46 protein-coding genes are annotated in these 57,671 nt (G+C 62.8%); 17 read left to right on the top strand and 29 right to left on the bottom strand.

Annotated elements, in window-relative coordinates:
* Positions 1-823 precede the first annotated feature (823 nt).
* Complete coding sequence (locus ACIPO9_RS00730) at positions 824-1,513, top strand: alpha/beta family hydrolase (RefSeq protein WP_400778219.1); 690 nt, start codon at positions 824-826, stop codon at positions 1,511-1,513.
* Here the strand turns inward: ACIPO9_RS00730 and ACIPO9_RS00725 are convergent.
* The 4 genes from ACIPO9_RS00725 to ACIPO9_RS00710 form a co-directional block, all read right to left on the bottom strand.
* Entirely contained in the window at positions 1,502-1,984 is a 483-nt protein-coding gene (locus tag ACIPO9_RS00725; protein ID WP_400778216.1) for a hypothetical protein, read from the bottom strand. The two genes, ACIPO9_RS00730 and ACIPO9_RS00725, sit on opposite strands and share 12 nt — an antisense overlap.
* Positions 1,985-2,100: 116 nt before the next feature.
* On the bottom strand, positions 2,101-4,707 hold the full coding sequence (locus ACIPO9_RS00720) for an Ig-like domain-containing protein (RefSeq protein WP_400778213.1): 2,607 nt from the start codon (positions 4,705-4,707) through the stop codon (positions 2,101-2,103).
* Between the two features lie 52 nt (positions 4,708-4,759).
* Entirely contained in the window at positions 4,760-6,616 is a 1,857-nt protein-coding gene (locus ACIPO9_RS00715; protein WP_400778210.1) for a hypothetical protein, read from the bottom strand.
* A 235-nt stretch (positions 6,617-6,851) separates the two neighbouring features.
* Entirely contained in the window at positions 6,852-8,498 is a 1,647-nt protein-coding gene (locus ACIPO9_RS00710) for a hypothetical protein (RefSeq protein WP_400778208.1), read from the bottom strand.
* A gap of 1,235 nt (positions 8,499-9,733) precedes the next feature.
* Between ACIPO9_RS00710 and ACIPO9_RS00705 the strand changes: the two genes are divergently transcribed.
* Positions 9,734-11,329 (top strand): autotransporter outer membrane beta-barrel domain-containing protein, encoded by a 1,596-nt coding sequence (locus tag ACIPO9_RS00705; protein ID WP_400778206.1) that lies wholly within the window; start codon positions 9,734-9,736, stop codon positions 11,327-11,329.
* A 65-nt stretch (positions 11,330-11,394) separates the two neighbouring features.
* Here ACIPO9_RS00705 and ACIPO9_RS00700 read toward each other — a convergent pair whose 3' ends face one another.
* The 5 genes from ACIPO9_RS00700 to acnA all read right to left on the bottom strand — a co-directional run bounded on the left by ACIPO9_RS00700 (position 11,395) and on the right by acnA (position 18,665).
* A complete protein-coding gene (locus ACIPO9_RS00700; protein ID WP_400778204.1) occupies positions 11,395-12,054 on the bottom strand; it encodes a hypothetical protein in 660 nt (219 codons plus the stop codon).
* Between the two features lie 485 nt (positions 12,055-12,539).
* Positions 12,540-12,827 carry a hypothetical protein gene (locus ACIPO9_RS00695; protein ID WP_400778201.1) on the bottom strand — a complete coding sequence of 96 codons (288 nt, stop codon included), beginning with the start codon at positions 12,825-12,827 and terminating at the stop codon, positions 12,540-12,542.
* Positions 12,828-13,107: 280 nt separating this feature from the next.
* Positions 13,108-14,673, bottom strand: a complete 1,566-nt coding sequence (locus ACIPO9_RS00690) for a methyl-accepting chemotaxis protein (RefSeq protein ID WP_400778199.1) — start codon at positions 14,671-14,673, stop codon at positions 13,108-13,110.
* A gap of 104 nt (positions 14,674-14,777) precedes the next feature.
* Positions 14,778-15,569 (bottom strand): lysostaphin resistance A-like protein, encoded by a 792-nt coding sequence (locus ACIPO9_RS00685; protein ID WP_400603587.1) that lies wholly within the window; start codon positions 15,567-15,569, stop codon positions 14,778-14,780.
* Between the two features lie 354 nt (positions 15,570-15,923).
* Complete coding sequence (gene acnA, locus ACIPO9_RS00680; protein ID WP_400778196.1) at positions 15,924-18,665, bottom strand: aconitate hydratase AcnA; 2,742 nt, start codon at positions 18,663-18,665, stop codon at positions 15,924-15,926.
* Positions 18,666-18,888: 223 nt separating this feature from the next.
* Here acnA and rlmM point away from each other — a divergent pair, with 223 nt between their 5' ends.
* The 4 genes from rlmM to ACIPO9_RS00660 all read left to right on the top strand — a co-directional run bounded on the left by rlmM (position 18,889) and on the right by ACIPO9_RS00660 (position 23,036).
* The gene (rlmM, locus tag ACIPO9_RS00675; protein ID WP_400603582.1) at positions 18,889-19,956 is read left to right on the top strand and encodes a 23S rRNA (cytidine(2498)-2'-O)-methyltransferase RlmM; all 1,068 of its coding nucleotides are present in this window, start codon (positions 18,889-18,891) and stop codon (positions 19,954-19,956) included.
* Between the two features lie 271 nt (positions 19,957-20,227).
* On the top strand, positions 20,228-20,791 hold the full coding sequence (locus tag ACIPO9_RS00670) for a helix-turn-helix domain-containing protein (protein WP_400778194.1): 564 nt from the start codon (positions 20,228-20,230) through the stop codon (positions 20,789-20,791).
* Between the two features lie 203 nt (positions 20,792-20,994).
* Positions 20,995-22,410 (top strand): FAD/NAD(P)-binding protein, encoded by a 1,416-nt coding sequence (locus ACIPO9_RS00665; protein ID WP_400778192.1) that lies wholly within the window; start codon positions 20,995-20,997, stop codon positions 22,408-22,410.
* 137 nt (positions 22,411-22,547) lie between these two features.
* Positions 22,548-23,036: a hypothetical protein gene (locus tag ACIPO9_RS00660; protein WP_400778189.1), complete on the top strand. Its 489-nt coding sequence runs from the start codon at positions 22,548-22,550 to the stop codon at positions 23,034-23,036.
* Here the strand turns inward: ACIPO9_RS00660 and soxR are convergent.
* Positions 23,027-23,488: a redox-sensitive transcriptional activator SoxR gene (gene soxR / locus ACIPO9_RS00655; RefSeq protein ID WP_274131957.1), complete on the bottom strand. Its 462-nt coding sequence runs from the start codon at positions 23,486-23,488 to the stop codon at positions 23,027-23,029. The two genes, ACIPO9_RS00660 and soxR, sit on opposite strands and share 10 nt — an antisense overlap.
* 169 nt (positions 23,489-23,657) lie before the next feature.
* Here soxR and ACIPO9_RS00650 point away from each other — a divergent pair, with 169 nt between their 5' ends.
* A complete protein-coding gene (locus ACIPO9_RS00650) occupies positions 23,658-23,993 on the top strand; it encodes an antibiotic biosynthesis monooxygenase (RefSeq protein ID WP_274131958.1) in 336 nt (111 codons plus the stop codon).
* Positions 23,994-24,017: 24 nt separating this feature from the next.
* Here the strand turns inward: ACIPO9_RS00650 and ACIPO9_RS00645 are convergent, their stop codons facing one another.
* Together ACIPO9_RS00645 and ssuD are read right to left on the bottom strand one after the other, a co-directional pair.
* Positions 24,018-25,121, bottom strand: coding sequence for a sigma-54 interaction domain-containing protein (locus ACIPO9_RS00645; RefSeq protein WP_400778187.1), 1,104 nt, complete (start codon positions 25,119-25,121; stop codon positions 24,018-24,020).
* Between the two features lie 142 nt (positions 25,122-25,263).
* Positions 25,264-26,400 carry an FMNH2-dependent alkanesulfonate monooxygenase gene (ssuD, locus tag ACIPO9_RS00640; protein WP_274131959.1) on the bottom strand — a complete coding sequence of 379 codons (1,137 nt, stop codon included), beginning with the start codon at positions 26,398-26,400 and terminating at the stop codon, positions 25,264-25,266.
* Between the two features lie 315 nt (positions 26,401-26,715).
* On the opposite strand from ssuD, the gene ACIPO9_RS00635 reads away from it, so the two are divergent.
* Positions 26,716-27,630 carry a LysR substrate-binding domain-containing protein gene (locus tag ACIPO9_RS00635; protein WP_274131960.1) on the top strand — a complete coding sequence of 305 codons (915 nt, stop codon included), beginning with the start codon at positions 26,716-26,718 and terminating at the stop codon, positions 27,628-27,630.
* Between the two features lie 103 nt (positions 27,631-27,733).
* Here ACIPO9_RS00635 and ACIPO9_RS00630 read toward each other — a convergent pair whose 3' ends face one another.
* The 8 genes from ACIPO9_RS00630 to ACIPO9_RS00595 form a co-directional block, all read right to left on the bottom strand.
* Complete coding sequence (locus ACIPO9_RS00630) at positions 27,734-29,338, bottom strand: inorganic phosphate transporter (protein WP_274131961.1); 1,605 nt, start codon at positions 29,336-29,338, stop codon at positions 27,734-27,736.
* Positions 29,339-29,523: 185 nt separating this feature from the next.
* Positions 29,524-30,540, bottom strand: coding sequence for a transporter (locus tag ACIPO9_RS00625; protein ID WP_274131963.1), 1,017 nt, complete (start codon positions 30,538-30,540; stop codon positions 29,524-29,526).
* 123 nt (positions 30,541-30,663) lie between these two features.
* A complete protein-coding gene (locus ACIPO9_RS00620) occupies positions 30,664-31,497 on the bottom strand; it encodes an aldo/keto reductase (RefSeq protein WP_400778185.1) in 834 nt (277 codons plus the stop codon).
* A gap of 787 nt (positions 31,498-32,284) precedes the next feature.
* Complete coding sequence (locus ACIPO9_RS00615) at positions 32,285-33,709, bottom strand: efflux transporter outer membrane subunit (protein ID WP_400603567.1); 1,425 nt, start codon at positions 33,707-33,709, stop codon at positions 32,285-32,287.
* The gene (locus ACIPO9_RS00610; RefSeq protein WP_274131968.1) at positions 33,706-34,602 is read right to left on the bottom strand and encodes an HlyD family secretion protein; all 897 of its coding nucleotides are present in this window, start codon (positions 34,600-34,602) and stop codon (positions 33,706-33,708) included. The genes ACIPO9_RS00615 and ACIPO9_RS00610 overlap by 4 nt, the downstream gene beginning before the upstream one ends.
* Position 34,603: 1 nt before the next feature.
* On the bottom strand, positions 34,604-34,813 hold the full coding sequence (locus tag ACIPO9_RS00605) for a DUF1656 domain-containing protein (protein WP_274131970.1): 210 nt from the start codon (positions 34,811-34,813) through the stop codon (positions 34,604-34,606).
* The gene (locus ACIPO9_RS00600; RefSeq protein WP_400778774.1) at positions 34,810-36,900 is read right to left on the bottom strand and encodes an FUSC family protein; all 2,091 of its coding nucleotides are present in this window, start codon (positions 36,898-36,900) and stop codon (positions 34,810-34,812) included. Before ACIPO9_RS00600 ends, ACIPO9_RS00605 begins: the two co-directional genes overlap by 4 nt.
* A 5-nt stretch (positions 36,901-36,905) precedes the next feature.
* Positions 36,906-37,358 (bottom strand): MarR family winged helix-turn-helix transcriptional regulator, encoded by a 453-nt coding sequence (locus ACIPO9_RS00595; protein WP_274131972.1) that lies wholly within the window; start codon positions 37,356-37,358, stop codon positions 36,906-36,908.
* Between the two features lie 179 nt (positions 37,359-37,537).
* Between ACIPO9_RS00595 and ACIPO9_RS00590 the strand changes: the two genes are divergently transcribed.
* Both ACIPO9_RS00590 and ACIPO9_RS00585 read left to right on the top strand, forming a co-directional pair.
* Entirely contained in the window at positions 37,538-37,753 is a 216-nt protein-coding gene (locus tag ACIPO9_RS00590; RefSeq protein WP_400778182.1) for a hypothetical protein, read from the top strand.
* A gap of 166 nt (positions 37,754-37,919) precedes the next feature.
* Positions 37,920-38,588 carry a polysaccharide lyase family 7 protein gene (locus ACIPO9_RS00585; protein WP_274131974.1) on the top strand — a complete coding sequence of 223 codons (669 nt, stop codon included), beginning with the start codon at positions 37,920-37,922 and terminating at the stop codon, positions 38,586-38,588.
* Between the two features lie 126 nt (positions 38,589-38,714).
* On the opposite strand, the gene ACIPO9_RS00580 is transcribed toward ACIPO9_RS00585, so the two are convergent.
* Positions 38,715-40,112, bottom strand: coding sequence for a heavy metal sensor histidine kinase (locus tag ACIPO9_RS00580; protein ID WP_400778181.1), 1,398 nt, complete (start codon positions 40,110-40,112; stop codon positions 38,715-38,717).
* Positions 40,085-40,780 (bottom strand): heavy metal response regulator transcription factor, encoded by a 696-nt coding sequence (locus tag ACIPO9_RS00575; protein ID WP_274131979.1) that lies wholly within the window; start codon positions 40,778-40,780, stop codon positions 40,085-40,087. Before ACIPO9_RS00575 ends, ACIPO9_RS00580 begins: the two co-directional genes overlap by 28 nt.
* A gap of 252 nt (positions 40,781-41,032) precedes the next feature.
* Between ACIPO9_RS00575 and ACIPO9_RS00570 the strand changes: the two genes are divergently transcribed.
* From ACIPO9_RS00570 to ACIPO9_RS00560, 3 genes are all read left to right on the top strand, one after another.
* Positions 41,033-41,638 (top strand): hypothetical protein, encoded by a 606-nt coding sequence (locus ACIPO9_RS00570; RefSeq protein ID WP_400778772.1) that lies wholly within the window; start codon positions 41,033-41,035, stop codon positions 41,636-41,638.
* 128 nt (positions 41,639-41,766) lie between these two features.
* A complete protein-coding gene (locus ACIPO9_RS00565; protein WP_400778178.1) occupies positions 41,767-42,390 on the top strand; it encodes a cytochrome b/b6 domain-containing protein in 624 nt (207 codons plus the stop codon).
* A complete protein-coding gene (locus tag ACIPO9_RS00560; protein WP_400778175.1) occupies positions 42,383-43,153 on the top strand; it encodes a molybdopterin-dependent oxidoreductase in 771 nt (256 codons plus the stop codon). The genes ACIPO9_RS00565 and ACIPO9_RS00560 overlap by 8 nt, the downstream gene beginning before the upstream one ends.
* Positions 43,154-43,307: 154 nt before the next feature.
* Here the strand turns inward: ACIPO9_RS00560 and efeO (ACIPO9_RS00555) are convergent, their stop codons facing one another.
* From efeO (ACIPO9_RS00555) to ACIPO9_RS00535, 5 genes are all read right to left on the bottom strand, one after another.
* On the bottom strand, positions 43,308-44,129 hold the full coding sequence (gene efeO / locus ACIPO9_RS00555; RefSeq protein WP_274131985.1) for an iron uptake system protein EfeO: 822 nt from the start codon (positions 44,127-44,129) through the stop codon (positions 43,308-43,310).
* A 27-nt stretch (positions 44,130-44,156) separates the two neighbouring features.
* Positions 44,157-45,491, bottom strand: coding sequence for an iron uptake transporter deferrochelatase/peroxidase subunit (efeB, locus tag ACIPO9_RS00550; RefSeq protein ID WP_400778172.1), 1,335 nt, complete (start codon positions 45,489-45,491; stop codon positions 44,157-44,159).
* A 66-nt stretch (positions 45,492-45,557) separates the two neighbouring features.
* The gene (gene efeO, locus ACIPO9_RS00545; RefSeq protein ID WP_400778169.1) at positions 45,558-46,769 is read right to left on the bottom strand and encodes an iron uptake system protein EfeO; all 1,212 of its coding nucleotides are present in this window, start codon (positions 46,767-46,769) and stop codon (positions 45,558-45,560) included.
* 8 nt (positions 46,770-46,777) lie between these two features.
* Positions 46,778-47,647, bottom strand: a complete 870-nt coding sequence (gene efeU, locus ACIPO9_RS00540) for an iron uptake transporter permease EfeU (RefSeq protein WP_274131988.1) — start codon at positions 47,645-47,647, stop codon at positions 46,778-46,780.
* Between the two features lie 323 nt (positions 47,648-47,970).
* Entirely contained in the window at positions 47,971-48,864 is an 894-nt protein-coding gene (locus ACIPO9_RS00535) for a LysR family transcriptional regulator (RefSeq protein ID WP_400778167.1), read from the bottom strand.
* 128 nt (positions 48,865-48,992) lie between these two features.
* Between ACIPO9_RS00535 and ACIPO9_RS00530 the strand changes: the two genes are divergently transcribed.
* Genes ACIPO9_RS00530 through ACIPO9_RS00520 form a run of 3 tightly spaced genes read left to right on the top strand, consistent with a single transcriptional unit; the run spans position 48,993 to position 51,964 of the window.
* On the top strand, positions 48,993-50,285 hold the full coding sequence (locus ACIPO9_RS00530; RefSeq protein ID WP_400778166.1) for a CitMHS family transporter: 1,293 nt from the start codon (positions 48,993-48,995) through the stop codon (positions 50,283-50,285).
* On the top strand, positions 50,286-51,644 hold the full coding sequence (locus ACIPO9_RS00525; protein ID WP_400778164.1) for an acyclic terpene utilization AtuA family protein: 1,359 nt from the start codon (positions 50,286-50,288) through the stop codon (positions 51,642-51,644).
* Positions 51,641-51,964, top strand: coding sequence for a hypothetical protein (locus ACIPO9_RS00520; RefSeq protein WP_400778161.1), 324 nt, complete (start codon positions 51,641-51,643; stop codon positions 51,962-51,964). Before ACIPO9_RS00525 ends, ACIPO9_RS00520 begins: the two co-directional genes overlap by 4 nt.
* Before the next feature lie 217 nt (positions 51,965-52,181).
* Here ACIPO9_RS00520 and ACIPO9_RS00515 read toward each other — a convergent pair whose 3' ends face one another.
* Both ACIPO9_RS00515 and ACIPO9_RS00510 read right to left on the bottom strand, forming a co-directional pair.
* Positions 52,182-52,904, bottom strand: coding sequence for a DUF3142 domain-containing protein (locus ACIPO9_RS00515; protein WP_400778159.1), 723 nt, complete (start codon positions 52,902-52,904; stop codon positions 52,182-52,184).
* The gene (locus ACIPO9_RS00510) at positions 52,904-55,069 is read right to left on the bottom strand and encodes an outer membrane assembly lipoprotein YfiO (RefSeq protein WP_400778157.1); all 2,166 of its coding nucleotides are present in this window, start codon (positions 55,067-55,069) and stop codon (positions 52,904-52,906) included. Before ACIPO9_RS00510 ends, ACIPO9_RS00515 begins: the two co-directional genes overlap by 1 nt.
* A 363-nt stretch (positions 55,070-55,432) precedes the next feature.
* Between ACIPO9_RS00510 and ACIPO9_RS00505 the strand changes: the two genes are divergently transcribed.
* On the top strand, positions 55,433-57,559 hold the full coding sequence (locus tag ACIPO9_RS00505; protein WP_400778770.1) for a TonB-dependent siderophore receptor: 2,127 nt from the start codon (positions 55,433-55,435) through the stop codon (positions 57,557-57,559).
* Positions 57,560-57,671: the final 112 nt, after the last annotated feature.

Genomic DNA, 57,671 nt, shown 5'->3' with positions numbered 1-57,671 from the left:
TTATTAGTGTGGTAACGGCCGCAACATCGAATAAAGCGTAGACGTTTTGCCGCGCAACAAGCGCAAGACGAGGTCGACGCAAACACGGGATGCGGTTTTTTCGCGACTCGCTGCGCTTGATTGCGCCAGGCAGAGTTGCCGGAGTGGGCCGAAAGGGCGGGAAAACAGGGCGAGTGAGGCGGCGCGCGTGAATGCCGAAAATTGTATACAGCCCTTCGGGTGACATACCGGGCCGCGCGGTCTGCCTGCAAGAGGGTGTGGAGGTCGTGCACAATCCTTTCACTGATCCTGTGGCCAGCTGTTGCCGGACCACCGTGCACGCAAGCTTAGACGCGAACGGCTCGCGATGGAAGCCACAAGAGCAAGAAGTTTGACACCTCGCCGGGTGCAGGGGGGTAATCACCGCGCCACCTTGCGGGGCGCGGTGAGCATCGACTTCAGGCCTACGCTGAAACGTTTCTCTACCTGCTTTCCCTGTACTTCGGTAGAGTGTTTCTACGCCAAAAGTTGTATACAAATGCCGATGACGATTGCACTTTTTGACTGCCCAAAAATTTGGCCCGAGCTGGCAGGTCAGGCCGGTGATCGTCACGGTTGATCGACCGGCACCGGAAAAATCGATGCAATCCGACGATGAATCCGCCCGGTTGCGTGCGGGTTGGGGCGCCCATGGCGTCGGTGCTTTTTTCCGAAAGTCCTGGCAGGTTAGTTTCAGGAAGCTGAACCGCGGCTGTCGCCCAGGAAAGTCCGGCGCGGCTGTCTTTTGCCTGGAACGCTTGGGCATAATGGCGCCCTGCAATCAAGTCCATGGGTCGAGACAAGCATGAACAACGGACACGCGACGAGTACTGACGCCGATCAATGTGCGCAACTGGCGCAGGTGCATGGCTGGTTGTGGAATGCCCCGGCAGAGGTCGCCGGCAACCAACCGGCCACCCTGATCCTCGCCCATGGCGCGGGTGCTCCCATGGACAGCGAGTTCATGAACGACATCGCCCAGCGCCTGGCCGCACTGGGTGTGGGCGTGCTGCGCTTTGAATTTCCCTACATGGCCCAGCGCCGGATCGACGGCGGCAAGCGCCCGCCCAATCCCAAACCGAAGCTGCTGGAGAGCTGGCGCGAGGTCTACGGGGCCGTGCGACCGCTCATCAAGGGCCGCCTGGCCATCGGCGGCAAATCCATGGGCGGGCGCATGGCCAGCCTGTTGGCCGACGAGTTGCACGCCGATGCGCTGATCTGCCTGGGCTACCCGTTCTACGCCGTCGGCAAACCGGAGAAACCCCGGGTCGAGCACCTGGCCGAGCTGCAAACACCGACCCTCATCGTCCAGGGCGAGCGCGATGCGCTGGGCAATCGTGAAGCGGTTGAAGGCTATTCGCTGTCACCGGCCATCGAAGTGCACTGGTTGCCCACCGCCAACCATGACCTCAAGCCATTGAAGGCAGCGGGCGTCGGTCATGCCGCCTGCCTGCAGGAAACCGCCGAGCGCATCGCCAGTCGTCTACTCGGCTGATGCCTCGGCTGCAGCGGCCTGCGTGCACCAGACATCGAACTGACCGTCGGCGATCAACAGCCCTGCCGACGGCATGTCGATGTGAAAGGTGCCGCGCAGGTGACCCGTCTGCACGTCGCATTCGAGCAGGGTGACCGAACCCTTCTCGAAGTCCTGCGAATGATAAAGCTGCGCAAACTGCCGGGGCGTGACGTGATAGATCGCCGACAAGCGCTCGTCCCGCACCAGGTCGTAAGTGCCGGGTTCCAGGCTCTGGTCGATGAACATGCCCAGCACCGTGCGGCGGTGGGCGACCTTGCCCACCGCGTGAATCTTCCAGATCTTGTGGCTGCGCTTGCCCGTCAACTCCGGGCGCAGGCAGGAAAAGGCAGATAACTGCCCTGGGGTGAACGGCTTGCCGTTGATGGTGGCGCTGAGTTCGCAGGCTGTGTTGCTCGCGCTGTGAGTCGGTGTGCCGGTGGAGCCTTTCATGGGCGTCGCTCCCTTGTCGCTTTTATATAGGCGCCTGGCGGTGCTGGCCAGGTCGTGTCGAAGAGCGCGCAATCCCGCAGGCACAGAAGGCCTGCGGCATTGCGCAAGGCCAGCCGTCAGCGAATGCCGATGGCCGAAATCACGCTGTAGGTGTAGCCATCCAGCTCCATGCCGCTACCCAGGGCTTTCTGGTAATAGGTCTTGCCAAATGGCGACAGCTTGGCCAGGGTCGATGACCAGTACAGGTCCTTGACCAGGGGCCAGTTGGCCGCCCACATACCGTGAATCTCCCGCAGTTCCTGGATCGACGGCAGCCGGGCCTGATTGTTGCCAGCCTGTGCGCCTGCCTGGCCGAAATTGCCCTTGCCCAACTCGATGCAGTGGATCACCCCCGTGACGGTCACCGCGTAGGACAGCGACTGCCCCGCAGCATCGGCCACGGTAATGGTGGTCGTGCCCTTGCCGCGGACGCTGACCAGCCCGGCTTCACTGACCTGGGCCACCCGCGGATCGGCCGAGGTGTAGGTATAGGGCGCCGTCCCGCCGCTCGCCTGGCGCTGAACCGTGGTGCCGCCTGGCATCGTCGGCAGCGCGTCGGGGCGCGAGGGCACCAGATACACCTTGCCGCCCAGCGTCACCGGCGAGGTGTCCAGGCTCAGCGGGTTCTGCACCCGCAACGTGCGGCGCTCGGAGTCGCGTACGTTGCCGCCACGGCTGACCTGATAGCTCAATGTCGCCTGAGCGCCGGCACTGGCGGTAATCAGCGCCTTGGGCAACTGGAACACCAGTTCAGTGCCGCCCGTGGCCCCCTGCTCGGCGGTTTCAAAGCGCGAGGCACCTTCCCAGATCACCTTGACCCGATCACCGGCGCGTACCTCATAACGCGCCCGCACCGTCGCACCGGCCTCTGGAATCAGCCCCGGATTCACCACACCGTCCTCCTGCACGGTATCCATGGTCGGCGCCGGAAGCACCGATGCGCTCAACACCCGCACCGAATAAACCTCCGAATCCTGCGCGGTGCCATTGGCCCGGATCACCTGATACGACACCGCCACCGTCTGGCCGTCGTTGGCATCGACCAGCGCACGGGCGAACACCACCGACAGCGCCTTGCCGGCATCGTCCTGGGTAATGGACTTCTCTTTCTGGTCGCTGCCGTTGGGACCGTTCCAGCTCAGGTTGACGGTATCCCCCTGGCGCAGATTGGCTGAATCCGCGATCACCACGGTGGCGCCGTTGGGGGCGTTGGCGGGGTCAAGGATGTCGTTTTCGGCTTCGAGGATGGTGGGCAGGGGGAGGGGACCGCTCTGGTTGGCGCTGACGGGCAGCATCAACGAAGGCGAAGTGAAGAACGCACGGCTGAAGGTGTTGACGGTGTAGTGGATCGCCACCGAGCCACCCGCGAGCAGGCTGACCTTGTCGTCCGGAATGAAGAAATCCATCGGCATGCCGGCAGCGCCTGCGGCGACGGTCTTGAGTTCATCGAACATCACATTGGCGCCGCTTTCGGTCTTGCCCATCCAGTACAGATGAACGTCGTTGCCCTCAGCCATGAAGTAATACACAGGCACCTCGACGCGAACGTTGAGCGAGGTCGGATCCAGCACCCCGCCGTTCTGTTCGGCAACCGGCACCCTGGGCAGCGGCAACTCCATGGGCTGGCCGATGATTTTCAATTGCAGGCTCTTGGAGCGCAGCGTCACGCCGGCCGCCTTCGTCACCTTGTAATACAGGCGAGCCCGGCCTTGCGCGATAGGCTGGAACTGCGCATTGGGCACCACGAATTCGTAGAAGCTGCCTGCGCCGGGAATGATCTTGCTCGCGGTGTAGGTCTCGAGTGCCATGCCCTCGGCGGTGCTGCGTTCCATCGACAGCACCAGCTCATCGCCAGGTCGAATGTCCGGATGGGCGATGACCAGCACCTGCACATCGGCACCGGCCAGTTGGTCGAGATCCAGTTCCATCCCCGGCGCTTGCGGGGTGATCGGCGCGGGCAACGTGGACTCTCCCGCCTCGACCGCCACATAGGTCGGCAGGGACCAGCGCGACCAGTTGTTGACGATGTCGCGGATTTCGTAGCGCACCTCCAGCATGTCCGAGTCGCCGGCGCGCTCGATGATCTCTTTGCTGACCGGGATGACCAGTGGCTGACCGACTTGCTGGGCGTCGGTGATCTCGGTGCGGATGATTTCGCCATGCCAGGACAGCGCGATCCGGTCACCCACGAACATGTTCATGTAGGCGGCAATTTCCACCGTCACGCCTTCAGGCGAGGTGATGATTCCTTCCGGAAACACTTTCGGCGTGGCCAGTCGCTCGTTTTCCCAAGGTGTGGCCGGGTTGGTGTCAGTGCCGCCCGGGATGGTCAGCTTGACTGGCACCACCGCAGGGGTGGACGTGTTTTTCTGCCCGCCGATGGGTTTTGTTACCTCATAGAAGAGGGTGATGTTCGTTTCGTGGATGAACTTCTGGTCCAGCGGCAGGACCACGAAATTGAAGAAACCGGGTGACAGGTCTTCTCGCTTCACCGTGTAGTTGAAGGCCAGTGCGTCATCACAAAAAAGGTCGATGATGTCGCCTTCGGCAATTTCAAGATAGGGCCCGACGCGCACGGAGAGTGGCACCTGGGGGTCGAGGGTGTCGGCATGACCGATACCGCTGGGGTCATGCAGGTTCTGCATCGCCGGAGCGGGCAGCAGTGCTCGAATTGCATCGTTCATGAGAGTATCCTTGTCTTCATGTAGACGGCGGGCCCGCAGGCCCGCCTGGGGTTTAGCGGCAGCCCTGCCCGGGAATGGACATGGTGATGATCACGTTGGTGGTGATCGAGTTGACGATCACCCCATTCGGACCTTCGACGCGGTAGTAGGCCTCGCCGCGGCCTTCGCAGATCAGGCGCAACTGCTGGGCCGAGACGCGGAAGATGTAGCCCTGTTGCTGCTCCAGCTCATCCATGACATGGGTGAACTCAAGGCTCGCGCCCGGCACCGGTGTATCGGGGTTGCCCCGGGCGTAGCCATGGAACACGATGCTCACGCGCGGGTACTTGTCGGCGTTCAGGTACGGGCGAATGAAGATCGGTGTGCCGTCAGGGCTGTTGACCGGGCTGATGGCATTGTTCTGGTTGGCGTTGGTGAACACCGGGCCAGCCAGGCCACCGGGCCCACCCGGCAGATCGCCCACGGAGCGCACGATCACCGGCTGCGTCGGTGAACGCGACGTGTTGGGGTTGCCGGCGTGGCTCACCGTGTAATAAACCCGGATCGCGTCGCCGGTGCCTTCGGCCGTCATCAACGCATTGGGGATGGTCAGCAGCAGGTCGCGGCCGACATCGCTGGAGCGCAGGGTGTAGGTCACAGGCGTTGCTTGCGAACCCCAGTACAGGCGGAACACATCGCTGATGGCGAACTCGTCGCGCCAGCCGATCACGGCATTGGCTTCCAGCAGGAAGTCGTCCTCGTCGATGACGTTGTCCTGATTGTCCGGGTTGTCGCTGGTGCCACGGATGATCGGCAGGGCCAGCGCCTCGTTTTCCGGGGTTTCAGGGTCCGGATCCTGAGGGCCGGGCAGGGTCAGGTTGACGTACACCGGCAAGCCCAGCGACGTCCCCACCAGCCTGCCGCCGCGACGCACTTCGTAACGCAGCTGCACATCGCCGTCGCCTGCCAGGGCGATATGGGCGTAGGGCACGTTCAGGGTGAACACCGGGTCCGAGGTTTCATCGCCGGGTTGCAGCGGCACTTCCGGCAGGGCATTCGCACCCCAGTACAGGGTGATCCTGTCTCCAGGCTGCGGGCTCGGGTACTGCGCAATGTCCACCGCCACCTTGGCACGGGCATCGGCGTCGTCGATCACCCCATCCTCAGACTGGCGGCACAGCGGTGCCGGGTAGTCGTCGGGCACCTGCGTGAGGTACAGCTGGAAGGTCTTGGACAGGGAGTTGATCGAGACATTGCCGGCTCGGTCGGTCACGGTGTAATAGACCGGCTCCTGCACATCGCCCAGGCTTTCGAGGAAAGCGCGGGTGAAGTTGAGCAGCACGTGATCCTCGCCCACTTCCGTGACGGTGACCGTGTGCTCCGGGCCTGCCACCGAACCCCAGAAAGTGCGGATCTGGTCGCCCCAGGCCATGCCCAGATAGCCTGGCACGTCGGCCACCAGCACGTTGCCCATGCCGGTCAGCTCGTCGGAGGTCAGCATGCCGTCGTGGGTTTCCGGCGGAAACACCATCGCCGCCAGCAGAATGCCGCCTGGTGCAGTGCGGTCGACGATTAGGGGGACTGTCGGGGAGGGGGCGAACTGCCCACCGACGTCGTTAATGGCCGCGTAGCCCACGGTATACACCCCATCGTTGGCCAGCAGCGCCGCAGGGATCTCCAGGGTCAGAGGGTCGCCGGGCTGTTCGGTGCCGATAGGTTTTTTTTCACCAACCACCAAGCCGTTCCACATCAATTGGTATGAGTGCTCGGGAACAGCCTCAGCCCACGCCACGAAGTGCATGACAACTGGCTGTTGCAGATCTTCCAGGGTCAGCAGGCCATCGACAGGGTCGGCAACCGGCACGTTGGGCTGGGGCAAGTCACGCGGCAAGTTGCGAGTGACGAAGGAACTTCTAGTTGAATGACACAAGGTATTTCTCCAATTAACAGGCAGCCGGGATCCTTGTTTGAACGGGCTGCTGCAAGTTTTATGAATAACCGAATTTATCGGTTATCGAGTGGTGTAGCGATGAATCCGATCCGCGTATTAACTTGGTTATGCAAATGTCTCGTTGTACGGGATGATTTTTAACTAATAGGAGTTGTGAGTGGCTGTCAATAGCTGTGTGCGTTAAATATTTATTGTTTTGATTTTGTGAGTGGGGTCAGGCGCAGCCGATTGGAGGTGTACGCCGGTCTACATAGACTTCCCCGATCAATGAAGTCGCACTGCCGTAATCATTTCTGATGCGGTAACGGGTTTTCAAACGTCCGGTTGTAATCCGTTCCAGGAATATAGTCGGAATGTTTAAATGGATGCCGGTCATGAACTGTTGTTCATCCACTGTTGTTGAAAGTATCAACGCAGCGGATTCAATCGGTTGGCCTTCGATGAAGCTATCAAAGCCTTGGAGGCTCAACTCGATTCGGTCGCCGATTCGCATATTTCGATAGGGCTGTATCAGTACCGTTGCGCCTTCGACGATGGCGGGAAGCCGCAAGGTGTGGGTTTCATCGGCTTCATTGAACAGCGCGCCTTGCAGCCCGTTCTCGCCGCCGGGCAACTGCGCCTGGCGCACCACCCTGACCAGTTGCGTGGCGGAGTGTGAAAGGTTCGGATTGCCGGCGTGGGTGACGGTGTAATGCACGGGGATGGCCCGCCCCACGCCTTCGCCGACGATCAGCCCGTTGGGCATGCAGATCACCAGGTCCGCTGCGGCGTCCAGGTCGTTCTGGTCCAGGGTGCGCACCACCGGCAATGGCCAGGATCCCCAGTACAGCTGGATCCGGTCACAGGGCTGGAACCCTGTCTGCCAGGCGATGACCACAGCGGCGTCGAGCAGGTAGTCCTCTTCATCGAGGAAGTTGGCCTGCCGATTGGGGTGGTCACTTTTGCCTTGCACCTGAGGAGCTGCCAGCTGTTCATTGATCAGCGTTTCGGGCATCGGGTCCTGGGGGCCGGGCAGTGTGACGAACACGTTCACCAGTCGGCCGGGGGAGGTGGCGCGATTCTGTCCCTCGCGCCGCACCTCGTAGCGCACCTCGATGGCACCGTCACCAGCGGCCATGACCGTGGCGAACGAAACCGGTATCGAGGCCACCACCTCCAGCGCTGCTGCGGCCTCGCTCAACACCACGCCCGGCAGCGCCAGCCCGCCCCAGCTCAGCAGGACCACGTCACCGGCCTGGGCATTGCCGTAGTGGGGAATCAGCACGTCCACACCGTGGCGGACATCGTTGTGTGTCAGCAATCCGTCGACGGCCTTGGGCACGAGCGGTGCCAGCAGGTCATGGGGATGGTTGCGCAGTTGCAGTCGCAGGTGGGCAGGTTCCGAGACGATCGACAGGTTGCCCGCGCGGTCGGTGACGGTGTAAGTCACCGCGATATCGCCGTCGGCCAGTTGCTCCAGAAAGCTGCGCTCGAAGTCGAAGGTGATGTCGCTGCCACCCACTTCTTCGGCGGTGAGCACGCGCACCGGGCCCGGTTGATCGCCCCAGTAGGTGCGCACCACATCGCCCCATTTGGCGTCGAAGTAGCCGGGGAGCCGGGCGGTCAGGAGACTGCCTGCGGCGGCCAGCGACTCTTCGGTCAGTGGCAGTTGATGCGAAGCAAATAGGAGTGGAGCAAGGAGGTCGCCGCCGGGTGGGGTGCGGTCTACGATGAGAGGTACGGTGGGAGAAGGGGCGAATTGTCCGCCAACGTCATTGATGGCGGCGTAGCCGATCTCATAAACACCATCTTTGATCAGGTATGGACCTGGTATGTCCATCGTCAGTGGGTCTCCAGGCTTTTCAGTGACAATAGGAGTCATTCTACCCGTTCGTAAGCCGTTAACCATTAGTTGGTAGGAGTGTTCCGGACTAGCCGTTTCCCATGCTGAAAAGGTTAGGGTAATCGGTCTGTCGAGTGCCTCGAGCGTAAGTAAGCCATCTATAGGGTCGGCTTGGGGGATGGAGGGTGTAGGAAATTCATAGTAGCGTGATCCTTCGTTCACGTTTTCGGTCGTTTCTTTTTTCATAAAATAATCCTCGTTAAATTGGTCAGCTCGCGTGGCAATGCCGAAATCTGATAACTCACTCTTTGTCTGAATGTTCTGTGTGTATGTGCACCGCTTTTCATAAGCCGGTGGTACATATGTATATTCTTGCCGGGCCCAATGCCAGTGGGTTTTAACGGTAGAGAAATGTCCTACACCCCTATCGGACCGACCATGGCTGTTTGTAGGGCGGATGAAGTGTCTGTAGGACCAAGACCACTTTTTGCCAAGAGCGAGGGGGAGCCGGGGGCCGGATCCTTCAGGTCGCCGTATCCCATCAAGAATTTCACCCTGCCCGCTCTTTTTAAGGGAGGGTTCTCTAGGTGAAAAACAGAAGCAAAAAACGCGGAGGTGTCGCAAGGCATTGGCAAATGGCAGGGGTGCTGTGCGGTGTCTCATTAGCGGCCCAGGGGATGGCTCAGCAAGCCGAGGTCAAGGCCCTGCCCGGAGCGATCGAAATTCCTGCGAACACCGTTGTTGATGTCGATCGGGCCACCGGGCTGGAATATCGCCTTTCAGGCAGCGGGGCGACGCTTAACCTGTTGCCAGGGGCGAGTGTCAATAACGTGGTAGCTGAGTCTGGGCAGAGTTCTGCATTGATAATCCGCGGAGGCGTCATTGACCAGCAAATAGACGCGTCGAGCGTTTATGCGGCTGTGCTCCTCAGGGGTAGCCGGCTGGATGCGGATGACGCCACGATCATCAGCCGGGTGAAGCCTGGGGTGCAGCTAAGTCCGCTGCCGGCTACACGCTCTATAGGGGGCATTAGTAATAGCCTGGTCGCCGGCCTTGGTGCAGGCATACACGTGGGCAGCAGCGAATTGACGCTGGTGAATTCCGAAGTCTTCGGTATGGCTGATGGCGATGGATCCGGCGCGGGCATTGTGGCCGCAGCGGCGAAATTGGCCATCGCGGGCAGCAGTCATGTAGAAGGGGAATCGGTTGGCCTTTCCGTAGTTGGGCCAGGCGTACTGCCTGGCGCGGGCATTGAGGGCGGGCCGAGCGTTATTGTGGTTGATGATTCCCGAGTGATCGGCGTCACGGGCCCTGCGATATCCCTCCAGGCCACAAGGACTTTCCAACCCAAAGCCACCATCTCCCTGCAAAACAACGCCGAACTGCGCTCCGGCAATGGCAACCTCATCGAAGTCCACGACAAGGGCGAGCTTGACCTGATCGTCGACGACAGTCGCCTCAAAGGCGACCTCTTCGCCGCCGAGGGCGCGCGGATGGATGTGGTGCTGCAAAACGAAGCGCGGCTTTCCGGCAATGTGCACAACCTCAACAGCCTGACCATCAACTCCGATGCCCGCTGGCGCCTGATGGGCGACAACAGCGTGCCGACCTTGAAGCTTGGGGCTGGGCGGGTGAGTTTTCGCGGCGATGGCTTCAATACCCTGACCGTGGGCGAGCTGTCCGGGCGCGGGGTGTTCGACATGCGCATCAACCTGGACAACGCCACGGGTGATCTGCTCAACGTCACCGGCCAGGCCAGCGGTTTCCACCACGTCAACATCGCCAACACCGGCGCCGAGGTGGTGCCGGAAAACTTCGAGGCGTTGCGCATCATCCACACCGAAGGCGGCAACGCCGACTTCGAACTGGGTGGCGGGCGTGGCCGCGCCGACCTCGGCGTCTATTCCTACGCCCTGGAGCAGCAAGGCAACGACTGGTTCATCGTCGGTTCCGGCAAGACCATCAGCCCCTCGACCCAGAGCGCCCTGGCGTTGTTCAACGTCGGGCCCACGATCTGGAACAGCGAGCTGACCACCCTGCGCAGCCGCATGGGCGAGGTGCGCGGGCGGGAAGAGGGCGGTGGCTGGATTCGCAGTTACGGCAACCGCTTCAAGGCGTCGCTGGATTCGGGCGTGGATTATCAGCAGAAGCAGCACGGCCTGTCGTTCGGTGCCGATGCGCCGGTGCCAGTGGGTGACGGGCAACTGCTGGTGGGTCTGATGGGCGGTTACAGCAAGTCCAGCCTGGACCTGAGCCGCGGGACGTCCGGCGAGGTGGACAGTTACTACCTCGGCGCCTATGGCACCTGGCTGTCTAACGATGGCTACTACCTGGACGGCGTGCTGAAGGTCAACCAGTTCCATAACAGCTCGAAAGTGGCGATGAGCGACGGCGAGAAGGCCAAGGGTGACTACAGCAACCGGGCTGTGGGTGGCTCGGTGGAATTCGGCAAGCACATCAAGCTGGCCGATGACTACTTCGTCGAGCCCTATGCGCAGTTGTCCGGCGTGTGGATCGACGGCAGCAGCTACACCCTGGACAACGGCCTGCAGGCCAGGACCAGCCAGACCCAATCGGTGCTGGGCAAGGTCGGTACTTCGGTCGGTCGGCAGTTCGCGCTCAAGGACGGCGGCGTCCTGCAGCCTTACGTGCGGGTGGCGGCAGCCCATGAGTTCTCCCGCAACAATGACGTGAAGGTCAACGACCAGCGTTTCGACAACGATCTGTTTGGCTCGCGGGCCGAACTGGGCGCTGGCGTTTCGGTGTCGCTGTCCGAGCGTCTGCAGGTGCATGCCGACTTCGATTACATGAAGGGCAAGCATGTCGAGCAGCCGTGGGGCGCGAACGTCGGGTTGCGCCTGGCGTTCTGACCCACTGATGGAGCGTTGAAGTGAGCCCCGGCGACAGCGATGTCGCCGGGGTTTTTGCTTTGCGGCTACTGGATGCGCTTGCGGCGGCGGATGGCGCGGGTGCGGTCCGGCGGGGGTGGGCCGATGTGGTGGTCGCCAACCAGCATCAGGATCAGGGTTTCGGACACGCCCACCAGTTTCGAGCGGCGCAGCACCTCATATGAAACTTCCACCAGACCATTCTTGCTGCGACCCAGGTGCGCGCCACTGAGGTAACGCGTCTCGCGGGGCCCGGTACGGCCCCTCGGTTCGCCGATGACGCTGTAGTAGGTGGTGTTGCCCCAGCGCAGCTTGAGCTGATCGCCTGCCCACAGCTTCGGTGAACGCGGGATGTTGATGCGAATGCCTTCAAGCAGCGCACTGCGCGGCAGCATCTGTGACTTTGCCTCCGACACCAGGGGCGCGGCGAAGATGGGCTCGATGTTCAGCTCATCGGCACTCGGACAGTCCAGGCGCGGGACATTGGCCAGGAAGGAGGAGTAGCTGGCGATCACTTCCCGGGTGATCTGATCGATGGAGCGTACGGCTTGCAGTTCCTCGTACAGCGGGACACAGGAGGGGTCGAGTGTCGATGGATCGAACGCCTGATTGTCGATCGCCCTCATGTTTTCCATCCATTTATTATCGGTGTTGGCAGTGGCCGAAGGTAAACCTTTGGGCAGCAGAATGTCCTTTTCGTCTTCCATGGAAGCTCCTTTGAATAATGAGTGTGCTCAGCGTTTAAAACGTTCGGACGATACGGCTGAAGTTGTAGGAGTCGGCGTCTCGGGCGACTATGTTCAATTCGAAGAAAGCACTTGTCAATCTTGCAGGTTGCAGAGGTTATACATAGCGTCGCGGGAAAATAGAGCCCTTGATTAATGGTCTTGAATGTGAAGGTTGTGGTTTTGAAGCAATTTTTGGCTGTGCATGACTATATATGTAAGGTCTGTTTGTGGGTTGTTTGTGGTAGCGTCTGACAGGCTTCTGAAAATGCTGTAGGAATAAGGGAAATAAGCGGATAAAAATAAAATTCGCTAAACGAAAGTTGTTTAAAGTTTGGCAAATCCTCTATGCGTATGCATCGAGGTGATGCGTGTTGTGTATTCAAATGGATCGCAAATCATATGGTTACAATTTAATTGTCGGCGGCTACGGCAGCGGATCTGCGGGGTGGTTGCCCTTGCGTTCTTCACTTTGAGGCCCGATCGGTACGGTATGGGCTGCCAGGTTCCAGGAGCATCGGGATGTTGAGGTGGGGCTGGGATGAGCAAACTTCGACCGCCGGCTCGGTTCTCCGTGAACGAATGAGTGGTTCGGCACTGCGGGTAGGGTTCATATAAGCCATGTGGAAAATGCTATTCACGAGCTGGGTGAGGCCATCCGGGTTCGCTGCTTTCAACACCCGCTCTGCAAGGGCGGCAATATGAACAGAGGGTGGAGTTAGAGGAATGACTTCCTGCAAATTTACGTTTTTCATGGCGTTCTCCATCTAGCACCCGAGAATGTCTGAGACAACCAGGTAAGTGCCTGCTTAATCAGTGTCGTAGACAGACGCAAACACCTTTGTGGTGTTATTTATTTATCGCTTGTCTGAATTTCAACTAATAGTGATTCGTGGTTTCTGTCAACCCGTCGCATTGCCGTTAACCCATAAAAAACATCGCATAAGTGCAACTTCAGAAACGTCCTACATTTCTAATCCATAAAAAAGCCCCGGCAGTGGGGCTGCCGGGGCTCGGGGTGTTGCTGTGCAGGCATTAGCGGTTGAAACGCTCCACCAGCGAGTACTGGCTCAGGGCGGTACAGGTCAGTTCGGCGCTCAGGTTGGCTGAGCGGCGGGCTTCGTCGGAGGTCTGGTCGGCCAGTACGGCAATGTTGCGGATGTTGCGGCTGACTTCTTCGGCGACCGAGCTTTGCTCTTCGGTGGCGGCGGCGATCTGGGTCGCCATGTCGGTGATGTTGGCCACCGCATCGCTGATGCCCACCAGCGCCTTGTCGGCTTCCAGCACCTGTTCGACGCCTTCTTCGGCCTGACGGCGACCGGTTTCCATGGTCTGCACGGCGTTGTTGGCGGTCTGCTGCAGTTTGGCGATCAGGGCGTGGATCTGGCCGGTGGATTCGGTGGTGCGTTGCGCCAGTTGGCGAACCTCGTCGGCGACCACCGCGAAGCCACGGCCCATCTCGCCGGCACGGGCGGCTTCGATGGCGGCGTTCAGGGCCAGCAGGTTGGTCTGGTCGGCGATGCCTTTGATGACATCGACCACGCCACCGATTTCGTCGCTGTCCTTGGCCAGTTGGGTGACGGTCAGGCCGGTGTCGCCTACGGAGGCCGAGAGCCGCTGAATGGCTTCGCGGGTTTCGCTGGCGATGTCACGGCCACGGCGTGTCAGTTCATTGGCCTGCTGGGTGGCGTCGGCGGTGCGTTGAACGTGGGTGGCCACTTCCTGGGTGGTGGAGGCCATCTGGTTGATGGCGGTGGCCACCTGATCGGTTTCCACGCGCTGACGCTCAAGGCCCATGGAGCTGGCCTGGGCGAGGCTGTCGGACTGGCGCGCCTGGGCATTGAGGTGTTCGGCGGTGTCCTGCAGGCGGGTCAGGCAGGTTTTCAGGCGGGCTTCCTGGCTGAGGATGGACATCTCCAGACGCGCCTGCGGGCCGCGGCTGTCGGTGTACATCTGGGCGATCAGCGGGTCGGAGGTGGTCTGTTCGGCCAGACGCAGCAAGCGCTTGATCCCGCGCTGTTGCCAGCTCAGACCCAGCAGGCCCAGCGGCACGGAGAGGGCGGCGGCCAGGGCGAAGCCCCATTGCGAGTTGAGCCACACGCCGATCAGGAAGCTCAACTGGCTGACCAGGATGAACGGCAACCAGTCCTGCAGCACCGGCAGCCATTTGTCGCGGCTGGGCACGGCGGTCTTGCCGTTGTTGAGGCGCTGATACAGGGCCTCTGCACGACGAACCTGTTCGGCGGTGGGCTTGATGCGCACCGACTCGAAGCCCACCACCTGTTTATTTTCGAAGATCGGCGTCACGTAGGCGTTAACCCAGTAATGGTCGCCGTTCTTGCAGCGGTTCTTGACGATGCCCATCCACGGCTGGCCCTGTTTCAGGGTGCCCCACATGTGTTCGAACACGGCGGACGGCACGTCAGGGTGGCGCACGGTATTGTGCGGTGCCTTGACCAGTTCGTCGCGGGTGAAGCCGCTGATGTCGACGAAGGCGTCGTTGCAGTAGGTGATCACGCCGCGCGCATCGGTGGTCGAGATCAACCGTTGCTGCGCCGGGAAGGTCCGTTCGCGTTGGGTGATGGGCTGGTTATTGCGCATAAGCTATTCAATCCGGGAAGGCTTTGAACCCTTATCGGCGGCCTTTGCCGGAAATTAAGCGTTTTGTGAACTGCGTCATGGGACGCTTTGTCGCAGATCAACCGTCAGCGGTTGAACATCGGGTAGGTGAACAGGCCGAAATGCGCCAGGTTGAGCCCGAAATGAGTGATGACCGCCGCAGTCAGGCCGCCGAATCGATAGGCGATGCCGTAGCCGATGCCGGCCATGCCCGCCAGCAGCACCCATTCCCAGCCCGCGCCCATGTGCGCAAGGCCAAAGGCCAGCGACGCCAGCCCGATGGCCAGCGCCTGGTGGTAGGGAAGGCGATACAGCAGGCGAGCGAGGCCTTGCTGGAGGTACCCGCGAAACAGCAGCTCTTCGGTGATGGTGACCAGCAACAGGTTGTTGATCGCCCAGATCATGCCCTGCTCAGGCCATTTCGGTGCCCAGCCGACGATCCCCAGCGAGACTGCGCCTGTCAGGCAGATGACCGTGGTCACGGGCAGGGTGATGCTGGCGGTCAGCAGTGTGCGGCGAGGGCTGACGGCGAAAAATACCCAGGGGCAGGCCAATGCGATCCAGAAGCCGATCAGGGGTTTGTCCAGGTTCAGGAACATTGAAAACGGCGCGGCTTCCTGGGTGAAGCGTACGGCGGCGATGACCCGCGCATTGAAGAAACCGGGCAGCCAATGGCTGGCAAGCCCTGCGGCCAGGGCGATGAACAGACTGTGACCGAACAGGCGTATGCCCCGATGGCTGAACTGGCTGACGCAGATCCCCGCCATGATCAACAGCCCGAACGTCACCACCACAGGCAGGGTCAGTTGGCCGTAGGTCAGCGCAATGCAGTAACCCAGCGTAAGCAACGCAAGCGCGGTCCAGCGAAGCGCCGGCATGGTGTCGTCCTTGAACGTGAGATAAGGCTGCGGATTCTAGCGTTCATTAAACGGTTGTGCATGTAGGACGGGGCTGAAAGTCGCGGGGGAATGAGTGTCGTGGAAGGGTTAAACGTTTCCGTGAGGAGAGGGAAACGCGACATCCACCCGTAGCAGCACGGCTTGCGGGCGGGGGCGGTGTTGAGGGCGCTGTCGCGGGCAAGCGCGCTCCTACAGGGGGGCGGAACGTAGCAGTCCGGCTTACCGGCGTCGGCGACACTCAAATCGCCGACGCCGGCAAGCCGGACTGCTACGGGGTTGTGTCGTGCTTTCTGGCGGTGTTGATCTGCGTGGCGCCGTCGCGGATGAGCCGCCCTACGACTTGATCAACTGCCGCAGCACATAATGCAGAATCCCCCCAGCCTTGAAGTATTCCACCTCATTCAAAGTATCGATCCTGCACAGCACCTCGACATCCTCCTGCTTGCCGCTCTCCCGGGTGATCTGCAACGTCAGGCTCATGCCCGGTTGCAGCGTGGCCCCGGTCAGGCCGGTGATGTTCAGCACCTCCTTGCCGGTCAGTTCAAGGGTCTTGCGGCTCTGGCCGTTCTTGAACTGCAGCGGCAACACGCCCATGCCCACCAGGTTCGAGCGGTGGATGCGCTCGAAACTCTCCGCGATCACTGCTTTCACGCCCAAGAGGTTGGTGCCCTTGGCGGCCCAGTCCCGGCTGGAACCGGTGCCGTACTCCTGCCCGGCAATGACCACCAGCGGCGTGCCTTCCTGCTGATAGCGCATGGCGGCATCATAGATCGGCAGCTTTTCATCGGTCGGAACGTGCAGGGTGTAGCCACCTTCCTCATTGCCCAGCATTTCGTTGCGAATGCGGATGTTGGCAAAGGTGCCGCGCATCATCACTTCGTGGTTGCCGCGCCGTGAGCCGTAGGAGTTGAAGTCCTTGGGTTCCACGCCCTTGCTGCGCAGATAGCGGCCGGCGGGGCTGTCGGCCTTGATGTTGCCGGCAGGGGAGATGTGGTCGGTGGTCACCGAGTCGCCAAGCATCGCCAGCACGCGGGCCTGCTGCACATCGGCGATCACCGGCAACGGCCCGGCCACATCGTCGAAGAACGGCGGGTGCTGGATGTACGTGGAGTCGGCCTGCCAGACGTAGGTCGGGTCTTTCGACACCTCGATCGCCTGCCACTGCGCGTCACCGGCAAACACCTCGGCATATTCCTTGTGGAACATGCCGGTGCTGACCTTCATCACCGCATCGGCGATTTCCTGTTGCGTCGGCCAGATGTCGCGCAGATAGACCGGCTGCCCATCCTTGCCATCACCCAGCGGCTCGCTGCTCAGGTCGATGCGCACGCTGCCAGCCAGTGCGTAGGCGACCACCAGGGGCGGCGAGGCCAGCCAGTTGGTTTTCACCAGCGGATGCACCCGGCCCTCGAAGTTGCGGTTGCCCGACAGCACCGACGCCACGGTCAAATCCGACTGCTGGATGGCTTTTTCGATAGGGTCGCGCAACGGGCCCGAGTTACCGATGCAGGTGGTGCAGCCATAACCCACCAGATCGAACCCCAGGGTGTCGAGGTACTCGGTCAGCCCCGCGGCCTTGTAATAGTCGGTGACCACTTTGGAGCCCGGCGCCAGTGAACTCTTCACCCACGGCTTGCGTTGCAGGCCTTTCTCGACGGCCTTTTTCGCCAGCAGGCCGGCCGCCATCATCACGCTGGGGTTCGAGGTGTTGGTGCACGAGGTGATCGCGGCGATCACCACCGCGCCGTTTTTCAGGCGATAGCGATTGCCTTCGTATTCGTACTCGGCCTCGCCGACCTGCTCGGCGTTGCCCACCGCCACACCGCCACCGCCTTCACTTTCCAGACGGCCCTCTTCATGTTTGGTCGGTTTGAGCGCCAGGCCGAGAAAATCGCTGAACGCCTGGGAAACGTCGGGCAACGCCACGCGATCCTGCGGGCGTTTAGGCCCGGCAAGGCTGGCGACCACCGACCCCATGTCCAGCTCCAGCGCGTCGCTGAACACCGGTTCCTGGCCTGGCACGCGCCACAGGCCCTGGGCCTTGCAGTAAGCCTCGACCAGCTTGACGGTTTCAGCGGGGCGGCCGGACAGGCGCAAGTATTCCAGGGTCACGTCATCGACCGGGAAGAAGCCGCAGGTGGCGCCGTATTCCGGAGCCATGTTGGCGATGGTGGCACGGTCCGCCAGTGGCAGGTCGGCCAGGCCGTCGCCATAGAATTCGACGAATTTGCCCACCACGCCTTTCTTGCGCAGCATCTGGGTGACGGTCAGCACCAGGTCGGTGGCGGTGATGCCTTCCTTGAGCTTGCCGGTCAGCTTGAAGCCGATCACTTCCGGAATCAGCATCGACACCGGCTGGCCAAGCATGGCCGCTTCCGCCTCGATACCGCCCACGCCCCAGCCCAGCACGCCCAGGCCGTTGATCATGGTGGTGTGGGAGTCGGTGCCCACCAGGGTGTCGGGGAAGGCATAGGTGCGGCCGTCTTCTTCTTTGGTCCACACCGTGCGGCCCAGGTATTCGAGGTTGACCTGGTGACAGATGCCGGTGCCCGGCGGCACCACGCTGAAGTTGTCGAACGCGCCTTGGCCCCAGCGCAGGAACGCATAGCGCTCGCCGTTGCGCTGCATTTCGATGTCGACGTTTTCGCTGAACGCCTGCTGATCGCCGAACTTGTCGACCATCACCGAATGGTCGATCACAAGGTCCACGGGGGACAGCGGGTTGATGCGCTGCGGATCGCCACCGGCCTTGGCCACGGCGGCGCGCATGGCGGCCAGGTCGACCACCGCCGGCACGCCGGTGAAGTCCTGCATCAGTACCCGGGCAGGGCGATACTGGATTTCCCGGTCCGACTTGCGTTCGGTCAGCCAGGAGGCCAGCGCCTTGAGGTCGTCGCCGCTGACGGTCTGGTTGTCTTCCCAGCGCAGCAGGTTCTCCAGCAGCACCTTGAGCGACATCGGCAACCTGCTCAGGTCGCCCAGGGTTTTCGCAGCGTCGGGCAGGCTGAAGTAGTGGTAGGTTTTGCTGTCGATTTGCAGTGTCTTGAGGCTTTTCAGGCTATCGAGGGAGGGCATGAACTAACTCCTTCACTGATCCGCAAGATTGCGGACGGGCTTATCACAAACGGTAAGACGATCTGTCCAAGCCCTCTGAATGGCGGCTTTTAAATGGTCATTGAGTAGTACTGGACCTTTGGCCTGCGCCAGTGGTTCCTGATTCCGTTATCATGCGCCGCTTTCGAGTCACCGAGATGAAATCTCGGTCAGCGATGACTCACCCGTTTCTGGAGTACACCCGGTGAACACCCTTTTCATGCATTGCCGCCCCGGTTTCGAAGGCGAGGTCTGTTCCGAGATCAGCGAGCACGCTGCCCGGCTGAACGTGTCCGGCTACGCCAAGGCCAAGCCTGGCACGGCCTGCGCCGAATTCGTCTGCACCGAGCCCGATGGCGCCGAGCGGCTGATGAACGGCGTGCGTTTCATGGACCTGATCTTCCCGCGGCAGTGGGCGCGCGGGGTGTTCGTCAGCCTGCCGGAAACGGACCGCATCAGCGTGATCCAGCAGCACATGGCCGATTTCCCGGTCTGCGGCAGCCTGTGGCTGGAAGTGGTCGACACCAACGACGGCAAGGAGCTCTCGACCTTCTGCCGCAAGTTCGAGGCCCCGCTGCGCAAGGCGCTGGAGAAGGCCGGCAAACTGGTGGACAACCCGAGCCTGCCGCGCCTGCTGCTGACCTTCAAGAGTGGCCGCGAGGTATTTCTCGGCCTCGCAGATGCCAGCAACTCGGCAATGTGGCCGATGGGCATCCCGCGTCTGAAATTCCCCCGGGAAGCGCCCAGCCGCTCGACCTTGAAACTGGAGGAGGCCTGGCATCACTTCATTCCTCGCGAGCATTGGGACGAGCGTCTGTCCGGCGACATGACCGGCGTTGACCTGGGTGCCGCGCCGGGTGGCTGGACCTATCAACTGGTCAGGCGCGGCATGCTGGTGACCGCCATCGACAACGGCCCGATGGCTGAAAGCCTGATGGACACCGGCCTGGTGCAGCATCTGATGGCCGACGGTTTTACCTACAAGCCGCGCCAGACCGTGGACTGGATGGTCTGCGACATCGTCGAAAAACCTGCGCGCAACGCCGCCTTGCTCGAAACCTGGCTGGGCGAGGGGTTGTGTCGCGAGGCGGTGGTCAACCTCAAGCTGCCGATGAAACAGCGCTACGCCGAAGTGCGGCGTTTGCTCGACCGCATTGAAGAAGGCTTCAAGGCCCGTGGCGTCAAGGTGTCGATCGGTTGCAAACAGCTCTACCACGACCGCGAAGAAGTGACGTGTCACCTGCGGCGCCTGGACATGAAGCCCAGGGTGTAAGCCCAGATCCCCTATGACCTCAAGACCGCCCCGCCGGCAAGCCGTGCTGCTACGGTACCGGGGTCGCCACGAATCCCGGGGGATGTTGCCGCAGACCCTGTGGGAGCGGGCTTGCCCGCGAAGAGGCCGGACCAGGCGCTAGAAATCTTGCGCCGGTACCTGCGCTTTCGCGGGCGAGCCCGCTCCCACAAAGGGCACCACCAGTGCCAAGGCGGGTGCTCTTGCACACAAAGGGCAATATAGTGCGCAGGATGCGAAGGGGATCTGTTCGATGGAAAAAGAATCACTGCCAAGGGCCTCGGTGCTGCAACACGTCAGCCTCAATGTGCGGCGCTTGCGGCATGGGGCGGGGTTGAGCCAGACGGCGCTGGCGCAACGCTCCGGCGTCAGCCGGCGGATGCTGGTGGCCATCGAGGCCGGGGAGAAGAATGTCAGCCTGGCCACGCTGGACCGGGTGGCCGAGGCCCTTGATGTGGCCTTCAGCGATCTGATCCAGGCGCCGGACCTGCGCGACTCCAGCCGCATCAACGAGGTGGCGTGGGCCGGCACACAGCCAGGCAGCAAGGCCGTGCTGCTGGCCAGGGCGGCGGCGCGCCAGGGCGTGGAATTATGGGAGTTCAGCCTGGCGCCGGGGGAGTCCTACGGGTCGCAGTCTGATCCCGAGGGCTGGAGCGAACAGGTCTATGTGATCGAGGGGCGCCTGACCGTCGCCTTGTCGGACAAGATCCACGAGGTCGCCACCGGTGAGTTCTTCATGTTCCCCAGCGACCGGCCCCATGCCTACCGCAACGACGGCGACACCCTGCTGCGCTTCGTCAGAAACGTGGTGTCGTAAGGGCCAAGGTGTTGATTCGGCAACAGCGGATCAACACTTTGCCCACATTTCACCCACCCAGAGCCGCTCTATCCCGGCACGGGCCGTGCCTTGCATCCTTCGTACCGCAACGGGCCTACCAACGTCCTGTTTGAATCCATCGGCGCGCTCTGCATAATTTGGGCGTGCGGGCCCATCGGGCGAAGAAAAAAGGCGAAACAACAATGACCGCAGACAACAGTCGACTGGACGCAGACATTCTCATCGTCGGCGGTGGCCTGAGTGGCACCATGCTCGCGGTGCAGCTGCTGCGCCTCGCGGGGCAACGTCGCATCACAATCGTGGAATCGCGCAGCGAACTGGGGCGGGGCGAGGCCTATAGCGCCACCGAGCTTGGGCACACCCTGAACGGCAACGCGGCGCGCATGAGCGTCGACCCGGACAACGCCGACGACCTGACCCAGTGGCTCACCGATTTCATTGCCGCAGGCGGCTGGCCGGAATCGGACGATGAACATGTGCCGGTGGCCGAGTTGTTCCCGCCCCGAGGAATTTTCGGGCTGTATGTGCAGCAACGTCTGGCAGAGGCCCAGGCGCTGGGGGCGCGGCATGGTTCCAGCGTCGAGCACGTGCGTGGCGAAGTCAGCGACCTTGAGCACAGCGCCTCGGGCGTTCGCTTGACCCTGGCCGACGGCACCGAACTGACCGGCCGCTTCGCGGTGCTGGCCACCGGCATGTTCGCCGCCGCCCGCACCCCGCAACGGGATTCCAACGCCCTCAACGCAGCCGCCGTAGACCCTTGGGATGTGCAAGCCATGTCCCGCCTCGCCCCCCAGGGCCGCGTGTTGATCATCGGTTCGGGCCTGACCATGGTCGATGCCGTGGTGTCGCTGGAGCAGGCCGGGCATCGTGGGCCCATCGATGTGTTCTCCCGCCATGGCCTGCTGCCCCATGTTCGTCGCCAACCGCCGGCATGGCCGGATTTTCTTGGCGCCGATCACAGCATTCGCAGCACCCGGCAACTGGTTCGCGCACTGCGTGAACAGTGTGCCCGGGCGATTGCCCAGGGTATTGACTGGCAGGCACCGCTGGACACCGTTCGCGTGCACATCGGCCGCTTGTGGAGCCAGGCGACCGACGTCCAGCGGCGCCAGTTCGTGCGCCACGTGCGGCCCTGGTGGGAGAGCCACCACCACCGCTCGCCACCGCCCAGCGCGAGGTTGCTTGAGCGTCTGGTGCAGGAGGGGCGGCTGAACATTCATGCCGCCTTCTTGCTGGGTGTCGACAGCGCCGAGGCGGGGAAGGTAAGTATTCAGGTGCGCCGTCGTGGCGAGGACCAGGCGAGCCAGATCAGCGGCGATGCCTTGATCAACTCCACGGGTATCCAGTACGACTGGCGCCGCGTTGACCGCGCCTTGCCGCGCAATCTGCTGGATCGGGGTTTGGTTCAGCCAGGGCCGCTGGCGCTGGGGATCGCCGCCGATGCCGGTGGCGCGGTGCTGGATGCCCAGGGGCAGGTGTCGGACCGGCTGTTCGCCATGGGCCCGCCGTTGCGTGGATTGTGGTGGGAGAGCACGGCGGTGACCGATGTGGCATTGCAGGCCAAGGCGTTGGCGATTCGATTGGCGGAATTCGGCTGACCGGGGAGTTGTGTCGACTCCGACACAATTCCTGCGCCTTACCCTAAAGCACTATCCGAACGGGCCGAGAACCTTGCAGGACCCGCTCGATCCATCTGGACATCGTGGGTGATTCAAAGCTATGGAGGCGTTCACCCATGTTGAGTCTGAATTTCAGGAACCCGGCCGATGCGGCCGTGCTGTTGCCGCAGACAGCGACCAAGGCTCAGCCATCGAACGATGACACCACCGAGCTGCCCAGTGCCGCCGAGCAGATGCGCCAGAGCGTGGAAGTGCTGCTGTCGCCCGAAGCCCAGAAGGCGGCCAGGAGCGGCGACAAGAACGCCGACATCGATGCCACGAACCTGCCGGACCGGATCAAGGATCAGTTGAAGATGATTCGCGCGCTCCAGGAACGCATTGCCAGGCGCATGCAGGACATGCAGGCCTTCATGAGCGACCGTTCACTGTCCAGGCAGGTGCGCGAGGCCAAGATGCGGCAGTTGCAGATGGAAATCATGGCCATGAACAGCTCGCTGCTGCAGGCCACCAACCAGCTCAATCAGGCCATGCAACAGATGCAGCTCTCGAACGGTGACCGGGTGCTGGCCGCCACGCTGGTGGGCCCGCAACACATTCAGTCCTGATCCAGCAGCACGGGGCCCACGCCACTCTCACCCAGGTTATCGCCCTGGTTGCGCAGCGGGCAGGCTTCCATCGACAGACAGCCGCAGCCGATGCAGCCATTGAGCTGGTCGCGCAGGGCGGTGAGGCGATTGATGCGCTCGTTCAGATCGGCTTTCCAGCAGTTCGACAGGGTGTTCCAGTCCTGCAGCGTGGGCGGATGGTCCTGGGGCAGGTTCTGGAACGCCACCTGAATGCTGGCCAGCGGAATGCCCAGGCGCTGGGCGGTCTTGATCAACGCCACACGCCGCAGCACGTCCCGTGCGTAACGGCGCTGGTTGCCGGCATTGCGCTGGCTGCTGATCAGGCCCTTGGATTCATAGAACCGCAGCGCGGTAATGGCCACGCCGCTGCGGGCAGCCAACTGGCCGACGGTGAGTTCGCGGGGAAGGTGAATGGAATCGCTGGCGCGCATATTTATACCAAATGCTTCTTGACCTCTAGTTAAGTGGAGGTTTTACCCTTCGCAGCGTTGAATCGCAACCGGCCTGTTTGCGTCGAGGCCCGGCGCAAGAAACGTAGTTCGCAACACCCGGCTGTGGAGCATTGTTCTCAGTAACACCTGTCATCAGTGGAGAGCGTTCATGACGTCACAAGACTCAAACCTTCCGTTCAGCCAGTTCATCGAGTTCACCGTCAATCCGCCGCACCAGACCGGGCTGGTCAATGCCTTGAATGAGCATTTCGAGCGCTTCACCCGCACCTATCCAGGCTTCATCCGCGCCAGCGTGCACGTCAGCGAAGACCAGCGCCGGGTCCTCAGCCATGTGCTGTGGCAATCCAGGTCCGACTGTGAAAAGGCCTTTGCCAACGCAGAGAAAGGAGAGGGCGACCTGTGGAACCTGATTCGTGCCTACCGGACCACGGCGATGGCATTCAATGCCTACGAACAGGTGGGGGAGATTGTCGGGCCGCGCTGAACAGGCGGCCTGTGGCGGCATCGATCACACGGACAATTGCACCATTCGGTCACCCTGCAACTGCTCGCCGGGGCGACGTTTGTTCACCGCCAGCTCACCGATCCTGATCAGGCGCGCACGAATCACGTTTCGGCTCAGGCCCAGCAACTGCGCGGTATGCACCTGGTTGTAGTGGCTAAACCGATAGGCCGCCCGCAGCAGGCTGTCTTCGACCTTTTCATGCAGCGCGCCTGCCTGCTCCTCGAACAACTTCTGGAACGCTCGGCTGAGCAAGGCTTCGGTGGAGTCGTCGATGGCGACCGCGGATTCTTCCTGACGCTCCAGGCGCAGGTTGGACAATCGCAGGTCGCTGGGCTGGATCACGCCGTTGCGGCAGATCAGCAGCGTGTGATGAATGACGTTTTCCAGCTCGCGAATATTGCCCGGCCAGCCGTAGGTGCGCAGCTTGTGCTCGGCGTCGTCGCTGATCTGGATCGGCCCGCAGCCAAGGCGCTGGCTGTAGACCTCGATGAAGTGGCGGGTCAGCGGCATGATGTCGCCGGGGCGTTCGCGCAGTGTGCTCAACACCAGGTTTACCACGTTCAGGCGATAGAACAGGTCTTCGCGAAAATGCCCGGCGTTGATCGCCTGTTCCAGTTGCACGTTGGTGGCCGCCAGCACACGGACGTTGATCGGCGTGCTCTTGCGCGAGCCCAGGCGCACCACTTCGCGCTCCTGCAACACGCGCAGCAACTTGACCTGAATCGCCATCGGCAGATCACCGATTTCATCCAGGAACAGGGTGCCGCCGTTGGCTTCCTCGAACCAGCCGGCCTTGGCGGTGAGGGCGCCGGTGAAGGCGCCTTTCTCATGGCCGAACAACTCGGCTTCAACCAGTGATTCGGAAAACGCGCCGCAGTTCACGGCCACGAACGGCTGGTGGCGGCGGGCCGAGAGGTTGTGAATGTGACGCGCCACCAGCTCCTTGCCGGTGCCGGTCTCGCCGATGATCAGCACGCTGGCGTCACTGGGCGCGACCTGTTGCACATGGGCCAGCAGCGCCCGCGACTTGGGGTCTTCGAACACCTGCGCGGTGGCGCGGATCGAGGTGGCCAGGGCCGGGGAGGGCGGTAGGGTCAGTAGCTGCATGTTGATTCCTTTTCAGCAGACGCCTGCACTGTAGGAGCGCGCTTGCCCGCGACTGCGATCTGTCTGCACCTACATGTGCAACTGACACACCGCCGTCGCGGGCAAGCGCGCTCCTACAGGCGAGGGGCTTTCTTGATGCTCGTTATTTCTGCGGCGGCAGGTCGTTGGCGATCATCTCGCCGAAGGGCCCGGTCAGGTTGGTGATGCCGCGTCCGGCCAGGCTGCGGTACGGTTCTGGCAGCAGAGGGAAGACCAGCTCGGCGAAGCGGTAGGCCTCTTCCAGGTGCGGGTAGCCGGAGAAGATGAAGCTCTCGATGCCCAGGTCCGCGTATTCCTTGATCCGCGCGGCGACTTCCTCGGGGTTGCCCACCAGCGCCGTGCCCGCGCCGCCACGAACCAGGCCGACGCCGGCCCACAGGTTCGGTGCGATTTCCAGGTTGTCGCGACGCCCGTCATGCAGCGCGGCCATGCGGCGCTGGCCTTCGGAATCGAAGCGCGAGAAGGATTTCTGCGCAGCGGCGATGGTTTCGTCGCTGATGTGTTCGATCAGGGTGTTGGCGGCTTTCCATGCCTCCTCGCTGGTCTGGCGCACGATCACGTGCAGGCGGATACCGAACTTCACGGTGCGGCCATTGCGGGCGGCGCGCTCGCGGATGTCGGCCAGTTTCTCGGCCACTGCCGCTGGCGGCTCGCCCCAGGTCAGGTACACGTCCACCTGTTCGGCGGCCAGTTCATGGGCCGCCTCGGACGATCCGCCGAAATACAGCGGCGGGTAGGGCTTCTGGATCGGCGGGTACAGCGCCTTGGCGTTCTGCACCTTCAAATGCTTGCCTTCGAAATCCACCGCCTCGCCTTGCAGCACCCGGCGCCAGATCTTGAGGAACTCGTCGGTGACTTCATAACGCTCGCTGTGATCGAGGAAGCTGCCGTCGCCACGGTTCTCGTCAGGGTCGCCACCGGTCACCACGTTGATCAGCAAGCGCCCGCCGGACAGCCGGTCCAGGGTCGCGGCCATGCGCGCGGAAACGGTCGGCGAGATGATGCCCGGACGGATCGCCACCAGATACCGCAGGCGCTCGGTCAGCGGCACCAGGGCCGAGGCGATCACCCAGGAGTCTTCGCAGGAGCGGCCGGTGGGAATCAGCACACCGTGGTAGCCCAGGTCGTCAGCGGCCTGCGCCACTTGCTTCAGGTAATTGAGCGTAACCGGGCGCGCGCCCTTGGTGGTGCCCAGGTAGTGGCCATCGCCGTGGGTCGGTAGAAACCAGAAAACATCCATGAGAAGTCCTTCGAGCAGAATCAGTGGCTTTTGGAATAAGTGGGGCTATTTATAGAGGCTGCGATTTATTCCGTAAAAGAACTGAATTCCATATTTTTAGAACTATTGGAGATATGCCTTGCGTTACATCTCGAAACGTACGGCCCGCGAGGAGTGGTATTGTTGGACGCGATCCAGATTGTAGGAGCGCGCTTGCCCGCGATTGCGATCGGCCTGTGACGTTGTTCGCCTGACACGACGCCGTCGTCCGATTGCGGCCCAGACCAAGCGCGCTCCTACAGGGGTTGTTTTCAGATCCTGACAAAAAGAACCCGCATGACCACAAAAAAAGAAGCAGCACCCCTGCCCGAAGACCTGCGGGTATTCCTCACCGTGATTCGCAAGTCCGGGTTCGCCGCCGCCGCCGAAGAACTCGGCCTGTCACCGGCCTACGTCAGCAAGCGCATCCAGATTCTGGAGACGACCCTGGCCACGCGCCTGCTGCATCGCACCAGCCGCAAGATCGCCCTCACCGAAGACGGCGAGCGGGTGCAGCGCTGGGCGGTGCGGATCCTTGAAGATTTCCAGTTGCTGCATGACGAATTGTCCGAGGCCCATCAGGCGCCACGGGGCAAACTGCACCTGTGCAGCTCCCTGGGCTTTGGCCGCAACCACGTCGCCCCGGCGATCTCGAAACTGGCCCGGGCCTACCCGGACCTGGAGGTGCGCCTGGACCTGTTCGACCGCGTGGTGGACATCGTCAGCGAAGGCTTCGACCTGGAAATCCGCGTCGGCGACGACATCCCCGGCCAGCACATCGGCCGGCAGTTGGCGAGCAACCACCGCGTGCTTTGCGCAGCCCCCGACTACCTGGCCCGACGTGGCACACCCACGCAACTGGCCGATCTCGAACAGCACGATTGCCTGGTCATCAAGGAACGCGACAACGCCTTTGGCATCTGGCATGTGGAGCGCGACGGGGTGCCGGAGACGGTGCGGGTCAGCGGGCCGCTGTCATCCAACAGCGGCGAGATCGTCCTGCAATGGGCGCTGGACGGGCGCGGGGTGCTGCACCGTTCGCTGTGGGATGTGAAGCCCTTTCTGGAGCAGGGCAGGCTGGTGCAGGTACTTCCCGAATACACCGAAACCGCCAACGTCTGGGCGGTGTACCCGACGCGGCTGGCCAGTTCCGGGAAGCTGCGGGTGTGCGTGGAGTTTTTGCAGGCGCATTTTCAGGGGTTGTCGATCTGACACCCCGTTCCCGTAGCAGCACGGCTTGCCGGCGGGAGCGATGCAGCAGGCAAAAAAACAGGCGCCTGAGCGCCTGTGAAGGAGAGCACGGAAGCTCTGCAAATCAGAAAATCTGGGTGAACAGCCAGTACAGTCCGCCGGACAGCAGGATCGCCGCAGGCAGGGTCAGGACCCAGGCCATGGCCAGGTTGCGCAGGGTGCGCATCTGCAGGCCTGAACCGTTGGCGGTCATGCTGCCAGCCACGCCCGAAGACAACACGTGAGTCGTCGACACCGGCAGGCCGTACATGTCGGCCGCACCGATGGTCAGCATCGCGACCACTTCGGCAGAGGCGCCCTGGGCGTAGGTCATGTGGGTCTTGCCGATCTTCTCACCGACGGTGACTACGATGCGCTTCCAGCCGACCATGGTGCCCAGGCCCAGCGCGATGGCGACCGCGATCTTGACCCACAGCGGGATGAAGCGGGTGGCGCTGTCGATCTGCTGCTTGAACAGCTGCACCTTGCCCTGGGTGTCGGCGTCGAAGTTGCCGACCTTGTTCTTGTCCATGATGCGAATGGCTTCGGACGTCAGGTACATGTCGTTACGCACGTTGGCCGTGGCCTCGGCAGGCACTTTGGCCAGCGAGCCGTAGCTTGCGACCTGGTCGCCGATCTTGCCGGCCATCACCGCCAGCGCCGGCACCAGCTCGGGAGTGGCCTGTTTGTCGCGGATGTACTCGGACAGCGTCTTGCGCGAGTCGGCCGGGGCTGGCAACGGCGCAGCCTTGGTCAGCGCCTGCTGGGTCACTTGCGCCACGGCGGCGAACTGCACCGACTGGTCGGCCGGCATGGTGCGGTTCAGCGCGTAGGCCATCGGCAGGGTGCCGACCAGGATCAGCATGATCAGGCCCATGCCTTTCTGGCCGTCGTTGGAGCCGTGGGCGAAGGACACGCCGGTGCAGGTCACGATCAGCAGGCCGCGAATCCACAGCGGCGGCGGGGTGTTGCCTTCCGGCGCCTTGTACAGCGCGCGATTCTTCACGAAGGCGCGCAGGGCCAGAAGCAGCAGCGCGGCGCAGGTGAAGCCCACCAGTGGCGAGAGCAGCAGCGAGTAGCCGATCTTGGTCGCCTGGGTCCAGTCCACGCCGCTGGTGCCGTCACGGCCGTGCATCAGCGCGTTGGCCACGCCCACGCCGATGATCGAACCGATCAGGGTGTGCGACGACGATGCTGGCAGGCCCAGCCACCAGGTGCCCAGGTTCCACAGGATGGCGGCGATCAACAGGGCGAAGATCATCGCGTAGCCGGCCGACGAGCCGACCTGCAGGATCAGTTCCACCGGCAACAGCGCAATGATGCCGAACGCCACGGCGCCGCTGGAAAACAGCACGCCCAGGAAGTTGAACGCACCGGACCAGACCACCGCGAAGTTCGGCGGCAGGGAGTGGGTGTAGATGACCGTTGCCACCGCGTTGGCGGTGTCATGGAAGCCGTTGACGAACTCGAAGCCCAGGGCGATCAGCAGCGCGACGCCCAGCAGCAGGAACGGCACCCAGGTGGTGACGACCGTGCCCAGCTCATCCATGTCCGATTTCAGGCTGTAGGCCGTGTAGAGCAGGCCCAGGCCGAGGACGGCGAAGAAGATCACCATCGTCAGGATGCCGGGCTTGCGGCCGAATTGGGAGCTAAGGCTCGGTGAGCCTTGAGCCATAGAGGGGGTCGCCATGATTCACAATCCTGTTGAGATGGGATGGTGAATATCTTCATTACAAAATGTGACAGAGATACGACGCAGGTCAGCAAGACCGCGTATTTATTGGCTGTAAGCGATTAACGGGCTTCAAAAAAATGGCGTCAAAGGGCCATTTTTCTTTCAGGAAGACTCAATGTGAGTGGGCGCTTGTCGCCAGGTCAATAATCCCGACTCTTGCGAAATGCCCAGCGCCCGGCGATGAAGGTGAACGACGCCACCAGTGCCACCAGCACCCAGAAGCCATGGGGATCGGTGGCCAGCGGAATGCCGCCGACGTTCATGCCGAAGAAACCCGCCACGATGTTGATCGGCAGGGCCAGCACCGTGACCACGGTCAGGGTGAACAGCGTGCGGCTGCTCTGTTCGTTGAGGTTGGCGGCGATTTCCTCCTGCAACAGCTTGATCCGCTCGCCCAGGGCGGTGAGGTCGCTGATCACCAGCGCCGACTCTTCGGTTGACTGGCGCAGCTCCTGCAAGTCCTCTTCCAGGAGCCATTGCGGCGGTCGGTGCAGCAGGCGCATCAGTGAGCCAGGCTCCAGCGCCAGCAGGCGTTGCAGGCGCACCAGCACCCGGCGCATGGTGCCAAGTTCGGTGCGGTTGTTGCTCAGGCGCTGGGACAGGAGCTGGTCTTCGATCTTGTCGACGCTGATGCTGGTCTTGCGCATGAACTGCGCCAGCACTTCGCTCTGGTCGCGCAGCAGGTGCGCCAGCAGTTCCAGCGGCGAGCGGAAGGTCTCGCCGCGCTTGACCGAGGAGCGCAGCTTGTCCACCGAGCGCAGCGGCTGATGGCGAGCGGAAATCATCAGGTTGCCGCGTACGCAGACCCACATCGTGGCGATGTCGGTCGAGACCCGGTTGAAGTCGAACACCACGTCGTTGACCACCGCCAGCAGCGCCGAGTCGACGTGCTCGATGCGGGTCGAGCGCGAGCCTTCATGCAGCGCTTCGAGAAATTCGTCGGGTAAATCCAGATTCGTCTTGAGCCAGCGCTCGCAACTGGCGTGGGCCAGGTTCAGGTGCAGCCAGATGAATTCACCGGGCTCGGCGGGGTTGCGCAGGAATTCCAGCGCAGTGGCCGAATCAATCTCGCGCCCCGGCTCATCGATACGGAAACGGAATCCATACAGCAGACCGAAGATGTCAGAGTCCTGATGCCGGGCAATGCTTTGATTCATGAGGGCTCGCAGGCGATGCGTGCCGCTGGGGCACGGGGCTGAAAGCGGCATCATCGCAAGCGATTTTGACAGTTTTGTGACGGTTTGTATCGCAAGGTTACGATTTCATTTACCGGCGACGTCTTACACCATCGCCAGGCGCTTTTTACGAATCGGTGCCGGCCACGAAGTGTTTATCAGCAGCTCGTCCTCGATGCTCAGTTCGATCCTTGCAGCATCGGCGTTGAGCTGGATGTGCAGGGGATCCACCGCCTTGGGGATGGCGATCACACCTTCCTGACGGATTACCCAGGCCAGGCTGATCTGCGCGGGAGTGGCGTTGTGCTGCTCGGCGATCTGGATCAGCGCCGGGTTCATCAGCAGGTCACCCGCCTGGCCGATGGGGCAGTAGGCCATGAGTGGCATCAGGGCGTTTTGCATCCAGGGAATGAGGTCGTATTCGATGCCGCGTTCGGCGGGGTTGTACAGCACCTGGTTGGTGGCGCAGGGCGTGCCCGAGGCGATGGTGTCGAGTTCCAGCAGGTCCGAGACGTCGAAGTTCGATACGCCCCAACGACCGATCTTGCCCGCCACGCGCAGGCCTTCGAAGGCTTCGACGGTTTCTTCCAGTGGGTAGGAACCTGGCCAGTGCAGCAGGTAGAGGTCGATGTGGTCGGTTTTCATGCGCTGCAGGCTGCGTTCGCAAGCGGCGATCACGCCTTTGCTGCTGGCGTTGTGGGGGTAGACCTTGCTCACCAGGGTGACCTGATCGCGCCTGCCGGCGATGGCCTGCCCGACCACTTCTTCGGCACCGCCTTCGCCGTACATTTCGGCGGTGTCGATCAGGGTCAGGCCCTGTTCGATGCCGTGTTGCAGGGCGGCTACTTCGGCCTGTCGCTGGGCGCGATCTTCGCCCATGTGCCAGGTGCCCTGGCCGATGACGGGGACGGTTTTGTCTGCCAGTTGCAACGTACGCATGGGGTGCCTCCTGCCGGGTGGGTATAGAGAGATGAGGCAGTGTAGGCGGGCGAGGGTTCAATTGCATGTGCGCGGCACGGCACATGATCGTTCCCACGCTCCGCGTGGTAACGGCTTTAGTGACGCTCCGCGTCTTGGAATGACGCTAGGGTAGGGTGTATATCCGTTTCTTTGGGTGGTGCTGATTGCGCTTTCCGCCCTTACGGCGGGTCACTTTTTCCAAGAGCTGAAAAAGTAACCAAAAAAGCCCTGCGACAGGCTGGGGTCCTTCGGACTTCCCTCGACTCCGGCGCCGTTCCGGGGGCACGCCATGATGGGCCATCCATGGCCCGCACGGCTTTCGCGGCATCCCTGCCGCTCATCCCCCTCCACGACACCTGCGCTCGGCCTGGCGCCTTAACGTCGCGTTCGGCGGCGCCTGTGCCATCGCGCACCAAGATCAAAAGCCTTGGTTGTACACCGCCTCGTAGCAGTCCGGCTTGCCGGCGTCAGCGATCTTGGGGACGCCATCGCGGGCAAGCGCGCTCCTACGGGGTTGAGGTGACCACACCCGTAGCAGTGCGGCTTGCCGGCGTTGGCGATCTTCAGGGACGCCATCGCGGGCAAGCGCGCTCCTACAAGGTTGAGGTGACGACATCCGTAGCAGCCCGGCTTGCCGGCGTCGGCGATCTTGAGGGCGCCGTCGCGGGCAAGCGCGCTCCTACGGGGTTGAGGTGACGACATCCGTAGCAGTCCGGCTTGCCGGCGTCGGCGATTTTGAGGGCGCCGTTGCAAGCAAGCCATGCCGCTACCGGTGGCTGCCTTCCCAACCCCCGCCCAGAGCCAGGAACAGGTCGATCTGTCCCATCGCTACCTGGGTGTTGGCCGCTGACAGCTGGGCGGTGACGTCGGTGTAGGTGCGGGTGGCCTGCAGGTCGGCCAGGAAGGATTCGCGGCCGGCCACAAAGAAGCGGTGGGTCTGGTCGGCGGCTTGTTTGGCGGACTGTTCGGCATCGGCCAGGGCGTCGCGGCGTTCGAGCAGGGCGGTGTATTGCGACAGGCTGGTCTGGGCTTCGCGGATCGCGTTGAGCACCACGCCGTCGAAGTGCGCCAGGGCCGCCTGGTTCGAGGCTTCGGCCATGTGGATGCGGGCGCGGGCGCCGTTCGACGGGATGGTCCAGTTGATCACGCCGCCAAAGCCCCAGCGGTTGGTCGAGGGCTCGCCCAGTTCCTTGAGGATGCCGACGGTGCCGACGGTCGCGCCGATGCTGATGTCCGGATACAGCTCGCCGGTGGCCACGCCAATCGCGGCGCTGGACACTGCCAGGCGGCGCTCGGCCTGACGCACGTCCGGGCGGCGTTTGAGCAGCGCGGCGCCGTCGCCCACAGGCATCACCTGGGCGATATGCGGCAGCTCGGCGCAGTCGGCCACGCCCTTGGGCAGTTGCTCCAGCGGCTTGGCCAGCAGCATCGACAGGCGGTACAGCCCGGCCTTTTGCGCCGCGTCATAGCGAGGCAGTTCGGCGCGCAGGGATTTGAACTGGGTCTGCGTGCGGGTCACCTGCGTTTCGTCGCCACGCCCGGCATCGCGCAGGCGCTGGGTCAGGTCGACGCTCTGTTTTTGCAGGTCCAGCGAGTGCAGGGCGATGTTGCGTTCTTCGTTGGCCGCGCAGATTTGCGTGTAGGAACGCACCACATCGGCCACCAGAGTGATTCGCGCCGTGTCCGCCGCCGCCTGGGCCGCATCGGTGTTGGCCTGGGCCGCCTCGATACCCCGCTGCAGCACGCCGAACAGGTCGAACTGGTAAGAAGTGGTCAGGCCGACGTCGGCGACGTTGGCGACCGGTACTTTCTCCGGCAACAGAAACGCCTGCCCGGCTTCCTGCAGGCGCTGCACCCCGGCCTTGGCGGTGTTGGTAAAACCACCGGCGGCATCGGCTTCGTCGGTCTGGTAACGGGCGCGCTGCAGGTTGGCCGCCGCGACGCGCAGGTCGGTGCTGGACACCAGCGCCTGACGCACCAGTTCGTCGAGTTTCGGATCGTGATACAGCCGCCACCAGTCCGCTGGCACCGGGGCCGACACCACGTTCGACGAGGATCCTGCGATCTCGCCCTGCAAGTCCGCACGGTTCACGGCGGCGTCCTTGGGCAGCTTGTAATCAGGGCCAACCACAGTGCACGCCGACAGGAGCATGCCTAAACCGACGGTCAGCAGGCGCGCGCTGTGTTTCATTGCGCGGCTCCTTTGTCGTTGGCCTTGGCCTCGTCGATGATCGACACCGTGGCGGTACGCCCGGCAATCATGCGGAAATCCTGCGGCACTTCGTCAAAGGCGATGCGCACCGGAATCCGCTGGGCCAGGCGCACCCAGCTGAACGCCGGGTTGACGTTGGGCAGCAGGTTCGAGCCGCTGCTGCGGTCGCGGTCTTCGATACCGGCGACGATGCTCACCACGTGGCCGCGCAGGCGGGCGTTGTCGCCAATCACGCGGATGTCCACGGCCGAGCCGATGTGGATGCCGTCCAGCTTGGTTTCTTCGAAGTAGCCGTCGATGTGGTACGAGGCGCTGTCGACCACCGACAGCACCGGCCGCCCGGCACTGACGAACTCGCGGTCCCGTGGCGCACGGTCGTTGAGGTAGCCGTCCACGGGGCTGCGGATCACCGAGCGATCCAGGTTCAATTGCGCGGCATCCACCGCCACCTGGGCCTCGTTCAACGCCGACAGCGCGCGGGCTTCCTTGGACTGGCTCTCTTCCAGTTGCTCGCGGGCCACCAGGTTGCCCAGGCCACGGTTACGCTTGTTCTCGCGCTGGGCCTGTTCCCAGGTCTCCTTGCGCTCGGCCACGGTCGCCTGGGCCTGGCGCAGGGCCAGACGGAAGCGGTCCTGGTCGATGGTGAACAGCACCTGGCCCTTGGTGATGGCCTGGTTGTCGGTGACCGAGACTTTCTCGATCAGCCCGGACACGTCCGGGGCGATCTGGATCACGTCGGCACGGATATGGCCGTCGCGGGTCCAGGGCGCGTACATGTAATACATCACCATGCGCCAGACGACGATGGCGGCGAGGATGACGACCAGCAGTGTCAGGACCACACGGCCCAGAGTCAGTAGAGGTTTTTTCATTTCAGCTCATCAGGTAGCGACTGAGGGTATCCACAACGCCGAGCAGCAGGGCGTACAGACCGACGTTGAACAAAGCCCGGTGCCAGACCAGGCGGTAGAAGTGGACACGCGACAGCACGGCGTGGACCACCAGGAAAATCACATAGGCGATGCCCATCAGCACCAGAAAGGTCGGCAGGAAAATCCCGCTGATATCCAGATCACCAATCACAGTGGCGCTCCATCGATGCCATACGGCGGTTGTTCTTCTTGCTCGGCGAGCACGTCGACGATCTCCACTCCCGGCAATAACGCCAGGCGCAGGCCGCTCAGGGCGTGCAGCAGGTGCAGGCGCGACTGGTCGTCGCCCATCCAGTCGAAGGTCAGCGAGCGGCGCGCGCGGTCCATGGTCATCAACAGGCCCTTGGGCGCAGGCAGGCGCTCGTGGGCCTTGAGGCAGGCGCGGAAGTAGCTGCCGACTTCATCGATGACCTGGCGCAGCAGTTGATGCGGCACCGCTTGCACCCGCGGCAGGTAGGCCAGCAGGTCAAGCATGTTCAGCGCCACGCGCACCTCGCGCACGGCGATGCTGGTGTCCTGGGCGGTAATGGTCAGGCGCGGCAGATGCTGCATCAGCCGGTCAAGCATGCGCACGCCCATGCGCCGGTGTTCGGCCAGGGTTGCGTCTTCGCACAGGGTGACGATGTCGCGCCAGGCCGAGCGGGTCAGGCGCTTGGCGGCCACTTCGGTGCCGAAGGGCCGCACGATGAGGGTCCAGACAAACGCAAACGCCAGACCCGCAGGGCCTGCCAGGTTGGAGTTGAGGAAGTTAAGGAAGTCCGCGTCGTAGGCGCTCTGGATGCTGATGAACGACGAGGTGTTGACGATGGTCAGCAGCGTGCCCAGGTAGAACTTCGGCTGCACGGTCAGGGTGCCGACCACGATGAACGGCACGGCGAAGGCCAGCACCAGCATCGGGAAATCGTGCAGGTTGGGCAGCACCACGAACAGGTAGAGACTTGCGAAGATCACCGACATCAGGGTCCAGAAGAAGAACCGGTAGATCTGCGGCGCCGGATCGTCCATCGCCGCGAAGAAGCTGCAGGACACGGCCGCAAGAGCCACGGCACTGGCGCCGTCCTGCCAGCCAAGGAGAATCCACAGCACGGAAGCAACGATGATCGCGCTGACCGAAGTGGCCACCGAATACAGCATCATGCCCTTGTCCAGGAACGGCGACAGCCGGCCCAGACGCCAGTGGCGGTACACGGCGCGCCAGGGAGAATGGTCGTCGGTTTCGATGGCGCATTGCAGGGTGCGGCAGTCCTGCCACAGGTCGATGAATTCGCGCAGGCGATAGAGCACGGTGGACAGCAGCAACTGGCGGCGGTCATCGACCTGGGCGGCGGTCGGTTGCAAGCGGTCGAGCTCGTCGTGCAGGGCCTGCCAGTATTTCTCGGGGGCGCTGGAAGCGGTTTTCTCCAGCCAGTCGCGGCACTCGATGACCAGCGGCGCCACATCGGCCACCAGCTCTGGCGTGCGGCGTTCAAGCGCCCACAGGGCATCGTCCAGCGCGTCGATCACCGGCAGCAGATGAATCATGCGCCCGCGCAGTTCACGGATGTTGCGCATGGTCTGCGGGTGCGCGCCTTCGTGAGGCAACTGGCCGATCATCAGCTCAAGGGTGTTGAAGGTGCCGACCATTGAGGTACGCAGCCCGCCGACGGCCTCGGGGGTCGCGTTGCGGCCCAGGAACAGGTCGCTGTAGGTCGAGGCGTCCTTGAACCATTTGCTCATCGAGTCGACCAGCACCGGGGCCAGGCGCCGCGGCCAGAACATCGCCCCGACCACGGCGGCGCAGACGATGCCGAGAAAGATCTCTTCGGTACGCGATACGGCGATGTCGAACACGGCTTGCGGGTTGTCCACCACCGGGAAGGAAATCAGCGGCATGGTGTAGCCAGCCAGCATCAGCGCGTAGCTGTTGGCGGTGCGCAGGTGCAGGGACAGGAAGAGCAGGGTGCCGGTCCACAGGGCAATCACCACCGCCAGCAGAAAGGGCGTCTGCACGAACATCGGCACCACCAGCACCGACGCGGCAGCCCCCAGCAGCGTGCCGGCGGCGCGGTACAGGGCTTTGGAACTGGTGGGCGCGACGAAGGGGCTGGAGACGATGTAGACCGTGGCCATCGCCCAGTAGGGGCGGGGCAGTTCGAAGATCAGCGCCAGGTACAGGGCCAGCATGGAGGCGGCGAAGGTGCGCACCCCGTAGAACCAGTCCCGGGATGGCGGTACGCCCTGGAAGAAGCCTTTGAACAGCGCGCTCAAGAGGACGACTCCGGGGTGATCGACGTGGCCCGGGCGATGGCCTTGAACACCCGTTGGGTGGCTTCAAGATCGGCAGGGTCGATGTCGGCGAAGACTTCGCGGCGCAGGCGAATCAGCTCGGCCTCGATGGAGTTGGCCAGGGCGCGACCTTCGGCGGTCAGGCTCAGGGCCTTGGCGCGGCGGTCGGTGGGATCTTCGGTGCGCTGCACCAGGTTAGCCTTGCCCAGTTGATCCAGCAGGCGCACCAGCGAAGGGCTCTCCAGCCCGCACGCCTGGGCCACGGTGACCTGGCGCACACCTTCACCCAGGCGCGCGATCATCAGCAGGGGCCCTGCACAGGCCTCCGACACGCCGCTGTTCATCAGCGTGGTCTGACACACCCGGCGCCATTGACGGGAAGCCGCGACCACGCCGCCGGTGATGTGCATTTGCAGTGAGTCTAGAGTCATCGAAGGTGCCACTGGTTGATCGATTGAGAAAAGCTTTTGGTTAGGGTGTGAATGATTAGTCGCTGTATTATTAGCTTGCTAACTATTAATATCCAGTAACAAAGTTGTTCAGTCAAATGAAAATTGGATGAATGGTGGTGCACTGCCGCTGTAGGAGCGCGCTTGCCCGCGACGCCGGTATGTCTGAGCCGCAGGTATGGACTGGCGCGCCGCCGTCGCGGGCAAGCGCGCTCCTACGGGGTGATGAAAACCTTGACCGTCTGTCGGAGGCGGCGGGTATTTTTGCTGATCCCTCCTGGCAACCCTCCAAAAAACTGACACCGACCATCTGCCCGGTTTTCGCCAGTCTGATCAAAAAACGCACAAATATCCGTTTGAATAGTGTGATGTCGTGATGATGGCCATGGCCAGTTTCAGGGGTATTCCGGCGGTTTCTTGACTGAGGCCGAGGCTAAAGATCAACCGTTTCAGCCGATAGCAAAGGCGACAGGGAACACGGCTCAAAGCCTCGTTCCAGACACATCCCTTTGCTGGTGCGCAATGCGCACCCACGAGCGCAACATGATCGATCTCGCCACCTGGAATCTCTCGGTACCCGTCGGCACACCCGCCGTCACTGTCGACACCGCCAAACTGGTCGGCGGTTATCAGGATGGGTATTTCCGTTCCGGAGACACGCTGTTTTTCTGGGCACCGGTGACCGGCTCAAAAACCGACAACGCCATCTACCCGCGTACTGAACTGCGCGAAACCTATGCCAACGGCGCGGTCCACAACTGGACCTACACCCAGGCGGACAATTTCCTGCGTGCGGCGCTGACCGTGGACCAGGTGCCGTCGTCGGGCAAGATCGTCATCGGCCAGATCCACTGCTATGGCAGCACCGAGCCGCTGATCAAGCTTGAGTACCAGTACAAGGAAAAAACCGCGACCGGCAATATCGTCGCCAAGTTTCGCCTGACCCCGACTTCGGAGCCCGAAGTGATCCAGATCGCCACCGGCGTGCGGCTCAAGGAACGCTTCACCTACACCATCCACCTGACGCCCAGCGGCGACCTGACCGTCAACGCCCACGAAATGCAATGGGGCACCCGACTGGACCAGACCTGGAATGGCAAGCAGCTGTATTTCAAGGCAGGCGTCTACACCCAGGACAACACCGGGTACGCGACTGAAGGCGGCGCGGCAACGTTTTACAAGTTGCAAATTTCCCACGATAAAAAAGCGTGAGCTTGATCCCGTAGCAGCACGGCTTGCCGGCGGGAGCGGTGTGTCATCTAGAAATTTTTACCTGACACACCGCTCCCGCCGGCAAGCGGAGCGCCGCCCGGCCGGGCTGCTACGGTGCGTAGGGATTCAGGGTTTGGGGAAGATCAGGGAAAAGCAGATCCGCCCTGACGCGGGCTGGTTCACTGTGACCTCGCCGCCATGCAACTGCATGATCGCCGCGACGATGGCCAGGCCCAGGCCGTTGGAGTCCGAGCTCTGGTGGCGCGAGGCGTCGGCGCGGTAGAAGCGGTCGAAGAGTTTGCTCAGCGCCGATTCGCTCAACACCGGTCCCTGGTTTTCCACCTCGATCTGGCAGCGATCAGCCGCATCGACCACCCGAACGTCAATCCGGCTGCCTTCGTCGGCGTAGCGAATGGCGTTGGCCACCAGGTTGCTCAGCGCCCGGCGCAACAGCAGGGGGTCGGCATCCAGTCGGCCGTCGCCTGCGATGTTCAGGGTCATCTGCCGCTCTTCGGCCAGGCCCTCGAAATACCCGGTCACCCGCTGCAGCTCATCCTCCAGCTCCAGCGGCTGACGGTTCAGCGCCGCCTGGGCGTCGTCGGCGCGAGCCAGGAACAGGATGCTCTCGACCATGCGCGAGATGCGTTCCAGCTCTTCAAGGTTGGAGGCCAGCAGTGCCTGATACTCATCGGCACTGCGCGGCTGGCGCAGCGCGACCTGACAATGCCCCATCAACGAACCCACCGGGGTGCGGATTTCATGGGCCAGGTCCGCCGAGAACTGGGTCAGGCGCTGATAGCCGTCGGCGAGGCGGTCGAGCATGGCGTTGTAGGCGTCGCTCAACTGTTGCAACTCGACCGGGGTGTCGCGGCTTTCCATGCGGCTGTCCAGCCGGGCCGGGGTGATGGCGGTGGCGTGGGCAGCCATCCGCCGCAACGGGCGCAGGCCACGGCGCAGCAGGAGGTAGCCGAGCAGGGCGGTCACGACGAAGGCCAGCGCGACGGCGAACAGGATGCGGTTGCGAAAGTTGGCCAGGGTGGCCATTTCCTTGACTGCCAGGTGCGCTGCAGTGAGGTTCACCACCTTGCCGTCGGATAGGGCCTGGGCGGTGGCAGCACGCATGGGAATCTCGTCCGGCCCCACGGCGGCGCCGCGCATGTCGTCGGTGCTCAACGGCTGACCGACGCCGACCACCGGCATCTCGGGCAGGGCAGCCTTGAGCGGATTGACCATGATGACCGGGGTCTTTCCGGGCTCGGCGATGATGAAGATGTCGTCCTCGCTGTCGAGCATGTTCTCGAACAGTTGCGGGCTGCTCCGCAGGGTTTCCAGGCTCAGGTCGTACTGCAACAGTTTGCGAAAGTGATCCAGGCGCGCCAGCACCGCGTGATCGCTGCGGGTCATGACCGAGGCTTTCATGGTTTCGTACAGGTACATCCCGGCACTGGCCACGGCGAGCATCGCCACCACCGCAAACGCCAGGGTCGAGCGCAGGGTCAGGGATGGCTGGCGTCGGGCTCGCATGGCCGCACCTCGCACACATAACCGATGCCGCGCACGGTGTGGATCAGCTTGACCGGGAAGGGCAGGTCGACCTTGCTGCGCAGGCGCTTGATCGCCACGTCCACCACGTTGGTGTCGCTGTCGAAGTTCATGTCCCACACCTCCGAGGCGATCTGCGCCCGGGACAGCACGTCGCCTTCGCGACGCAGCAACAGGTGCAGCAGGGCGAATTCCTTGTTGGTCAGGGTGATGACCTGTTGCTGGCGCGTGACGCGGCGCCGCAGCAGGTCCAGTTCCAGATCGGCCAGATGGAAATGATCGGCCTCGCGCACCACGCCCCGGCGCAGGATGGTGCGGATGCGCAGCAGCAGTTCGGTGAAGGAAAACGGTTTGACCAGGTAATCGTCGGCGCCCAGTTCCAGGCCGCGAATTCGGTCGTGAAGCTGGTCCCGGGCGGTGAGAAACAGCACCGGCACATCCTGCTTGCCGCGCAGGATCTCGATGATCTGCCAGCCGTCGATGCCCGGCAGCATCACGTCCAGCACCAGCAGGTCGTAGCGGTTTTCCAGGGCCATGTGCAGGCCGTCGGTGCCGTGCTGGGTCCAGTCGACCTTGTAGCCGGATTCGCTCAGGCCCTTCTTTAGGTATTCGCCGGTCTTGGTATCGTCTTCGATCAGCAGGATGTGCATGTAGAGGTGACGCTCGCAGAATTTGGCCGGGGCCGTACGGCTGGATGCCCCGTGGAATGCGGAGTGTAACCAACTGGCGGGGCGAGGTCGGTTACATTTTTGTCATGGGCGCAGGCGTCGGGCGAATGACAAAAATGTCATTGGCCGGTCATGGTCCAGTACCGGTTGGCGATCAACTATGGTTATCAGTTACGCAGCGACAACACATTCCCATTCGTTCTGAAACCTGCCTCAAGGAATGCATCGATGAAGATCAAGACTGCACTGTCCACCACCTTTGGCATGCTGATGCTCAGCGCCGCGGTCATGGCCTCCGCCGCCGACATGCCGGTGGTCAAGCCACTGCGCGGCACGGTCGACAGCGTCGAAAACAACACCCTGAACTTCACCACCCGCGCAGGCGCCCATCAAAGCATCGGGCTGACCGACAAGACCGGCGTGCGTCTGGTGTCCAAGGCCGACATCGCCTCGATCAAGTCCGACAGCTTCATCGGCTCGGCGGCCACGCCGCAGGCTGACGGCACGCTCAAGGCGCTGGAAGTGACGGTGTTCGAAGCGAGCCTCAAAGGTAGCGGTGAAGGCCACTACGGCTGGCAGAACGCCGATGGCAGCACCGGCACCATGACTAACGGCACTGTCGGCAAGCTGACCAACGCCAACGGCCGTACCCTGAGCGTAAGCTACAAGGGTGGCGAGAAGCAGTTGGTGGTGCCGGAAGACGTGCCGATTGCGTACGTGGAAGCAGGCAAGGTCGATGAGTTGGTCAAGGGCGCCAAGGTTGTGGTGTTCCCGGCCGAAGACGGCAAGACCGCCCGCGGTGTAGCGGTCGGCAAGGATGGGTTCCAGCCGCCGATGTAACAGGCGCATTCTTGTAGGAGCGCGCTTGCCCGCGACGGCGTCATGTCAGTCACCGAATGCGCGTCAGACATACCGTAGTCGCGGGCAAGCGCGCTCCTACAGCTATTGGCCCGTGACGAGGCTTGAAAATGAAAAAAACCAGAATTCATCCTTGGCCCGTTCGCCTCACGCACTGGATCAACGCCTTCGGCATGGTCTGCATGTTCATGAGCGGCTGGGCGATCTATAACGCCTCACCCCTGTTTGCCTTCTCATTCCCCCGTGATTTCACCCTGGGCGGCTGGCTTGGCGGGGCGCTGGCCTGGCATTTCGCGGTGATGTGGCTGTTGGTGTTCAACGGCCTGGCCTACGTGCTGTATGGCCTGTTCAGCCGCCACTTCAAACGCGACTTGTTGCCCGTCTCGCCGACGGCGGTCAAACGCGACCTGCTCGATGCCCTGCGCTTTCGCCTCAAGCATGAGAAGGGCGTGTACAACGCCGTGCAGCGGCTGATGTATTGGCTGGTGCTGGCGGCGGGCGTGCTGATCGTGGTGTCGGGCCTGGCGATCTGGAAGCCCATCCAATTGCAGGAATTGACTGCGCTGTTCGGCGGCTATGACTTCGCCCGCTTCGTGCATTTCGGCGCGATGGCGGCGATCGGTGCTTTTGTGGTGGTGCATCTGGCGCTGGTGTTGCTGGTGCCCAAGACCCTGTTGCCGATGATTACCGGCGGGGTGCGGCCAGTGGAAAGCGGGAAGACTGAACATGATTGAGCCCAAGAAACGCGCGATCCAGCGCATCCGCCTGGAACCTGCGCAACAGACACAACTGGAAAACCTGCAACGGCGGCATTTCCTCAAAGGCGGCCTGACCGTCGGCGCCATGGCCATGCTCAGCGGCTGCAATCTGCAGGACGGCGATCAGGTGGACAAGGTGCTGTGGTCCATGTCGCGCTGGAACGACCGGGTCCAGGCCTGGCTGTTCAGCGGGCAGAAACTGGCGCCGACCTTCAGCAAGGACAAGATCCGCAACCCGTTCCCGTTCAACGCCTATTACGCCGAGGACGACATCCCCGACCTGGACGTGGCGGACTGGAAGCTCGGCGTATCAGGGCTGGTGCGTGACAAGGCGTCGTGGACCCTGGACGGCCTGCGCAAACTGCCACAGCGCACCGACATCACGCGGCTGATCTGCGTCGAAGGCTGGAGCGCGATAGGGCAGTGGGGCGGGGTGCCGTTGCGCACCTTCCTTGAGCATGTCGGGGCGGACACCACGGCGAAATTCGTCGGCTTCAAATGTGCCGATCGCTACTACTCAAGCCTGGACATGCCCACCGCGCTGCACCCGCAGACGCTGCTGGCACTGGATTTCGGCGAAGTGGCGCTGCCACCGTCCTACGGCTATCCGCTGCGCATTCGCGTGCCGACCAAGCTGGGCTTCAAGAACCCCAAGCACATCGTCGAGATCTTCGTGACCAATGATTACCCGGGCGGGTATTGGGAGGATCAAGGGTATAACTGGTTTAGCGGGATTTAAGCCGCTGGAGGGAGATGTTGATGATCGTTCCCACGCTCCGCGTGGTAACGCCGCCCGGGACGCTCTGCGTCTCTTGCCGGGATGACGCAGAGCGTCATGGGAGACATGCCCACGCAGAGCGTGGGCACGATCAATATCACAAACGCGGCAGGACTCAGTTCAGACCGAGTTTGCCACGCATCTGCGACAGGTCTTCAGCCAGGGTGTTGACCGGGCCAGCCAGGGCCTTGCGGTCGGCTTCCTTGACCTTGTCGTAGGTCTCGTAGCCGCCGTCCTTGGTCTTGTACTTGGCCAGGATCTTGTCCACGGTGGCGAAGTTCTTGTCGACCTTGGCGACGAACGCAGCGTCAGACTTCTGCAGTTGTGGCTTGAACAGGTCGACGATTTTCTTCGAGCCGTCAACGTTGCCCTGGAAGTCATAGAGGTCAGTGTGGCTGTAACGGTCTTCTTCACCGGACAGCTTGGTCGCAGCGACTTCTTCCATCAGCGCGGCAGCACCGCCCACCACTTTCTCTGGCGGGAAGGTCATGTCGGCAATGCGCGATTGCAGCTCTTTGACGTCAGCCAGCAGCTTGTCGGCGAACACAGCCTGATCCTTGGTGGTGTTCTGCGAGAACAGGGCGTGCTCCAGACGGTGGAAACCGGTGAAGTCGTCAGCCTTCACGCCGTTTTCGTGGTCGTCTTCGCGGGAGTCGATCGAGGCGTCCAGGTCACTGAACAGCTCGGCGATCGGCTCGATGGACTCGTAGGAAACGCGAGTGGTCGGGAACAGCTTCTTGGCCGTTGCCAGATCGCCTTTCTTCACGGCGTCGGTGAATTTCTGGGTCTCTGCCACCAGTGTGTCGACGTGCTCCGACACGTAGATCTTGTAGTCCGAAACCGGCGTTACCAGATCCAGTGGCGCGGTAGCCGCGAACACCGATGGGGTCTGCAACAAGCCAAGGGTAACCAACAGCGCGAGAGGCGACTTTTTCATGGAGCTCTTCCTGTGAGGTAAGGGTTGTCAGGCAGTTTTTGTTTTTACAGCGGCGGCAGCGGCCAGCAACGACCGGCCAATGAAATCGTTGTTGTCCACGACGCCCGGCAGGGTGAAGAAATAACCGCCGCCGGTGGGCTTGAGGTACTCCTCCAGCGGCTCGCCGTTCAGCCGGGTCTGGACCGTGATGAAGCCTTTTTCCAGGTCCTGCTGGTAGCAGATGAACAACAGCCCCATGTCCAGCTGGCCGTTCTTGTTGACGCCGTTGGAGTAGTTGAACGGGCGACGCAGGATCAGGTTCTTCTGGGTGTCCGCGGTGCGCGGGTTGGCCAGGCGGATGTGCGAATCCAGGCGGGTGATCTTGCCTTCCGGGTCCTTCTTGTAATCCGGGACGTCGGTTTCGCTCTTGCCATCCATCGGCGCGCCGGCGGCCTTGGTGCGGCCAAAGATCGACTCCTGCTCCTGCAGTGGCGTGCGGTCCCAGCGCTCGACGAAGTTGCGGATGATCCGCACCGCCTGATAGCTGCCGTTGACCGCCCAGGCTGGTTCGTCGCTGTCCGGCTGGACCCAGACCAGCTCGTTCATGGTCTTCTGGTTGTTGGAGTCCGGGTTGGCCGAGCCATCACGGAAACCCAGGAAGTTGCGCGCGCTTTCCGGCTGCTGACCCGGCTTGAGCGGGGCCTGGGCCGGCACGGTGCCTTCCTGTTTCCAGCGCACCATGAGCAGGTCCGGCAGGTTCTTCACGATGTCGCGCAGAGCGTGGATGTTGCTGTCCGGCGCGTTGGAGCAGAACTGGATGCTCAGGTCGCCGTGGCAGCAGGCGGCTTCCAGTGCATCGTTGGGGAAGCCGACCATGCGTTGCAGGCGCTTGGGCTTGACGGCTTCCAGGCCGAAGCGCTCGTCGAACAGCGAGTCACCCACCGACACGGTGATGGTCAGGTTGTCAGGCGTCACTACAGGGCCGAGGATGCCGGAATCCAGCGGCGGCAGCTTCGGATCGACCTGGGGCACCGGGCCGCCGGTCATCAGGAAGGCGATGCGGTCGTTGAGGGTGCGGAACATGCGCTCCAGGTCTTCGCGGTCCTGGGCCAGCACGTCGAAGGACACCATCATCCCGGCCACCGGGCGCGGGGTGACGATGCCGCTCTGGTGGACGCCGTGGAAATCGTTGTGGTCCTGGGTCTTCTCGCTTTTCGGCGCTTCAGTCACTTGCGCAGGGGCAGGCTGTCCCGAGGTACTGCCGGCCAGGGCGTTGCCGCTCAGGCTGGCACCGGCAATGGCAGCGCCAGCAGCGCCCAGACCGAGCAGGACACGACGGCGTTCAGCGGAAATCGGCGCGTTGGATGAATCAAAATCTTTCATGTTGGAGGCTTACTTCGCTCTGGTTTCAGGGCCGGGCGGATGCGTCGAACACCCGCCCGGGGGCGCTTACAGGCCGGTGAGGCCCAGGGCCGGATCGATTCCATCGAGTGCATCGGCCAGTGCCTTGGCCTTGTCCGAAATCTGTTTCTTCTGCTCGCTGCTGACCTGGTCGTACGGCTTGTAGCCGTCGTCGGTCTTGAGCATGACCAGTTGATCGTCGAGGGCGGTGGCCGCGTCGTCGATCTTTTTGAGTACGTCGCCCGAGGTCTTGCTCAGCAGAGGGCGCAGCAGGTCGACGACCTTGCGCGTGCCTTCAAGGTTGGCGGCGAAACCTGTGACATCGACGTGGCTGTAGCGCTCTTCCTCGCCGTTGCTGCGGATCTCGGCCAGGCTTCTGATGTTGCGCACCACCATGCTCGCCAGTTGCTCGGGGGCGATGCTCTGGGCCAGCAGTTGTTCTTTCAGGGAGGCGATGTCGCTTTGCAGTTTCTGCACGACAGGCGCCAGGCCATCGACCGACTTCTGCGAGAACAGGCCGAATTCGATGCGGTGGAAGCCGCCGAAGCCTGGGTCCTGCTCGCGTTTTTCGAAGTAGTCGGCGCGTGCGTTGATGGCGTTGTCCAGTTCCGCCAGACGCTGGGCAGCCGGGGCAATGCGCTGATAGGCAGCGCGGGCCGGGGCATACGCTTGCTGGGCCTTGGTCAGGTCGCCGCTTTCGATGGCTTGCTGCAGGTCGGTGACGGCGCGGATCAGCGCGCTGCTGCGGGTGCTCAGGTAGACGCGGTATTCGGACAGCGGCCCGATGAACGCCACCATTGAAGGACGGGCCTTGGCCGCAGCGTCGGATTCGGCGGTCGGGGTCACGTGCAGGGTGCCGCGCGGGTTGCTCAACAGACCGCAAGTGATGGCGTAGTCGCCCGGCTGCAGGTTGGCGTTGATGATCTGGCTCAGGCCCGGAACGATGTTTTCACGCTCCTCGACCACCAGCACGCCGTCGAGGATTTCCCACTCCACGGCACGCTCGGAGGCGTTGACGATACGGAACGCATTCTTGCCCGCCGGAACGGTGATTTCGTTCGGCTCGCAGTTCTTGGCGTGGATGGTGACCACGGTTTCGTTGCCGCTGTTGGCCACGCGCTTTTTGTGCGCGGCCTGGGATGCGAAATAGAACATGGCGCCTGCCGCGATCATCAGCAGTACCGAGCCTGCGACGGCGAACTGCAGGGCGCGAGGTGGCTTGGCTTTCTTGGGCGGAAGGCCGTTGGGACTGGAGGTCATGGTTGCCCTTATTTGTTCGAAACTGAAGTGGAGTGGCCGTGTTCATGGGCAGGCCGGGTGGGCAGACTCACCACCTTGGCCTGCGGCTTGAAGAACAGGACCAGTGCGAAGACCAGATAGGCCAGGTAGGCCACCAGTACGCTGACGCTTGGCGCGTCCTGATAACCGAACATGCCGGCCAGCACCGAGCCGGTCGGGCCGTCCATCGGCAGGATCGGGCTGATGTCGAAGACCACTTCCTGGAAGTAGTTCCAGATCCCGGCTTCATGCAGCGAGCGCACCGAGTTGGCCAGGATGCCTGCCGCCACGATGAGGATGAACAGGCCGGTGTAGCGGAAGAACATGCTCAGGTTCAGGCGCATGCTGCCTTTGTAGATGGCGATGCCGATCGCGACCGCGATGATAAGGCCCAGCAACGCGCCCAGCGGGCCGGATGCGCCTTCGCTCTGCTGGAACACGGCCAGCAGGAAGAACACGGTTTCAAGGCTTTCGCGGGCCACGGCGAAGAACACCATGGCGATCAGGGCGTAGGTCTGGTTCCTGGAGCCGGCGAGGGCGGCGTCCAGGGACTGATGGAGATCATGCTTGACCGACCGCGCGACCTTGCGCATCCATACAACCATGGAACTGAGGATGACCACGGCGATCAGGCCGACCACACCTTCGAACAGTTCCTGTTGCTTCTGCGGGAACTCGGCGCTGACCATTTCCAGGCCGCCGCCGACGAACAGCGCCAGCGCTGCCGCGAGGAAGACCCCGATCCATACGGCTGGCATCCACTCGCCACGGCCGGTCTGCTTCAGGTAGCTGGCGATGATGCCAACGATAAGCGCGGCCTCAATCCCCTCGCGCAACATGATCAAGAATGGAACAAGCATTTATCACCGAAGTAAATCTGATAGGGTGTGCAGCGTGAACGCGTACTGGAGCCATTCGCATTCAGCCAATGTGTAACATAATGATACTCATTATTGAATGAGCATACTTGTTTTTTTGCTTTTTTCAGGATTTGTGCAGGTGTTCAGGTGGCGTTCAGCCATGGGGCAGCTGCAAGCTTAAAGCCGCAAGCTGCAAGAGGGATTTGCGTTGTGCCGGGACCCCGTAGCAGCACGGCTTGCCGGCGGGAGCGGCGGATCAGCCAGAATTTGCGTATCTGACACACCGCTCCCGCCGGCAAGCGGAGCGCCGCCCGGCCGGGCTGCTACGTAGTGATCGTCGGCAGGGATTTCTTCATCAGATCGGCGAATCGTGTCGCTGCGGGGCTCAGGCTGAAGCCGGTGCGGGTTATCAGGCCGATCTCCCGGTTCACCCCCGCATGCTCAATGCGCACCTGCACCAGGTCACCCCGGCCTTCGTCGGCGGATTCGGGTAGCAGTGTCATCCCCAGCCCTTGACGCACCAGGGCCATGACCGTGGACATGTAGTTCGCTTCCAGCCCCGGCGTCAGAATCAATCCCTCGTCGGCAAAGAGTTGTTCCACCCGTTCACGCACGCTGCTGTCGCGGCCGGTGAGGATGATCGGTTGGCCGGCCAGTTCAGCCAGCGCAATCGAACCGCGCTCGGCCAGGGGATGATCCAGCGGCACGAACAGGCTCAGCCGGTCCATCATCACCACCTCGAACTCCAGCCCGTGGCTCAGCCGGGCCCGCACCCCCAGGCCGAAATCCACTTCGCCTTCACGCACCAGCGCGTCGATGCGCTGGGCCACCACGTCCCGCAGTCGCACTTCGACGCCCGGAAACTGCTCGCGGAAGGTTTTGAGGATCGGCGGCAGAGCGCCTGAACACATCGAGGGCAGGGCGGCGATGGTCACCACGCCCCGGCGCAGGGCGGCAAGATCCCTTGAGCCGCTGACGATGTTGTCCAGGTCAAGCAGCAGCTTTTCCATCGGCCCGCGATTGTTCTGCCCGGCGGCGGTCAGGCTGACATGGCGCGGGCTGCGTTCGAGCAGGGTGACGCCGAGCCAGTCTTCCAGTTGCTGGATCTGCACGGTCAGCGCCGAGGGCGAAAGGTTCAGCTCCACCGCCGCCTTGGCAAAGCTGCCGCTGTTGGCCACGGCCAGGAAGGCGCGGATGTGTTGGATCGAGTTTTTCATGTTCGGATTTTCCGAATGTGAGACTGCAAACATTTCAATTTACAAATCTTACCCCCGTTTTGATACTCGATGAAAACAACAACAGCTCATTCCATGCACTGTGCAGAGGAATGACCAAGGATCCGTCCATGCCCGCCACGCTCGGTGTCATTACTATTCTTTGCTTGCTCGCCGCCGTCATGAGCAAGCGCCTCTCGCCCCTGGTCGCGTTGATCGCCTTGCCGATCATTGCCGCATTGATCGGCGGTTTCGGCCTGCAAACCAGCGCCTTCATCATCACCGGTATCAAGAACGTCGCGCCCGTGGTCGGCATGTTCGTGTTCGCCATCCTGTTCTTCGGGGTGATGACCGACGCCGGGATGCTGGACCCGATCATCGACCGCATCCTGCGCACAGTCGGCACCCGGCCTACTCGCATTGTGGTGGGGACAGCGCTGCTGGCGTTGCTGGTGCACCTGGATGGCTCCGGCGCCGTGACCTTTCTGGTGACGATTCCGGCGATGCTGCCGCTGTACACCCGGCTGGGCATCGACCGCAGGATTCTCGCCTGTGTCGCGGCGATGGCCGCAGGGGTGAACTTCCTGCCCTGGACCGGCCCGGTGCTGCGTTCCTCGGCGGCCCTGCACGTGCCGGTGGCGGACCTGTTCCAGCCGTTGATTCCGGTGCAGATCGTCGGCCTTGCCTTCGTATTTATCAGTGCCTGGTTGCTGGGCCGTCGTGAAGAAAAGCGCCTGGGCCTGGGCAAGGGCGTGAACGTCGATGTCGTGCCCCAGCGCGTGCTGACCGAGCAGGAAGAAGTGCTGCGCCGTCCGCGTTTGTTCTGGCTCAATCTGCTGCTGACCATCGTGGTCATGGCGGTGATGATTGCCGGCTGGGTCGATCCAGTGGTGATGTTCATGGTCGGCACTGTGCTTGCGTTGTGTATCAACTACCCCAACGTCGACGCCCAGCGGGCGCGCATCGATGCCCATGCCAAGACCGCCCTGACCATGGCCAGCATTCTTCTGGCGGCGGGGGTGTTCACCGGCATCATGCAGGGCACCGGGATGCTCAAGGCCATGGCCGAGGTGGCGGTGGCGCAGATTCCGGCCGGGCACGGCAAGTTGATTCCGATGGTGGTGGGCTTCCTGTCCATGCCGCTGAGCCTGTTATTCGACCCCGATTCGTTCTATTTCGGCGTGATGCCGGTGATTGCCGAGGTGGGCCGCACCCTGGGCATCGACCCGCTGCAGGTGGCCCAGGCGTCGCTGCTGGGCGTGCACACCACGGGCTTCCCGGTCAGCCCCCTGACGCCTGCGACCTTCCTGCTGGTGGGCCTGTGCAAGATCGAACTGGCGGACCATCAGCGTTTCACCATCCCGTTCCTGTTTGGCGCCTCGGTGCTGATGACCCTGACCGCACTGCTGCTGGGAGTGTTTTGAATGAAAACCCTACGTATTGGCTCCGGCGCCGGCTACTCGGGTGACCGCATCGAGCCCGCTGTGGAACTGGCCGAAAAGGGCGAGCTGGATTACCTGGTTTTCGAGTGCCTGGCCGAGCGCACCATCGCGCTGGCGCAACAGGCGCGGCTGGCGGACCCCGAGGCCGGTTTCGATCCGCTGTTGTCCGAGCGCATGCGCCGGGTGCTGCCGTTCGTGGCCCGTGGGCGTGAAGCCGGGCAGCGCCGCTTGCGCATCATCAGCAACATGGGCGCGGCCAACCCTCTGTCGGCCGCGCGCGAAGTGCGGCGCATTGCAGCCGAGTTGGGGCTGCACGGTCTGACCGTGGCCGCGCTGACCGGCGATGACGTGCTCGCGCAACTGCCTCCCGAACAGTTGCTCGACAACGGCGCCACGGTCGGTTCACTGGGCGAGCGGCTGATTTCCGCCAACGCTTATCTGGGCGCCGAAGGCATCGTCGAAGCGCTCAAGGCCGACGCCGATGTGGTGATCACAGGGCGCGTGGCGGACCCTTCATTGTTTCTCGCGCCACAGCTGTTCGAATTCGGCTGGGCTCATGACGACTGGACGCGGCTGGGGCGCGGCACCCTGATCGGACATCTGCTCGAATGCGCGGGGCAGATCACCGGCGGCTATTTTGCCGATCCGGGGGTGAAGGACGTGCCCGATCTGGCACGCCTGGGTTTCCCGCTGGCGGAAGTGGACGCCGAGGGCAGGGCGGTCATCAGCAAGGTCGCAGGCTCTGGCGGGCGGATCGACACCGCGACCTGCACTGAGCAGATGATCTACGAGGTGCATGATCCCTCGGCGTACCTGACGCCGGACGTCACGGCTGATTTCTCCGCTGTGTCGTTCAGCACCATCGCCGCCAATCAGGTGAGGGCCGACGGCGCCAATGGTCGTGCCCGCCCGCCGACGCTGAAGGTGTCGGTGGGTTACCTGGATGGCTGGGTCGGCGAGGGGCAGATTTCCTATGGCGGCCCCGGCGCGCTGGCCCGCGCGCAACTGGCCCGTGAGGTGGTGCTGGAACGACTGAAGCTCACCGGTGTGGTCTGTGATGAAGTGCGCGCCGACCTGATGGGCGTCGACTCGCTGCACGGCGCCGAACTGGGTTCCCGCGCAGGTGGTGAGCCGTGGGAAGTGCGCTTGCGGGTGGCCGGTCGCTGCGCAGACAAGGCCCAGGCGGTGCGGATTGGCAACGAAGTGGAAACCCTCTACACCAACGGCCCCTATGGCGGCGGCGGGGCGACCAAAGGGGTGCGGCAGGTGGTGGCGGTGGCGTCGCTGTTGCTGCCCCGGGATGCGGTCACGCCGCAGGTTCATCTGGAGGATGCATCGTGAGTTCAGTCAAATTACGCGAGCTGGCCCATTCCCGTACCGGTGACAAGGGCGATACCTCGAATATTTCGGTGGTTGCGTTCAGGGCCGAGGATTATCCACGGCTGGTCGAGCAACTGACCGCTGAGCGTGTGGCTGCCCACTTTGCCCAGTTGCTGAATCCAGAGGCAGGGGCGGTACGGCGCTATGAACTGCCCAACGTGCAGGCGCTGAATTTCGTGCTGCCGGGGATTCTCAAGGGCGGGGTGACAAGATCCCTGGCGCTGGATGCCCATGGCAAGGCGCTGGGGGCTGCGTTGCTGGATATCGAGATCGAAGTCTGACCGAGATCAATTGGCATGACGCAGATCCATCGCCATGGCACAGATTCACTGTAGGAGCGCGCTTGCCCGCGACGGCGGCGTGTCAGATATATCACCGGCCCAGGCACGGCCCTGTCGCGGGCAAGCGCGCTCCTACAGTGGTGATGCAGTGTGTCAGTTGATGAAGGTGGAGCCGATGGACCGCCGTCGCGGGCGAGCGCCCCCGCAGGGTTCAGTGTCAGTCTCGGGATTGGCGATTCTGCAAAAACACCACATACCCCCGAAACCACGGGCTGCTCTGCAAATACTCCGGCGCGGTCCAGTCGCCGCCCTGAATCAGACCGACCTTGAACGGCAACCCAAGCCGGCTCATGCGGGGCAGGTAGGCGGCGTAGTCGGGGATGCTGTGGCGGCCCTGATACGTCTGCACCACCACCTCGTCCACCACGCCCTGCAACTGGGCGATGGCCTGCGGGTCGGCGTTGCTGCTCCAGTCCATCAGCCCGGTGATGCTCAGTTTGTAGCGGGCGGGCAGGCGTTGGCGCAGGTCCTTGAGAAAGGTCACGTACTCTTGCAGGTAGCGGGTGCGGGCGTCGAAATCGATCTGGATGCCGGTCACCGCATTGCCTGCCTGTTGCCAACGCGATACCTGCCCCAGCAACTGGCTGTAGACGGCTTCCGGCCAGCGCAGGGTGTGGGCGCGGTAGACGATCCACAGGTCCTGTTGCGGCAAGCGGCGTACGCCCATGCCCTGAGCGATGAAGTCCACCCGCTGGCGGTCACGACGGGGTGCGAAGATCTGGCCCTGCAACACATACAGCGTGCGCGCCTGATCCAGCACCGGCTGCGAGGCGACGCCGCTCCACAGCCAGAACGCATCGTGGTCCCGCGCATCCACTGCCGCCCAAGCCGGGCTGCCGGCGAGCATTGCCAGCAGCAGCGCGATCAACCGCCTCTTCATTACCAGTAGTACTGCAGCGACTTGCTCCACGACGTCGCGGCGTAGGTGCTCTTCAACTGCTTGAACCAGCCTTTGCGCACCGACTGCGCTACGTCCTTGCCGCCGCAGCTGTTATAGCCCGAAGGCGCGTAGCAGTTGATGGCGCGGTACAGGGCGTAGGCCTTGTCGTCGCGGGTGGCGGCGCTGTTGGCGATCACTGCCTGATAGCCGTCCAGACGCGAGAACACAGGTCCCTTGAACCCCGGCTCGCTGCTTGCCAGTTGCGGCGCGGCAGGGCGCTGGTCCAGGGGCATGCTGTCCAGGCCGTTGCGCAGGATGAACTCACCCAGGCAGTTCAGGCCCTTGGCGTCCTTGCCGTTGGCCTGCAAGGCGGCAGCGGTTTCGCCGATGCTCGGGCAGGCGTAGCTGGACTCGGCCTTGTCGCCGTTCCAGTGGAACAGTTGCAGGCTCTGCCCGTCGCCGTAGACGTAGCCCAGGCTGGTGCCGAGCTTTTCTTCGGAAGCCTTGGTCGGCAGCGCCTTGAGGGCTTCGGCGAAAGCTGCGTACTGGCCGTACAGCAGAGTCTTGTACAGCAGCACGAACTGCGCGGTGGCTTTCTCGGTGGGGCTGATGCCTTGGGTGATCTGCTGGTGCAGCAACTCGTTGCCGGCAACCTTGCCCAGCAGGATCAGACGCACTTGCGCCGACTGGATCGGCGAGTCGGCGGCGAAAACTTTGTCCAGTTGGCCGCTGTGTTCGTAGTTCATCGCCAGGGCCAGTTCCAGTTGGTCCCGTTGTAACGGCTGTTTGGCCTGCGGCAACAACTTCAGCCACAGCGCCTGGGCCGCCGGCAGGTCATTGCTCGCTTCCAGCGCCAGGCCGCGCAGGGTCTGCTGGCTGAAGGCGAAATAATCGAGGTTGTCGGGAATGTCCTTGGGCAACAGTTTCAGCGCATCGCTTGGGTTCTTCTCGATATAGAACGCGAACACCGCCTGCAAGTAATCGAACATCGCCGGTTGCTCGGCAAACACCGCCTTGTGCGCCTGCAATTGTTCGCGGGTCATTTTCGACGCGCCGTCCGGGCGCATGAGCATCAGGTCATGGGTCGCGGTCAGCAGCGGACTGTCGAGCTTGTCGGGCGCGGACATCAGCAGCTTGTTGTCCGCCTCCTGAATCAGCGCGTCCATCGAAGCGTTGCGCTGCTGGTCTTCGGCCTTGGTCAGTTGCCAGTCGTAGTCCCCGGCGAGTTTTTCGCTCTCGCCCGCCAGCCAGTGCACACGCCGCAGCAGGCCCTTGGCCGAAATCGCGTAGGTGCCTTTCGGGTAGGCGCTCAGGTACTGGTCGAACGCCTGTGCGACCTTGGCGTAAGGCGCAGGGTCCATGTTGTCCTTGCGCGTGCCGTACTCGTCGAATGCATCCTGCTGGGCATCGTTCAGGCGGGTGCGGGCGATCATGTACAGCGCGGTTTCCTTGAGCCATGGCTGGGCGCTGTCGGCGAGGCTCGCGAAGCCGTTTTCGGCGTCGGCAAAATGGCCGCTGTAGAAGTCCGAGGCGGCTTTGAGGTAGATGAGAAAGCCCAGGCCCTCGGCCGACTGGATGCCGGTGGGCAGCAGTGCTGCCAGTTTCTCGCCTTCCCAGGTGCAGGCGTCGAGCAGTTGCACCCGGCTGCGGGCCAGGCTCTGGCGTTCGGCATCGGGCAGGGCGGCGCTGGCCTGCAACTGGCTGATGAACTGCGCGGCGCTGTCATCGCGGTTGCTGCGGCAGCGGCTGCCTTCGCCTTGCAGGAAGGCCTGGCCTGCGCTGTCGGTGGAGTCGCGCTTGATGCCGAGTTTCTCCAGCAACTCGCCCAGCGCGGCCTTGCCTGACTCTTCGCTTTCGTCACCCTCGATCTGTGCGATGTCCAGCCGCGCCACGGCGAATGGCACCGGGCCGAAACCCTCGGCCAGCTCGTCTTCGCCCAAGGCATTGGGCTTGATCTCCAGCGCCTTGCGGTCGGCGAGCAATAGCCGCAGGTTGACCCGGCTGTCGTTGCCGGGCGTGAGGAATGCCAGGTTGTTGCAGACATCCAGCGAGTCGCGCAGCAGCGACCAGTTGGGGTAGCAGGAGTCGTCACCGCTGGCCTGAGCCTGGCCGCAGAGGGTCGCACCGATGAGCAATGCAAGAGGAGTCAGGGAGCGGGTACGCATGAACAATCCTTGATTTCGCTACGCAGGAGGAGGGTGGAGCGGGGCGAATGATACAGCTTGTTTTCGAAAGCGGGATTGATGGCACTTTGATGGTGGCCAAGCTGTAGGAGCGCGCTTGCCCGCGACGACGGTGTGTCAGGCACATCTGCGGTGACAGGCACACCGCCGTCGCGGGCAAGCGCGCTCCTACAGGTGTCAAAGGGTGCTTGGGTTTTTTTTCAAAAAAACAGGTGAGGTAAATCCCCTCGGCATCCGTGTAGTGAGAATCAGATTCGTTTCCAGCGAACGCCATCACTACTCGACACCCAGGGTTTTCCGTTCATGACAGCCTCATCCGTTTCTCCCGCTTTTCGTCCCGCCTCCCTGTTGGGAGTCTGTTCGGCCACGGCGCTGCTGTGCTCGCTGGGCATGGGTTCCGTTGCCCAGGCTGCGGAAATGCAGCTGGACGCCGTCAACATCGACGCCAGCTCCCAGCGTGAAATCAGCGAGACCGAGCACAGCCGCACCAGTTATCAGGCGCGCAAGGCCTCGGTTGCCACCCGTACCGAAACGCCGCTGGTCGAAGTGCCGCAGACGGTGAACGTGGTCACCAACCGGGTCATCGAGGACCGCCAGCCCAACAGCCTGGACGAGGCGATCAATGCGGTCAGCGGGGTCAAGCAGGGCAACACCCTGGGCGGTACCCAGGATGCGATCCAGAAGCGCGGCTTCGGCACCAACCGCGACAACTCGATCATGCGCGATGGCATGCAGTCGGTGCAGGCACGCAACTTCACCCCGACCACCGAGCGCATCGAAGTGCTCAAGGGACCGGCCTCGATGCTCTATGGCGTGCAGGACCCGGGCGGGGTCATCAACGTGGTGACCAAGAAGCCGCAACTGGAGGCCGCCCATTCCATCTCCGCGTTCGGCACCAGCTTCGGTGGCGGCGGCGAGCAGATCGACCTGACGGGCCCCATCGGCACCAACGGCCTGGCCTATCGCGTCATCGCCGACAAGCAGAACTACGACTACTGGCGCAATTTCGGCAGCATCGACCAGTCGGTGATCGCGCCGTCCCTGGCCTGGTATGGCGACGACACCACGGTCTCGGTGGCCTATGAGCACATGGAATATTCGGTGCCCTTCGACCGTGGCACGCAGATCAACACCAGGACCGGCAAGGTGCTGGACATCCCGCGCAATCGCCGTCTGGACGAGCCGTTCAACGTCACCACCGGGCGCTCCGATTCCATGGACCTGCGCATGGACCACCGCCTCAACGACACCTGGACCCTGCGCACCGGCTACGCCTACAGCCGCAACTACTACAACGACTATCAGTCGCGCTTCATCTCGGCCAATTACAACACCGGTGCGGTGACCCGCCGTGGCGATGCCACCCGTGACGCGGTGCAGTTCGCCCACACCGCCACCGTCAACATGCTCGGCAACCTGTACTGGGGCGACATGCGCCACGAGGTGTTGTTCGGCGCCGACTACATGAAGAACGACCGCGAGCTGGGCGACCTGTACCGCAGCGCCAACCGCACCGATTTCAACTACAACGCGCCGGTCTATGGCGTGACCCAGCAGCCGAGCACGGTCAGCGCGCCGAACAGCGACCAGACCGATCACCTGCGCACCCACGCGTTCTTCGTCCAGGACGCCATTCACCTCAACGATCAGTGGATCTTCCAGGCGGGCCTGCGCTACGACGCCTTCGACGAGATGACTGGCAAGGGCCGACCGTTCGTGGTCGGTGCCGATGTGAAGGACAGCAAGGTCGTGCCCCGTGTCGGGCTGGTGTACCTGATTCAGCCGGACTGGTCGGTGTACGGCAGCTACACCGAGTCGTTCCGCCCCAACACCTCGATTGCCTCGCCCATCGGTGATTTGCCGCCGGAGGAGGGCAAGGCCTATGAGATCGGCACCAAGTTCCAGAACGATGCGATCACCGCCACCGTGGCGCTGTTCAACATCAACAAGCAGAACGTGCAGACCAGCGAGCCCTGTGGCACCGAGACCTGCACCCGGGTGTCGGGCGAGGTGCGTTCGAGGGGGCTTGAGGCGGACATCACCGGGCAGATCAACGAGTTCTGGAGCCTGACCGGCAGCTACGCCTACACCGACACCAAGGTGCTGGAAGACCCGATTCTCAAGGGCCAGCCGCTCGACGGCGTGTCGAAACACACCGGCGCCCTGTACCTGACCCGCGACTTAGGCCATGTGGGCATTGGTGACCTGCGCGCCGGTGCCGGTGCGCGTTTCGCCAGTCGCTGGGGCGTGAACGACGGCGCCGGGAAGGAGTACTACCTGCCTTCGTCGAAAGTGGCCGATGCCTTTGTTTCCTACAAGATGAAGCTCGATGAACGCGATTTGACCCTGCAGTTGAACCTCAAGAACATGTTCGACGAGAAGTACTACACCTCGGCCAGCGGCTTGGGGTCGCCTGCCATCTCCATCGGCGAACCGCGCCAGTTGGTGGCGCGGGCGAAGCTTGAGTTCTAAGCAACACAAATGACCCCGTAGCAGCACGGCTTGCCGGCGGGGGGGGGGTGTGAGCCCGCCCATATTCGTCTGGCACACCCCCCCCCCCCGGCACCCCGGCGGCAAAGGGGTG

Source organism: Pseudomonas sp. NPDC090203 (genome assembly GCF_044746765.1).
GTDB lineage: Bacteria > Pseudomonadota > Gammaproteobacteria > Pseudomonadales > Pseudomonadaceae > Aquipseudomonas > Aquipseudomonas putida_AD.
Note: the sequence above shows the minus strand (reverse complement) of the source record. Positions and strands in the feature narration are given on the sequence as shown.

Excerpts from the sequence above, each read along its gene's own strand:
- efeO (WP_274131985.1), bottom strand. The coding sequence starts at position 44,129 with ATGAAAAAGTCGCCTCTCGCGCTGTTGGTTACCCTTGGCTTGTTGCAG.
- ACIPO9_RS00560 (WP_400778175.1), top strand. The coding sequence starts at position 42,383 with ATGATTGAGCCCAAGAAACGCGCGATCCAGCGCATCCGCCTGGAACCT.
- ACIPO9_RS00725 (WP_400778216.1), bottom strand. The coding sequence starts at position 1,984 with ATGAAAGGCTCCACCGGCACACCGACTCACAGCGCGAGCAACACAGCC.
- ACIPO9_RS00690 (WP_400778199.1), bottom strand. The coding sequence starts at position 14,673 with ATGCGCAATAACCAGCCCATCACCCAACGCGAACGGACCTTCCCGGCG.
- soxR (WP_274131957.1), bottom strand. The coding sequence starts at position 23,488 with ATGCGCGCCAGCGATTCCATTCACCTTCCCCGCGAACTCACCGTCGGC.
- ACIPO9_RS00530 (WP_400778166.1), top strand. The coding sequence starts at position 48,993 with ATGCCCGCCACGCTCGGTGTCATTACTATTCTTTGCTTGCTCGCCGCC.
- ACIPO9_RS00645 (WP_400778187.1), bottom strand. The coding sequence starts at position 25,121 with ATGCAGCTACTGACCCTACCGCCCTCCCCGGCCCTGGCCACCTCGATC.
- ACIPO9_RS00575 (WP_274131979.1), bottom strand. The coding sequence starts at position 40,780 with ATGCACATCCTGCTGATCGAAGACGATACCAAGACCGGCGAATACCTA.
- efeB (WP_400778172.1), bottom strand. The coding sequence starts at position 45,491 with ATGAAAGATTTTGATTCATCCAACGCGCCGATTTCCGCTGAACGCCGT.
- ACIPO9_RS00695 (WP_400778201.1), bottom strand. The coding sequence starts at position 12,827 with ATGAAAAACGTAAATTTGCAGGAAGTCATTCCTCTAACTCCACCCTCT.
- ACIPO9_RS00615 (WP_400603567.1), bottom strand. The coding sequence starts at position 33,709 with ATGAAACACAGCGCGCGCCTGCTGACCGTCGGTTTAGGCATGCTCCTG.
- ACIPO9_RS00595 (WP_274131972.1), bottom strand. The coding sequence starts at position 37,358 with ATGACTCTAGACTCACTGCAAATGCACATCACCGGCGGCGTGGTCGCG.
- ACIPO9_RS00510 (WP_400778157.1), bottom strand. The coding sequence starts at position 55,069 with ATGCGTACCCGCTCCCTGACTCCTCTTGCATTGCTCATCGGTGCGACC.
- ACIPO9_RS00620 (WP_400778185.1), bottom strand. The coding sequence starts at position 31,497 with ATGCGTACGTTGCAACTGGCAGACAAAACCGTCCCCGTCATCGGCCAG.
- ACIPO9_RS00670 (WP_400778194.1), top strand. The coding sequence starts at position 20,228 with ATGGAAAAAGAATCACTGCCAAGGGCCTCGGTGCTGCAACACGTCAGC.
- ACIPO9_RS00565 (WP_400778178.1), top strand. The coding sequence starts at position 41,767 with ATGAAAAAAACCAGAATTCATCCTTGGCCCGTTCGCCTCACGCACTGG.
- ACIPO9_RS00685 (WP_400603587.1), bottom strand. The coding sequence starts at position 15,569 with ATGCCGGCGCTTCGCTGGACCGCGCTTGCGTTGCTTACGCTGGGTTAC.
- ACIPO9_RS00730 (WP_400778219.1), top strand. The coding sequence starts at position 824 with ATGAACAACGGACACGCGACGAGTACTGACGCCGATCAATGTGCGCAA.
- ACIPO9_RS00515 (WP_400778159.1), bottom strand. The coding sequence starts at position 52,904 with ATGAAGAGGCGGTTGATCGCGCTGCTGCTGGCAATGCTCGCCGGCAGC.
- efeO (WP_400778169.1), bottom strand. The coding sequence starts at position 46,769 with ATGACCTCCAGTCCCAACGGCCTTCCGCCCAAGAAAGCCAAGCCACCT.
- ACIPO9_RS00610 (WP_274131968.1), bottom strand. The coding sequence starts at position 34,602 with ATGAAAAAACCTCTACTGACTCTGGGCCGTGTGGTCCTGACACTGCTG.
- ACIPO9_RS00665 (WP_400778192.1), top strand. The coding sequence starts at position 20,995 with ATGACCGCAGACAACAGTCGACTGGACGCAGACATTCTCATCGTCGGC.
- ACIPO9_RS00585 (WP_274131974.1), top strand. The coding sequence starts at position 37,920 with ATGATCGATCTCGCCACCTGGAATCTCTCGGTACCCGTCGGCACACCC.
- ACIPO9_RS00525 (WP_400778164.1), top strand. The coding sequence starts at position 50,286 with ATGAAAACCCTACGTATTGGCTCCGGCGCCGGCTACTCGGGTGACCGC.
- ACIPO9_RS00625 (WP_274131963.1), bottom strand. The coding sequence starts at position 30,540 with ATGAATCAAAGCATTGCCCGGCATCAGGACTCTGACATCTTCGGTCTG.
- ACIPO9_RS00535 (WP_400778167.1), bottom strand. The coding sequence starts at position 48,864 with ATGAAAAACTCGATCCAACACATCCGCGCCTTCCTGGCCGTGGCCAAC.
- ACIPO9_RS00590 (WP_400778182.1), top strand. The coding sequence starts at position 37,538 with ATGTCTGAGCCGCAGGTATGGACTGGCGCGCCGCCGTCGCGGGCAAGC.
- ACIPO9_RS00660 (WP_400778189.1), top strand. The coding sequence starts at position 22,548 with ATGTTGAGTCTGAATTTCAGGAACCCGGCCGATGCGGCCGTGCTGTTG.
- ACIPO9_RS00700 (WP_400778204.1), bottom strand. The coding sequence starts at position 12,054 with ATGGAAGACGAAAAGGACATTCTGCTGCCCAAAGGTTTACCTTCGGCC.
- ACIPO9_RS00720 (WP_400778213.1), bottom strand. The coding sequence starts at position 4,707 with ATGAACGATGCAATTCGAGCACTGCTGCCCGCTCCGGCGATGCAGAAC.
- ACIPO9_RS00635 (WP_274131960.1), top strand. The coding sequence starts at position 26,716 with ATGACCACAAAAAAAGAAGCAGCACCCCTGCCCGAAGACCTGCGGGTA.
- ACIPO9_RS00650 (WP_274131958.1), top strand. The coding sequence starts at position 23,658 with ATGACGTCACAAGACTCAAACCTTCCGTTCAGCCAGTTCATCGAGTTC.
- ssuD (WP_274131959.1), bottom strand. The coding sequence starts at position 26,400 with ATGGATGTTTTCTGGTTTCTACCGACCCACGGCGATGGCCACTACCTG.
- ACIPO9_RS00630 (WP_274131961.1), bottom strand. The coding sequence starts at position 29,338 with ATGGCGACCCCCTCTATGGCTCAAGGCTCACCGAGCCTTAGCTCCCAA.
- acnA (WP_400778196.1), bottom strand. The coding sequence starts at position 18,665 with ATGCCCTCCCTCGATAGCCTGAAAAGCCTCAAGACACTGCAAATCGAC.
- ACIPO9_RS00710 (WP_400778208.1), bottom strand. The coding sequence starts at position 8,498 with ATGACTCCTATTGTCACTGAAAAGCCTGGAGACCCACTGACGATGGAC.
- efeU (WP_274131988.1), bottom strand. The coding sequence starts at position 47,647 with ATGCTTGTTCCATTCTTGATCATGTTGCGCGAGGGGATTGAGGCCGCG.
- ACIPO9_RS00580 (WP_400778181.1), bottom strand. The coding sequence starts at position 40,112 with ATGCGAGCCCGACGCCAGCCATCCCTGACCCTGCGCTCGACCCTGGCG.